The sequence below is a fragment of the Mesorhizobium sp. INR15 genome (assembly GCF_015500075.1).
GTDB lineage: Bacteria > Pseudomonadota > Alphaproteobacteria > Rhizobiales > Rhizobiaceae > Mesorhizobium.
The window spans coordinates 6424641-6482311 of sequence record NZ_CP045496.1 but is presented as its reverse complement, the minus strand read 5'-3'; the positions used below and the strand labels follow the sequence as shown (position 1 = coordinate 6482311).

Sequence of the window (57671 nt, the reverse complement as noted above, 5' to 3'; positions counted from 1 at the left end):
CCGCTTTAAATTCAGGTCGACGAGGCGAGACAACATTTCCTCTTCCGTCCGTTGCTGTTTCTTCAGATTTGTGGACAGAAGGGACGGTAGCACCCGGTCTACCCAGCAGGGATGGGGTCAAGTCTTCCCAACCGTAGGCTGCGAGAACTGTGCGGTCGATTTCGTCATGGATATCCTTCAGTCCAGATATCAAGCCCGCATCATGTACATCGCGTTCGGCCTCCGTGAGAGGTGCCACAGGACAACCATTCTCCAATTCTCTAAGCCGCTCCAGGGCATTGTAGAGGCTTGTCATTGTCAGGAGAGAATGCTTGGCAAGCCTCTCTTTGCGGAACCCATCAAGTCGTTCGCCGAGACCTCGAAGTCGCTCTCTCCGAGCGAATGGGCGGTCATTGGTGGTCACGTTTGTGTCGAAGCCGAATGGAAATGGGAAAGGATTGAATGTATCGGTGTGCTGATACACCGGATCATCTCCGACCCCTTGCCGGCCGCCTCGGCGAATTGAGAACTCAACATGCACCCGGGACGAGAGGATGGCCAATGCTTCGCCGTGTTCCATTGCGACGATGACCGTCTTGCTTTCAGCTCTGCAATCGGCCGGTAGGAAGCCGAAGAAGCGGTGCTTGGAGGTTCTTGTGGTCGCGATGAAGCGGGAAAGGTTAGAGGTCGCGACCCTTATCGCTTCTCCAGTCCTTCGGAATTGCCACCACTTGTCCAAAACGTAGGTATCAGAGGCAGGGCTCCGCGAGGACTTCACATTCTCGAGAAGGTAGTTTTGAAGCATTGGGAGGTCCTGCAAGTCTCCCCAGCTCGCGGGATATGTATCGATCACTCGCCGCCAAGCGCGGCCGTTTTTAAAGTCGTTTCCGTTCATGTAGCTGAAGAGAAATCGATCAGCTGCCGGCTCCGCACGAACCAGCTGTGCGGCGACGTTGTTCTCAAGGAGGAGTGCCTGAGTTCCGAGTTCAAATCCCTTGATAGCAACCCCGTCATTGGCCAACAGCGGTGTCGTAGCGTCGAGATTTGCACCCACTGTCAGGCTTGGAAGTATCTTGCCGGCTCTGCCTTCGATGACGACTTGAGGCGTATCGGTGTTGAGGCCGGCCTCAGAGACTACCGTTCCCAAGAGGCCCTCTTTCTCGCCTGTCTCTGCAACGGTCATTGCGATACGCACAGCCGCCTTGTCGGACGCCTTCATCCAAGGATGGTTGGGGATCGCGTAGACGAGCGACAGGGGGGCCTTCGCGGCGGTATATCGTTCTATGACACGCCGGGAGAAGGTCTGCGTGATAGAATTGGTGGTGATGAAACCGAAGCGCCTCAGCGGGTTTGCTTGGCCCTTCGTCGGCCTGCGTAAGAGCCGGGTGGCCGCCTCATCCCAGAAGTGCATAACGAAATCGGCCCCGCCGGGCATGTATGGGCGTGCCGCCCAACAGGCTTCCGCATACCCGTCGCCAAGCTCGGCGCGCATGTCCTTTCCGCCGATAAAGGGTGGGTTCCCGACGATGAAGTCGACCTCTGGCCAAGCCGAGCGCTTCGGGTTCACATAGGTGTACAGCGGCACTTGCGCGTCTGGATCGGGGATTTCCTCGCCCGTGATCGGATGGAGCTTCTTCGTGACGCCATCCCAACGCGACAGTGGGAGCCCCCTGGCGTCGCGCAATAGTTCCTGCCGGTCGTAGGTAATGATGGCATCCTGCTGCTTGATGGTGCCGTAGGCGTGTAAGATCGGCTCCGTGATCCACGCGACACCGGCAGTCTTAAGCTGCCATTTCAGATAGCCGATCCACAGTACAAGGTCGGCGATGGGCACGGCTCGGGGGTTCAGCTCAAGCCCGTAGAACTGCCGAGGATTGACGGTTTCTCCTTCCATAGTAAAGCGGGCCTGATCTTGGCCAAGGTCGTCCAACGCCTCCAGAACCTCGCCTTCAAGGCGTTTCATTAGCTCCAGACTGACATAAAGGAAGTTGCCAGTTCCGCAGGCTGGGTCGAGGACGCGCGTCGTACAGAGCATATGATGATATGTCTTCACCGCAGCCAGCGCTGCAGGATGGTTTCCAGCGTCCCGCAGTTCCTTCACCTGTCCTTGCACAGCCTCCCAATCGGCTCGCAACGGCTCGATGATGGTTGGAATGACCAGCCGCTCGACGTAGGCGCGGGGCGTGTAGTGCGCCCCCAGCTTCGACCTCTCGCGTGGGTTCAAGGCCCGTTCGAGCAAGGTCCCGAAGATCGCTGGCTCGACGTCGGACCAGTCTTTGCCCGCCGCGATCCATAGTTCGGTGATGTCGTCCTTGTCGAGCGGGAGCGCTATCCGCTTCTTGAAGAGGGAACCATTGAACTTCTTAAGCGTGGCGTTCAGGTGGGGCGCATAGCCTCCGCTATCCATTACGCTCCAGAGACCTTCAAGCGCCGCTACGAAGTGTTGAGGAGTGTCTCTCATCTGGCCAAGCAACGTATGAAACCCCTTCTCAGGGAGCAGCTTCACGTCTTCCGCAAACATCGTGAACAGGCAGCGCATGAGGAACTCGGCAACGTCCTTCGCGTCGTGCTTGCCTTCGAGCCGCTTGGCGATCTTCGCCAACCGTTCGGCGATGTCGCGGGTGACCTCGGCCGAGATCTTCGTCGGGTCGAGAGACTGTGGATCGGTCCAAATAGTGCGTAGCCGCGTCTGAACCTTGGCGTCTCTGAGGTCTTCCATACCAATCCGGTAGGTCTGCCGGTCGGGGAAGTGAGCGTAGTTCTTCCCCTGCCCAGAGAAGTCCGCGTAGACCTCGATTACATTCCCCACATCGACCACCAGAAGGAAGGGCGGATAGCCATGTTCGACTGGGAGCGCACGGGCGTAGTCTTCCGCCTGCCTGCGGGCTGCAAGCAGCACTTGATCCCAGCCTCGTGTGCCTCGTTTGGCCTGCCCAGGTTTCCGTTGGAAAGCGTCTTCCGGGAGCAGCGAGACCTGGCTTTCATCGTACTTCGCGGCCACGCGTTTGCCTGATTGCTTGGCTTCAAGGATGAAGGAGCCGCGCCGGTAACAGTCGATCCGGCCGGCTGTCCGCGTGCCGTCCGCGTGCTTGAAGTCAACGCGACGCTCGAACACGTAGTCGTTCAAATGGTTCTGCTCGGACGCCATGTTCGGACGATCAAGACCCAGCGCCTCACACAGCCCAATGACAAAGAGCTGATAGTTTGCAAGCTCCGACCCGCCGGACGCCGCCCCAGTCGCAATCAGTCTGTTCAGCAATTCGTCGTTAACGGTTGTTTCCCCCATGGCGGGAACCTATTCAATCGGGTCGCAAATACAAACCCCCGCTTGAATGGCGACACGGAAATATTTTGACCCAAATTAGTTTGACCCCCATCTGATCAAGGTTGGACCCCAAACACCCCCCCTGGGGTACCAAATTGCAGGCGTACCCGACCGGGCACCCTTTGAGAACTTCAAGGTACTCTCAGGGTGTCGTGCGATCCGGGCACAGCTTGCGGCTCGAACCTAAGGCCGATCGCGTCGATCTCCAGTCGGTAGCCTGATGCAGCAGCAATGATTAGCATCATGACGACGGCGATGGGTGTCACTACGGATGGGTTGAATGAGAAATTCGCTCGCATAGTATTAAAGCGTCTCATTCTATCAGGCAGGGGCTTGATGGGTGTTTGCTGCGGTTTCATTGCCTTTCCTTTCTTTTGCCTGCGCAGCTGCGGCTGCCACCAACTGTTGCTGTTGCCAAAACGCTCGGATTACCTCGATTTCTCCGTACCCACCTATTTCAGTCAGGCGGTCAATGAACCTCGAATAGACAATGTCCTGCACCTGTTTTGCGGCGCGCATTTGCTCCACGGCGACGTTAGGGTTCAGAAGCAAAACGTAATGGAAGTCACCGGAGGGGCCTGGCTTAGTGTCGATGAAACAAAGCTCACGCAAACGTTTCATTCGCTTGCGCCAAGTATCAACCGCGCGCGGTCCCATGAAGCCCGCCTCTGCTGCGAAAGTGCCGGTGTTCTCGATTGTGATGACTGGGTGGTCGGGTGCGCGTGCCCACAAGCAGAACAGTGTGTGGCCGGCAGGGATACCTTTAGACTGTTGATCGATCGCCTGCATTGCGATCGGAAGCGTACGTGGCAGGGTAGTGTAGCCATCATTTGTCTTTCGGCGCCAAACCCACGCTTCCAAATAGTTTGGAAAGTGCACATCCATTTGATGTTGCGCGCGTTCCGCCATTTTCATTTTCTTGACTGTCGATTGTCGTCCGTTTGCCATGGGTCCAACTCCTTCATGACCACCAGTGTATGATAGGTGGCCGCAGTGCGCGACGATTGAATGGGCTGCGCGATACAGCGGCTTTCAGCCTGCCCAGAGTGGATTACACCGCAGCCAATGTGCAGAGGATAATGTACTATCAAGCCAACGAATTGAGCGATCTGGCGCAAGCCGTCTTGAATTATGATTGCAAATCAATGAGTTACAATTTGCCCTACGTGCTCCCGCTGCTCTTGTGCTCCGGTACTCCCATGTGCTCACCGTGCTCATGGGGTTTAAAAGGGGGCGGAGCTGCCAATTGACCACGCTGAGGTTTCGGAAAAAATGCCCATCTTTCGGCGAGTAGACCCAAGGATGTCCATGGAATTTGGGGATGCTGGTGTTCTCCACGTAGGTTAGGTGACCCCGTGGCCACAGCTTGCCTACTTCCTGGCGGAGGGCGGAGACCCGTCCTCTTTCTCGGCGTCTATGACCCTATAGGTCGCCCCGCTCTTGGCGGTCGGCGGCACCTCGGTAAGCTCTTCATACAGATACGTCGCGAACATCGAGCCGGCTCCCAGAACCGCCCAGAGTGGCACCCCGACGCCCATCCCGAGTGCAGCAATCCCCGCACTCTGACCGCCGAACACTGCTAACCCGACAGCCGCCCCACCGATCCCGAGGCGCTGGGCTATAGTTCTGTTATCCCACCCAAAACTCTTCGCTCGCCCGAGCGCAGTCTTGAGTATCGGTCCAACGACTTTGCCATGCATGGTTGCGCCGACGGCCTGTTTGGCCTTCGTTCGTGCCGGCAGGTCAGACTGGCGGATTTCAAGGAGCTTTAACGCCCACGTACGGAGCGCGTCGGTTTGCTCGGGAGTTGCCGCCTTCACGATTTGGACGACAAGCTGTCGCTCCCGGTCTGGTTTCTCGTTCATGCGTTCTCCGCTCCAGTCTGTCGATGCGCCACGGCCCCTCCCAATGGTATAGGGCATCCTCTCACAGACCGGCATCATGTAGTGATGGCACGTAAATCCGCTTAAGCGGTAGCAGTGATTGGTAGCGCGGTTCAAATTCACTATAATGATCGTAGATCAATTCAACGAGTTGCGGCCCGTCGATTAGACGGAGGTTCGCTTTTGACCGTTCGTACTCCTTTGCATCTCGGGTATAAGGACCGAGGGTAACGAACAGCGCATGTTCCCCATGCTCCACATGGCCGATCAATTGTGCAACCTCTGGGCGCCCAATCGCATTGGTCACTTGCTTGCACTGAACTTTGATGATCGGCGGTTCAAATCCAAGCTCGTCTTTGTGGGCGATAACGTCCACACCCCCATCTCCGGACTTCGCAGTCACCCGTGCGTGATAGCCCATGCACTCAAGCAAGTGCGCTACAAACCTCTCGAACTGGTATGCATCGATGCTCGTCTTCAGCTGTCGAATTACAAAATCTTGCGTGGTCTCTTCCGCCTGGAATGAGACGGCTTGCGTCACGCTATCATCGTCGCCTTCGTCGTCAGCCTGTAAAGCCTGCTTAGAAATCGGACGGCCTTCGAGCGCCGCCACGAACTCGTCGGCGTGTTTCCTGACGCTGAAGAGCGTTATGAAAGATCCAATCTCATATAGCGCAGCTTGGCTGAAGTCTTCACGAGGCAAATGCTTGAGCCATGTCACCGGACGCTGGTTTGGGTATTCCGCATTCTTGTTCGGATCGTAGCTGTAGGGACCAGAAACGACGCCAATGTTCACCATGCGGTCTGCCTTTGAGGGATAGACGACAGTATCTCCTTCCTTCATTTCATAGAGGAACCTGAAGAGGACACCAGCCTGAACAGGTATGCTCCCTTGCTTCGCCTCCGGGAACGTGCGGCGCACCACGTTCTTGAATGTGTCGCGGTCCGATTTGATGGCCGACAAGTCTCCAAGTTGAGCCCAGCCAATCGCAATGAAGCCGCCATCGATAGGTTGTGAGCCCATCGTACGATCCATGTGAACGCCCCATAAATGTCCGGCCATAGTCGTCCCCCACGAAAATTGGCCGCCTTTGGCCCATCGACGAATGGTATGCAGCACAATTCGTCCCACGCAACAACAGGTCGGGCCAACCCGGGGCTTCGGAAACACGGGCAAAGCAGTAGGTTCATTATGGTATGCCCTTGGCGAACCGGTCCGGGACTGGTTCGATAATACCCCTTGACGGCTCAAATCGAACTGGTATTAATCGAACCAGTCAAACCGAACCGAAGGGCTTCACATGTTCGTCCGTGCCTATCTCCGCGCCTCCACCAAGGAACAGGATGCAAGCCGCGCCAAAGGCGACCTTGAAGCCTTCGCAAAGGAGCGCGGGCTCCCGATCGCAGCGACCTACACAGAGAACGAGAGTGGGGCCTCGCTGGCCCGCCCTGAGCTATTCAGGCTTCTCTCTGACTGTCAGCCAGGCGACATTCTCCTAACCGAACAGGTGGACCGCCTGAGCCGCCTGAACGCGGAAGACTGGGAACGGCTGAAGCGTGAGATCGCCGACCGCAAGGTCCGGGTCGTCGCGCTCGACTTGCCGACCTCACACATGATGATGATCAAGGAGGCCGACGACTTCACGTCGCGCATGTTCGCGGCGATCAACGCGATGCTGCTCGACATGCTCGCTGCCATCGCCCGCAAGGACTACGAGGACCGCAGGCGGCGTCAGGCTCAGGGCATTGCCAAGGCACAGTCCGAGGGACGCATGAAGGGCCGTCCTGAGGACGCCAAGCGCAATGAGGCGATTGTAGACATGCTTCGCAAGGGGCAGAGCTGGAGCACGATCGTGAGCGCTACCAACTGCTCCCGCTCAACGCTCGCGAAGCTGGCGAAGCGCATTGAGGGCAGCCGACACGGTGCAGGTAACTTCGTGGATCACTTGTAGACACGGGTTGCAGAAGCCTGTCGACTGGCGGCAGACGAGGATGGTTCAGGGGGGTGAGAAATGCTGCAGGTGCCCGCGTATTCCCAGATGATGTGGCCTGCGATCGACGCGCTCAAAGAGCTTGGCGGCTCGGCCGCTAACGACGAATTGCTGACGAAGGTAATTGAGGTGATGCGGCTGCCGCCAGAGGTGCAGAACATTCCTCATACGGGCGGCCGCCAATCCAAGGTGAGCTATAACCTGCATTGGGCCAAGACCTACTTGAAGAAGGCTGGGTACGTTGACAACAGCGTGAGGGGCGTCTGGGCGCTGACTGACGCCGGTGAAACGTGTACGCAGCAGAGCGTCGCACTTGTTCCGGCGCTCGTTAGGAAGATGGCCGCAGACGCCAAGAAGAATGGCCTGGGGGACGGTGAGGAACCCGTCGTTGACGCTGTTGACGCACTGGAAGTCAACTGGAAAGATCAACTGCTCGACTGCCTCAAGTCGATCAAGCCAGACGCCTTTGAGCGACTGTCTCAGCGCCTGCTGCGGGAAGCTGGGTTCATCAAGGTCGAAGTGACGGGCCGTTCGGGTGACGGCGGGATTGACGGTATTGGGGTTCTTCGGTTGAACCTCCTTTCTTTTCAAGTCTTGTTTCAATGCAAGCGGTACAGCGGTTCGGTTGGACCCAGCACCATCCGCGACTTTCGCGGTGCAATGGTCGGCCGCAGTGACAAGGGCTTGTTGATCACCACCGGGACTTTCACGGCGGAAGCAAAGAAGGAGGCCACCCGAGATGGGGCGCCGGCGATCGAACTGATAGATGGGGAGCAGTTCTGCGACCTGCTCAAACAGCTGAAGCTCGGCGTTGCGACGGAAATGGTCGAGAGGGTGGTGGTGGACCCCAGCTGGTTCAGCAAGGTCTGAGCTGGGGCCGCGCCTTCCACCCATACTCAGACGACCAGCGCCCGCATTTGCCCTTGCCCCGCGCCCCTGTCCTCCTGTAGACGCTCGCCTTCCCGCCAACGCGGGGTGGCCATTTTGAGGAATACCAGCATTGACGAATTGGACCGCCAAGCGCGAGCGCAAGGCAGAAGTGAAGGTGCGCGCGAAGGAACCGAGCAGCATGTTCAGCCGGTGTCGCGTAGTAGGCTGCAGCAAGCATGCCAGAGCGGGCACGGAGGATGGGCTGGACACGCGGTTCTGTCGTCCCCATGCAGACCACTACTCCCGCCATGGGAGCCCTTACCGACCCTCCTACGGGGCGCGAGAGATCGCACCATACCGGGACGCTGCGATGGCGTGGTTGGAGGCTCAGGAGGACGATACCTACGTCCGCAATGCGGTCGACCGTGTGGCTACCCTGCTGCGGACCTCAGGGCAGTTCAAGGAGGCATTCAGGCTTCGTGGGCTGTCTCCTCAGGATCGCGCAAAGGCCGCCTGGGCGAGGCTGCGAAGGGCCGCAGTGGACCCGCGTCGGGTGGTGGCGGCTTGGCTCGCGATCGAAATGATCATCCGTGACGATCCCCAAGCGGACCTCAAAGCCGAGTTCAAGCGCGTGCAGGCTGCGAAGCTGGTTCACCGGATGGCCTCAGGGACGCACAAGAGGTGGGGCGAGGGTGCCAGCGCGACAGAGCTTCACGTCTACCCGAGGTCACGCGGACGGGTCCTAAGGCACATGGGCGAAGCGCTGGAGACCGCCTGCGAGCTTCTGGTTCAGCACAGGGGCCGCAGCGTTGTCCGAACGAGATGAATAGGATCACCCAGATGGAAGACAGAGCAACAGCAGCGGCCCGTGAAGACCCCTTGGAGGGCAAAGACGCAGACGCCCCGGCCGGACGTATCGGGCGTCTTGCTGCGGAGATACTGGCGGATCATGTCCGGGCCGGAAACGGCGACGTCGACCCCGAGTTGATGGCCGAGAGCCGGCTCGACTTGGACCCCAAGGAGGCTCAGGGCATCGTGAATGCCATCAAGCGGATCGTGGAAGGCAAGGCAGCGGGCGGTGGGGCACCAGCGCATGCTACGGCCAAGGGTGGAAAGTCCGCAGCCCCTCAGCGTGACACGGTTTATCTCACGATCCCGACCGACCAGATAGTGAAGGACATCATCACGCAGGCCAGAGCGGTCTCTAAGGGAAAGCCTGCTGGGACCAACCCGGAGGCAGTGCGAAGCTATGCTGACGGTATGCGGAAGGGCGAGCATTTCCCCGCAGTATTGGTCGGGCGGAGAGACCCCGAGGCTCCCGACGATGCGAACGCCATCTACTTCTTGATAGACGGGTGGCACCGCTTGGAAGCGCTAACCGACCACCTCGGGAGGATCGAAGTTGAATGCGAGGTGACCGGAGAGGCGGACCTTAATGCCTGCCGATGGATGGCCATTGAGAGGAACCGGATCAACGGCGTGAAGTACGTATCAAGTGACCGCTTGGGCGTCTTCAGAACCTACATCGACGCCGGGAAGCATCTGGAACGTAAGGGCAGGTTCACGGTCGTGAAGTCGGCCCGCGACATCTCCGACGACCTCGCGGGGTTCAGGATCAGCAGGCAAGTGGTCGCCAAATGGGCACTGGAGCATTACCCTGACGTCTACGAGGCCATGCCGGGACGGGAAGTGCAGCAGCGGGTTGCCGATGCTCAGAGGCAGGAGCAGGCAGCGAAGTGGGCTGAGGAGAGGCGTGAAGTCGCAATGAAGGCGGTGCTGTCGCAGGTTGTTGCCATCTATCGCGATGCCCCCCGTTGGGGGACTGAACGCAAGAGGCTCGCCGAGTTGGTTAAGACGCTGCCACGTAGGATGACCAAGGGCCGGATCGATGGCAACCAGCAGAGGGCTTTTGAGCGCCAGTTCGATAAACCGCAAGAAGGCCCCAGAGAGACGCAGGACGAGTTCTGATTGAGAGCAGACATGCGATTTAGCGTAGGCAACCACATCAATCAAAACAGTATCTTAGCGTAACATTGGCTCACTTTGCAGAAGTAGTCATCACGCCGCATGAGGCTTGGGGCCAGCGTACCGCAGGAGCAGAGCTACTAAGTTCGTTGGCGCGCCAGCCAGCGTTGACGAGGAGACACCGAGCTGGTACACAGGCTCAAATAAGCGGCTGGAAATGATCAATTAATTCAGTAACTTGACGGTTTGCCAAGCGAGTTCAATCCTCTCTCGCAGCACCAGTTCCCAACAATCAGGCAATTGCCGACATCACTTGCTTCGAGTGCGTAGCCTTCAGGCGCGAAGCCGCTGAGCGTTTCATCAAATTCACCCGTGCATTCCTATGGGACCTCGAGATAGGGCGGGTTTTGTCCTCCGGGGACAAACCTCCGGTGGAGGCCATTTCCGACATGGGCACGATTCATTAACCAAGATGCTGTTCATCGATAGGCTGTGCTGGTGCCACCTGCCGATGGCAAGTTCGATGCCTTGTGGGGTTTGGGTGCGCCAAAAAAGACATTTTTTCTTGGCGGCGACGTCAAATCGCCCGAAACAAAAACAATGTGCAAGGCATGAACGTGATTGAAAGCAAGCAAAACGCGTCCCGCGCCTCCCATCGTTGGGCACGCTTGCCGGCTGCCATGGTCGCGCTGCTTTGCATGTGCGTCACATCAGCGTTCGCCGAGACTCGCACGCTGAAGATCCAGCATCTCCACACTGGCGAGAAGGCCGAGATCGTCTTCAAGCGCAACGGCCGCTATGACCAGGCCGGACTGAAGAAGATCAACATCATGCTGCGCGACTGGCGCCGCAACGAGCCGACCAAAATGGATCCACGCCTGCTCGACCTCGTCTGGCAGGCCTATCGAGCCAGCGGTTCGACAGGCTACATCAACGTGGTCAGCGGCTATCGCTCGCCGACGACCAACGCCATGCTGCGCAGCCGCTCGAAGGGCGTCGCCCGTGAAAGCCAGCACATGGTTGGCCGTGCGATGGACTTCTTCTTGCCCGACGTGCCGCTGAAGAAGCTGCGCGACATCGGCCTCAGGATGCAGGGCGGCGGCGTGGGCTATTACCCGACGTCCGGTTCACCCTTCATACACATGGATGTCGGCAATGTGCGCCACTGGCCGGGCATCAGCCGGCAGGAACTCGCCAGGGTCTTCCCGAACGGCAAGACGCTGCACGTGCCGAGCGACGGCAAGCCGTTGCCTGGCTACGACCAGGCGCTTGTCGCCTATAAATCGCGCAAGGCCGCCGGCACGCCGAACATCGAGGTGGCAGGCACCGATGCCGGCCAAGGCAAGTCGCGCGGTCTGCTGGCAACCCTGTTCGGCGGACGCGACGAGGACGAAGCGGACGATACGGTGAAGGTCGCGGCGGCGGTGCCGGCGCCCCGCAAGCCGGTCAAGTCTGTTGAACCCAAGTCGGTTGAACCCAAGCCGGTTGGCCAAGGCATCACTGTCGTAGCGCCGCAGGATGCCCAACGCGCTGATATCCCGATGGTTTCCGGTAGCCCGGGCGAAGAACCAGCCGCACAGAAGACGCAGACACCCGACGCGATCGTCGCGGCGCTGGCGCCACGCGCAGTGCCGCTGCCGGCCTTCGCCCCGCGTCCTGAGCGCGCGGCAAGTGTCGCTGCTCTCGAAACCGTGCCGTTCGCGGTCGCCAGCGCGCCTCCAAGGCCGGCCGAACTGGCGGCCACAGAAGCTCCTCCCGGCAAGGCTGACGCCGCTCCCGCAACCGTCACTCAAGACATCGTGGCGCTCAACATCCCATTGCCCACTTGGCGGCCGGCAAATCAGGCGACTCAGCCGGAGACGGCCAAATCCGAAGACGCGATCGGCGCGTTGCTGGCCATGAACCGCCCTGATGACCAGAGCCGGCTCGCCGTCAAGCCGCTCGCGGCCCCTGTACCGAAATCGGAAGGTCCCGTCGGGGCCAGCCCTAAGGCCGACCGTGTCAAGCCACGCGGCGATGGACTGGTGACCGCCGCGGTGGCGCGGCCCGCACCATTGCGCTCAGCCAAGGCGCCGGCCGCAGCAGATCGCGGCACCACTGGCGCAAACGGATCGGTGAGGGCGCCGGTAATTGCCGCTCATTTCATTCGCACGGCTCCGGAGCAGGTCTATCTCGACGGGTTCAGGGCGAAACGAGAGCCATCCGACCATCGCCGGTTCACGGGATCGGCAGTGAAATTCCTGCCCATGGCCAGCTTCAAATAGTCTGGTTGAGGCCGGATGCGGCAAGAGTTGGGCGGGCATCGTGTCGCCGCTCCAACTCGCCCCTGCTACTTGCGCAACAGCGCCTCGATCTCGTCCAGCACCTTGTCCTTGCCGATGCCGGTGAGAAAGGCGAGGCCCTTGATGACCGGCTTGGTCACCGAGGCGGAGATCGGGGTGGTGGCGACGATGAAGTCGACATTGTCAGCCAGGCTTGGCACCTCGGTTGCCTTCGACTGCTGGGCATTGAAGGTCAGCCCGCGCTTTTTCATTGCCTCGGTGACGGCGACATTGACGGCCGTCGAAGTGGCGATGCCGGTGCCGCAGGCAAAGAGAATTGTTTTCTGTCGAGACATATCCGTTCTCCTTGTTCAGCCGAGTAAGGCGCGCACGTCGTCGAGTGTCCTGGCAGTCCTCAGGCCATCGAGCGCTTCGGAATTCTGGATGGTGGCCATGACCATCTGCAGCGCGTCAATCTGCTTGTCCTTGTCGTTGATCGCAAGCAGGAACACGAAGCCGACCGGCAGGCTTTCGTCCGGGTCTTCCATATTGGCGAAGATGACCGGTTTCTTCAAAGTGCCAAGGGCGATCCCGGGCTTCAGCACATGTTCAGGGTCGGTGTGCGGCACCGCGACATTGTCGGGACGCTCCAGCGGCAAGCCGGTTGGAAGGGCCATTTCGCGGCGCACGACCGCGTCGGCGTAGGAACTCTTGACGTAGCCCAGCGTCTCCAGTTTGCCGGCCAGGATGCGGATGATCTCCTCATTGGTCGATGCATCGGATCCGAGCACGATGGCTTCGGGATCCAGGAGATGCATGAGTCCATCAGACATATCGTGCTCCGTTCATAAAATCGTGCGCCCCGAAAGGGCGCACGATCGTTTCCAGTTCAAGGCGCGCTGAGGTCAAGCCGAGCCTTCGGCTGGCTCGTCCTCGGCGCCCGCCGCCCGTTCCCAGCCGAGCGGATTGCGGCGGTAGAGAACGAACAGCGCGGCGATGACCACCGCGATGACAATGATGCCGACGAGCCCAAGCCCCTGGATCGCCTCGATGACGACATAGGGCACCCACAGGAAGCCATCGACGACCGAGGTGATCTGCAGGGCATCCGCCGGCAGCTTGAAGCCCGAGGCGACGGCGGCACTGGTGAACAGCGGCGCGAGCGCATTGGCGACATAGAAGCCGATCGCGAGCGTCACCGTGCCGATCACCACCATGCGGAACACGTTGCCTTTGACCAGTGGTGCGGTCATGGCGACGATGAAGGGGATGACCGCGAGATCGGCGAACAGGATGACGCGGTTGCCCGGCAGGATGATGGACAGGATGATCGCGATCGGCACCAGGATCAGCGACGACGAGATCGCGGCCGGATGGCCGATCAGGATCGCGGAATCGAGACCGACGAGAAGCTCGCGGTCGCCGGTGCGCTTGCGCACGAACTCCTGCGCCGCGTCGGAAACCGGCAGCAGGCCTTCCATCAGGATCTTCACCATGCGCGGCAGGAGCAGCATCACGGCGGCCAGCGTCATGCCGGTGCCCAGCACCTTTGCCAGCACCACGCTGAGGTCACCCGCGTTGTAGAAAGCGATCGCACCGAGCACGAGACCGATGATGAGACCCAGCACCACCGGTTCGCCGAACACGCCGAAGCGGCGCTCGATGGTCTCGGTGTTGATGTTGATCCGGTTGATGCCGGGAATGCGGTCCATGATCCAATTGAGCACGATGGCGATCGGCAGGATCTGCGCCGAGGCGAGATGCGGCACGGAAATGCCCGGTACGCCGTAGAACTGCTGCACGGCGCGTGCCGACCAGTCGGCGAAAAGCAATGACAGGGCGGCGACAAGTGCTGCAACGGCGATGCCGTAGGCCAGGTTGTCGGTAGCGGCAACGACCAGCGAGCCGACAAAAGCGAAGTGCCAGAAATTCCACACGTCGACATTGAGCGTGCGTGTCATGCGTGTCAGCAACAGCACGATGTTGACCAGGATGCCGACCGGGATGACCCAGAGGCCGACCGACGAGCCAAAGGCGATTGCCGCCGCGGACGGCCAGCCGACATCGATGATATCGCGGTGAATTCCGGTGTTGGTGACGATTGCCTTGGCGACGTCGCCGATCGACGTGAACATGAGGCCGAGCACCAGGTTGATACCGATGAAGGCGACCCCGATGGTGACGGCGGCGCGAAACGCCTTGCTGACCTTGGCTCCCAGAACCACGGCGATGATGAAGATGACGATCGGCAGCAGGATCGTTGCGCCGAGCGTATCGATGGCTCCTTTTAAGCCAGCGAGAATAGTGTCCATTATGCCTCCCCTGGAGCATCGCGGTCATGGCTATGCCGCGCTCGACGCTCCCTTGACCTCATTTCAGCTTCTGCTGCCCTCCGCAGCCGAAGCGCTCCCGGTGTTGTCGATGCGGGCTGAAACGCTGACCAATTCTATCGCTTGGTGAACATTTGCCTTTGTCGGCGAACGAATGTTTTAGAATGGCTGATCACGGAAATGTCAATTGGCAATCTTTGTGCCAAAGATATCCCGCTCGCAAAGGCCGGAATTGGCTGTGTAAAAGCGCGGATCGCAGGGCGAGCGGCTATCGTCTCAGGCCACAGACCAGCCGCCGTCGACAAGAATGTTGGCGCCGGTGATCATCGACGCTGCCGGTGAAGCCAGGAACACCACGGTGCCCGCCACATCGATCGGATCGCCGATGCGGCCGAGTGGGATATGGCCGAGCACATGCGCATGAAATTCGGGATTGGCGAGGGAGGGCCGCGTGCCGTCGGTCCAGATGAAGGTCGGTGCGACGCTGTTGACGGTGATCTTGTGCTGCGCCCATTCCGCCGCGAGGCAGCGGGTCAGGTGATTGATCGCGGCCTTCGACATGCAGTAGATGGCTTCGCCCTTCAAGGTCACGCTGCCGGCCTGTGAACTCATGTTGATGATGCGTCCGGATTTCCGCGCGATCATCAATTTCCCGACTGCCTGGGTGGTGAAGAACGTGCCCTTCAGGTTGACGTCGACGGTGAGGTCGAAATCCTCTTCCTTCACATCCTCGGCCAGGTTTTCAGGCCCGAGACCGACATTGTTGACCAGCACGTCGATGCGGCCGAAGGCCGTGTGGGCCTCGGTGACCGCCGCCCGCACCGTCTTCAGATTGGTCAGGTCCATCTCGACCGCGAGCGCTCGCCTGCCCATGCGTTCGATCTCGGCGACAAGCTCTCTCCCGTCGTTGGCCTTGCGCACGCCGACGATCATGTCGGCACCGGAGCCGGCGCAAGCCAATGCGCAGGCGCGGCCAATGCCACGCGACGCGCCGGTGACCAGCACCACCTTGCCGTCCAGGTCAAACTTTGGCGTGGTTTCCGACATTACGACCTCCCTTGAAATGTTCCTCGTCAGCGAGATTAGCCGGTCACGATGTGAAAGCCAGCCGGGGGCCCTCACGACAAGAACACCGCTTGCCCCAGCCCTTGCCATGGGTCGGCCATGATGATGCCATGTCCAGAGGTAAAGTCGGCATCGGGGTTAGGGCTGGCAATGCGATTGAGGTGGGCGATCAACGCGGGTAGACGCACGGGCCGGGCATTTGCCGTGGCGCTTGTACTGTGCCTGTGCGTGATGGCACCGGCCATGGCCGAAGCGCCAAAGGAGTTGAAGGGCGTCGCCCTCATCATCGGCCAGTCCGACTACAAACATGTCGGCAAATTGCCCAATCCCGAAAACGACGCCCGTGCCATCGAGGAAATGTTCGACAAGCTCGGCTTCCAGACTGACGTCGCCACCAACCGTGACGCGCGCAAGCTGAAACGCGACCTCGAGAGCTTCGTCGACGACGCCGAGGGCGCCGATGTCGCCATCATCTACTATTCAGGTCATGGCATCGAAGCTGGTGGCGAGAATTTCCTGGTGCCTGTCGATGCCGACATTTCCGCGCTTGACGATGCCGGTGAAAAGCTGGTGCCGCTATCGTCGATCCTGACCGAACTGAAGGCCAAGGTGCCGGTCACCATCGTCCTGCTCGACGCTTGCCGCAACGACCCGTTCCCGCCGGGTACATTGCTAAAACTGGCGCCCGGCGATGATGGCAAGCCGATCGGCGCTGGTGGTCTTGGTGAAACGCGCAGCGTCGTTGCATTGAAGGCGAGCAGCCCGGCCAACGGGTCTACCGATGACAGCCTCGGCCAGGTCATCGGCTTTGCTGCCGAACCCGGCAAAGTCGCGCTCGATGGTCCCGCCGACAGCAACAGCCCCTATGCAGCGGCGATCCTGCGCCATCTCGACACGATGGGCGGCGAGGAATTCGGCACCGTGCTGCGCATGATCGGCGAAGAGGTCTATCTCAAGACCGGTGGCCAGCAACGGCCATGGGTCAACGAGAGCTTGCGCCGGTTGCTCTATTTTGGCGTGGCGCCCGAAGCGCCAAAGGGCGAGGCGGGTGAAATCCTCACCGAACGCCGCCGGCTTCTGGTCACCATCTCGGCGTTGCCCGACCCGGAACGCCGTCAGATCGAATCGATCTCACGCAACGGCGGCGTGCCGATGGACGCGCTCTATGCGATGCTGAACACGCTAGGCACCGGTACGCCGAAGGACCCGGCCGAACTCGACAAACTGCTGCGCGGCCAAACCGAGCGGCTGAAACAGGTCCTCGCCGAACAGGCGACGCTGAAAAGCCAGGATCCCGAGATCGTGCGGCTGTCGAAACTGGCTGAACAGGCGATGCAGGAAGGCGCGCTCGACGCCGCCAAGAAATTCCACGAGCAGGCCAAGGCCCGGGTTGGGGAACTCAGCAAGACCGTCGATCAGACCGAGGCGGATCTCAAGGCACGCCGGCTCGAATTCGCTCAGGTTTTCGCCAACAGCGCGAAAACCTACGAAATCTCGTTCAGCTACCAGGAGGCAGCCCGCGATTACGCCAAGGCCTATGAACAGGCCGAGAAATGGGATGACGGCGATGCCTGGTTCTACAAGGCCGCCGAAGCCAACGCATTGTCCGAGCAAGGCTCGTTCTCGGGTGACAATTCGTTTCTGGTTCAGGCCGTCGCAGCCTATGAAAAGAGCCTGACGTACATCTCCAGCGAAAAGAGCCCGAGGCAATGGGCAGCCACGCAAAACAATCTCGCGGCCACGCTGTCGACGCTGGGTGAACGCGAGGCGGGCCGCGAAAATCTCGACAAGGCAGCAGCCTCCTATGAGCAGGCCCTGACCGCCTACACGCGCGACGCCCTGCCGGATGACTGGGCCTCGACCTATGGCAATCTCGGCACTGTCTACTGGCGCCTCGGCCAGCGCGAGAGCGGCACAGCACTGCTGGAAAAGGCAGTCGCGGCCTTCCGTTCGGCGCTTGAAGTACAAGGCTCGAAGAAGCGCCCGCTGGAATGGGCGGCGACTGAGAACAATCTCGGCATCGTGCTGTCGGAGCTTGGCGAACGTCAGGCGACGACCGACAGTTTCCGCGCTTCCATCGATGCGCATCGCGCCGCACTGACCGAATACAGCAGGGACCGCGTGCCGCTCGACTGGGCGCTGAGCCAGGTCAACCTCGGCGCGTCGCTGTTTCGCCTCGGCGAACGCGAGAAGGATGTGGCGACGCTTCAGCAGTCGGTCACGGCCTATCAGGCAGCGACCGGGGAAATGACGCGGGAACGCGCGCCGGCGCAATGGGCGACGATTCAGAACAATATGAGCTCGGCGCTGGAATCGATCGGCGAGATCAACGGCGACACCGCGACGCTCGGGCAGGCGCGGGACGCGGCGCAAGCGGCGCTCTCGGTGTGGACACGCGAACATGCGCCGGCGAGCTGGGCCAACGGCCAACTGACCCTCGGCAATGCCTTGCAGCGCCTTGGCGCCAGGCAGGACAGCAAGGAGCTCATGTTGCAGGCTGCCACCGCCTATCAGGCGGCGCTTTCGGAATATCCGCGTGAAAAACTGCCGCTCGACTGGGCCTCGCTGCAGCAGAACCTGGGCTCCGTCTACGCAACGCTTGGCGACCGCGACACCGGAACCGGCTATTTCGAGCAGTCGGCAAGTGCCTATCGTCAGGCGCTGGAGGTCTACACCGCCACTGCCGCGCCGTTGGATTTCGCCAGGGCCGGGCACGGCCTTGCTGGCACGCTGTCGACCTGGGGTGACCGCGCGCAGGACATAGCGATCTTGAGGCAGGCGGTCGACACCTATGATCAGGTGCTTAAGGTCCGTACCCGCGAGAGCGATCCGGCCGACTGGGTCAAGACGGAGTTCCGGCTTGGCTATGCATTGATGATGGCCGGCAAACTGGCCACCGACGATCAGTTGCTGCAGCGGTCCGTCGACGCGCTAAAGGCGGCCTTGCAGGTCCAGGTGGCTGGCGGCGATGTCAGCCAGACCGGTCAGACGCGGCGCGTGCTTGGCCAGACCCTCTTGAGCCTGGGGATCGATACGTCGAATGCCGCCATGCTGGCCGAGGCGGCCGACACGCTTGAGGCGTCGCTGCCCGCCTATTCCAGGGACACCGATGCGGAGGAATGGGCAAACATCAACTACGACATCGGGTTCACGCGCTATAGCCAGGGTCAGGTGACCGGCGACGCGGCTTTCTACAGCGATGCGGTCAGCAGTTTCGAAACGGCAGCGCGGGTCTACGATGGTTTTGCCGATCGCACGCAATGGGCAAGGACAAAGGGCGACATCGGCAACGCCTTGCTGGTGGCCGCCGACGGCAAGAATACCGAGCTGTTGAGCCGATCGGTCGCCGCTTATGATGCAGCACTCACCGTGGTGACACGCGAGAACGCGCTGCCCGTCTGGCAGAACAACCAGAACAATCTCGCCAGCGGCCTGTCGAGCCTCGGCTACTGGACGAACGATGTCAGCAGGCTGCGGCGTGCCGCCTCGATTTACCGCGGCCTTGGCATGGTCCGCACGCGGGCCCGCGATCCCGAGGCCTGGTCGACCACCCAGGCGAGCCTGGCCAATGTGTTGAGCATGATCGCCGCGCGGGAACCTTCCGCCGCCGTGTACAACGAGGCGGCCGCCGTCAATCGGGCACTGGCTGACGCGGTCGGCCGCGACCGCGACCCCGACCGCTGGGCGAACCTGCAGAACGAGGTCGGCTATGCCCTGACGATGGCCGGCCGCACCGAAAACAATGTCGCCCGCTTCGAGGAGGCGGTGCCGATCCTGCGCGAGGCGATCGCCGTGCAGAGGAAGATCAATGCGGTGCCGGCCGTCGCCTTCACCGAGGACAGCCTGTGCGACGTGCTGACTGACCTCGGCACTGCCCGCAAGCAAAAGGCAATGGCGGAGGAGGCAATCGCTGCCTGCCAGGACGCGCTCGCCATCTTCAAGGAGCGCAAGATGGATGACCTCGCCGCCGGCTCGATCAAGAACCTTGCCGAGGCACAGGCTTTGCTGGCCGAGTTGCACTGAAAAGCCATAAAAATGGCCATCGGCTATCGGCCTCGTTGGCAAAAGGGCGATGATGCGGCTAATACATCGAAAGCTGCGGGAGACAGTCAGCTTTTCCGTTGGAGCGCATCATGGCCCTATTCACACGCCGCAGACTTTTGAAAACGGCCGCGGTTGCCGGCGCGAGTGGCGTCGGGCTCGCGGCCATGGGCAGGCTGGGCGGCTGGGCTGCCGCTGGGCCTGAGCCGGTCATCTTGCAGACGGCCAAAATCCAGGCGCAACTGATGGACGGCAGCCAGACCAGGGATGTGCTGACCTATGGCAATGCCGGCATGCCGCCGGTGCTCAGGATGAAAAAAGGCGAGCCCTTCGTGGCCCGGCTTGTCAACGCCATCGACGACCCAACGACGATCCACTGGCACGGCATTCGCGTCCCAAACAAGATGGACGGCGTGCCGTTTCTGGTTCAGCCCTATGTCTATACCGGCGACCATTTCGACTACGCATTCACCCCGCCAGACGCCGGCACTTTCTGGTACCACCCCCATTGCAACACGCTGGAGCAGATGGGCCACGGCCTGACAGGCGTGATCGTGGTGGAGAGCCCGGGCGATCCGCAATTCGATTCCGAGGTTGTCATCAATTTGCGCGACTGGCGCCTTGGCGACGACGGCCAGTTCATCGGCCAGTTCCGCCCGCGCGATGCGGCGAGAACCGGCACCTACGGCACGGTGCGCAGCGCCAACTGGCTCGATCAGCCACAATATGATGCGCCGGCCGGCGGGCTGGTGCGGTTGCGGGTGGCGATAACAGACGTCACCCGGATCTATGCCTTTCGCGTCGATGGTGCCGAAGCCACGGTCATCGCTCTGGACGGCAATCCGGTACCTGCGCGTTTCGCACCCGATGGCCTGCTGCTTGGACCCGGCCAGCGGATGGAACTGGTGATACGCATGCCCGACGACGAGGGGGTGGTCGTCAGCTTGCGTGACGTCAGGGGCACCAAGCCCAAGGTTCTGGCTACCTTGCGTTCGGCCGGAAGCTCACTCAAACGGGACAGTCGCGATCTTGCGCCGCTGGAGGCCAATCCAGTGAAAGAGGCGGACCTCGCCGCCGCCGAGCATATTTCGCTGGTGCTGAGCGCCACGGCGGAAAACGTCCCGAGCGATGGCATCTGCGGCTCGCTAGGCTACAGCTTCTGGGCCATCAACAAGGTGCCGTGGCCTGGCGACACCAAGGATCCAACCGCGCCGCTGGCCGAGTTGAAGCTTGGCAAGAGCTATGTCATCGACATGGAAAACCTGACCTCGCAGTCGCATCCGATCCATCTGCATGGCATGAGCTTCAAGGTGCTTGCGTCGTCGACGCGGCCGGTTCTGCCCCTGATCTCGGACACCTATCTCGTCCAGCCCAATGAGAAAGTGAGCCTGGCCTTCGTCGCCGACAATCCCGGTGACTGGCTGCTGCACTGCCACATCATCGAGCATCAGAAATCAGGAATGACGAGCTATGTCAGGGTGGTTTGAGGTCACGTCCGAAGCAGTGCGGTTTGAGCCGCGCGATGTGATCGACGTGGCTTCGGGGCCGGTTCCCTGCTATTGCCGCCTCAAATCAAGAAGCATGGACATCCCTGCATGACCAATGTCGCACTGACCGGCCTTGCCCGCGATCTCGCCCAACGCGCAGCCGAGGGCCGTCCAGTGCGCATCGGCGTGATCGGCTCCGGCGAGATGGGCACCGATCTGGTGACGCAAGGCATGCTGATGCCGGGCATTTCGGTCTGTGCCGTCTCGACGCGGCGGCCGCATACGGCGCGTGACGCCATCCGCATCGCCTATGGCGACGAGGCGATGGCGATAGAGGCGGACAGCGCTTCGAAAGTCACTGCCGCGATCGAGAGCGGCAAGATCGCCATCACCTCGAACGAGATGCTGGTCACCAACCCGCTGATCGACGTCGTCATTGACGCCACCGGAAAGCCGGGTGTCGCCGCCGATTTCGACCTTATGGCGATGGAGCACGGCAAGCATCTGGTGATGATGAATGTCGAGGCCGACGTCACCATTGGCTGCTACCTGAAGCAGCAGGCCGACCGCCTTGGCGTCGTCTATTCGGTCGGAGCCGGCGACGAGCCATCAAGCTGCATGGAACTGATCGAATTCGCCTCCGCGCTTGGCCTCACCATCGTCTCGGCCGGCAAGGGCAAGAACAACCCGCTGAATCATGACGCCGTACCCGACGACTATCGCGCGGAAGCCCTTCGCCGCAAAATGAACCCGCGCATGCTGGTCGAGTTCGTCGATGGTTCCAAGACCATGGTCGAGATGTGCGCCATCGCCAACGCCACCGGCCTGGTGCCGGATGTCCCCGGCATGCACGGCCCGAAGGCCGACCGCGACGACCTGGTCAAGGTGCTGATCCCGCGCGAGGATGGCGGCCTGCTGTTGAAGAAGGGCGTTGTCGACTACACCATAGGCAAGGGCGTGGCGCCCGGTGTCTTCGTCATTGTCGAGGCAACGCATCCGCGCATCATCGAGCGTATGGACGATCTCCACATCGGCCACGGTCCCTATTACAGCCTGTTCCGGCCGTATCATCTGACATCGCTGGAAGTGCCGCTGACCGCTGCCCGGATCATGCTTTTCGGCAAACCAGACATGGTGCCGTTGCCGCAGCCAGTTGCCGAGGTCTGCGCGGTCGCCAAGCGTGATCTCGCCGCGGGCGAGACGTTCGATGCCATTGGCGAAACCTGTTATCGCTCGTGGACCATGACCGTTGGCGAAGCCCGGGCCCAGCGCGCCCTGCCGGTCGGCCTGCTCGAAGGCGGCAAGGTGCTGAAGCCGGTCAGGAAAGGTGCATTGCTGACTGCTGAGAATGCCTCGCCGGACCAATCGACGCGGCTGTTCGCGCTGCGTCGGCTCCAGGACGAGATGCTCTACGGAAAATAGGCCCTCATGGCGCCGTCATGACAAATGCACTATATTGTATTGACGGACGAAACGAGGGTCGGTGAAATGAACCTTCAGATCAGGGATCCGCGCGCCCGCGCGCTGGCGCAGCGGCTTGCTGCCAAGCGCAACATCTCGATGACTGAAGCGGTTATCGAAGCGTTAGAATCCGAGTTGAAACGCGAGAGCGGACGCATTCCGCTCTCGGAGCGCCTCGCTGCCATTGCCAAGGATATCAGCACTATGGCTGGCCAGGGCGGCCGGGCTGTCAGCAAGGACGAGATCGACGGCATGTGGGGCCACTCCTGATGTTTATCGACACTTCGGTGGTTGTCGCGATTCTCTCGGGAGAAGAGGATGCCGCCGAGTGGAGCGACCGCATCGAGGCAGCACCCGCAAGGATCACCTCCGCACTGGTGGTGCTTGAAGCGACGATGCGCCTCTCCACCATGCTCGCCGTCGAACCACTTGTCGCGCAAGCGGCGATAGAGGCGTTCCTGCGCGAGGCCGAAATTGAGATTGTCCCGATCGAAGGCGGCGAAGCCAAGCTCGCGATCCAGGCCTTTTCAGACTATGGCAAGGGGCGAGGGCATCCGGCGCAGCTCAAGCTCGCCGATTGCTTGTCCTACGCCTGCGCGAAAAGCCGGAGAATGCCCTTGCTCTACAAGGGAAATGACTTTTCCCGCACTGATCTGGCGTAGCCGGGCCCGGACTACTTCCCCAGTTCGATCGAACGCAGCCGTGCGGCCTCGACCGCTTGGGTGAGCAGATTGGTCAACCGGTCTTCGCCCATCAGAACGCCAAGGGCCGCTGCCGTGGTGCCGTTGGGGCTGGTCACCTGCTGGCGCAGCACGCCCGGCTCCTCGCGGCTTTCGGCGGCCAGCGATGCCGCGCCATAAACCGTCTGCATGGCCAAGAGCTTCGCGGTCTCAATCGGCAGGCCGGCCTTCTCGGCTGCGACCGTCAGCGCTTCGATGAAATGGAAGATATAGGCGGGCCCCGATCCGGACACCGCCGTCACCGCATCCATCAGGCCCTCGTCTGCGATCGTTGTCACCTCGCCGCTTGCCGACAAGAGGTCGGCGACGAAACGTTTGGTGTCGTCGGAAACCAGACTGTTGGAAAACAGCACCATCATGCCCTTGCCGATGGCGGCGGGCGTGTTGGGCATGCAGCGCATGACCGGCGCGCGACCGCCAAGGATTTCCTCGAATGTGGCAACAGGCGTACCGGCGGCGATGCTGACAAAGGTAGTGCGGCCATCGCTGAAACGCTTGTAGGAGGCGGTTACATCGCGGATCACTTGCGGCTTCACAGCGACGACGACGAGATCGGGCACGGCGTCGGCAGGAATGCCACCGGCATCGACGGCCGAGCCGCAACCAAGAGCCGCCGCCCGCTGGCGCAGTTCAGCGTTGGGCTCGACGACGAAAACCGCCGACGGCACGAGCTTGCCGGCTTTCAGCCAGCCCGAGAGCATGGCGTAACCCATATTGCCGCAACCGGCGAGAACAAGCTTGATCGTCATTGGAAACCCCTCCGAAGGAAGCTTTCCATAAACACTCAGGCCACGCTGGGGAAGCCCCGTCAGGATGGACGGGAAGGATCGCGAACCGGAATTGGCCGTAACGACACCTGTCTCAAGCCAAGCACGCCGAGCACGAAGAACAGCCAGACCGGGTCGCCACGATGGAAGAAGAAACTTTCGAGGAAAGCGTTCAGCGCGGCGAACAGCACCACCATCATGTAGAAGTCGCCGAGATAGATGTTCTCCTTGCGCAGCGGAATACGCATGTAGTCGCGCAGCGGTGCGATAAGGAACGTGTAGACAGCCACGCACAATGCGGGAATGCCCATCAGCACGGCGATATCGAGATAGCCGTCATGGCCATGCACGATGGTGCGGATATCCCAGGCGCGGTCGAAAGGCTGATCCTGGCTCGTCAGCAGCGGTGTTCCCCAGAAGCTTTCATAGCCGTAGCCGGTCCACGGCCGCTTCGCCAGCATATCGCCGGAGAACTCCCACAGCGTCGTTCGGCCGGTGTAAGTCATGCCGGGGAAATAGATCGCCGCCAGATGTTTCACTGGGGGCAGGAAGACGATTCCGAGCGTGCCGACCGCCGTGGCGATGATCGCCAGCGCAAACAGGATCGGCGTGCCGACCCGCATGCCGATGAGGCTCGGAAACACCACGATCATGATTGAGAACGGCACCAGTCCGACAGTCGTCTTGGAGCCGGTGTGCAGCATGAAGATCAGCGCCGCGCAAAGTATTCCCGCTCCCCACAGCCGTTGTCCGCGCCGGAACAGATAGAGCCCGGCAAAGCTGAAACACGCCATGATCGGGCCGGCGATGTTTTTGTGGGTGAAGACACCACGCCACAGGCCGGCATGTTCCGGTTCCTGCGAATCGGCGGTGTGCAGGGCTTCGTGTGGAAAAACGATAAGGCCGATATAGGACAGGCCCAACACCACCACGATGGTGAAGATAATGACCTTTGAGAACGCCTCGGCGTCGCGCGGAAGCGCCAGCACCGCCGCAATCGTCAGGATGCCGATCAGCGTGAAAGAGGCCGCGCGCGCCGCCGAGGGCGGATCGGTCGCCATCACCACCGAGAGCATGAAGAAGCTGAGCATCAGCATCCAGGACGGGCTGAGCAGCGAGCGCACGACGCGGGGATTTGCAAAGGCCATCAGCGAGAAGACCGAAATAGCGCCGAGCGAGCCGAAACCAAGCTGGTTGACAATGTCGCCGCCGTCCCCGGTCAATTCGGCGCCGGCAGGCTGGAAGGGCCGGAAGGACACCAGGATGACGGTGAACAGCAAGGCGGCGATCGCCGTCGCGATGCCGTCGCGCGTGAACGCGGCGCTGAGCGGCGCCCGCTCAGTTCTTCTCAGGCTGTCGGTACTGCTCATTGGCATATCCGAATTCGGCCATCACGCGGCCGAGGGCTACATGGATCGGGTAAAGAGCCGTCGTTGGCGATCCTGTGCGCGCCAGTCGGGCAGCGCCTCGAAACGGTGAGGCAATCAGCAGCGCCAGGCTTTTCGCGAACACCCTGGCACCGGCGAACGGCGTGCCGGCGCGTTTCTTCTTCTCGACCAGCGTCGAAATCACGCCGTTGCGCAGGCTACGGGCGCGGATCCAGTCGGTCTCGACGCGCCGAGCCGGAACCGTCTCATGTACCTTTGCTTCCCCACACCAGCCGAGCACGAAGCCGCGTTGCGCTGACCGGCTGAGGAAATCGGAATCGCCGCCGCCCATGAAGTTGAATTTCAGGTCGAGAAAGGGCGGTCCCATGGCGACCAGCACATTGCGGCCGACCAGCAGATTGCCGGACGAGTAAAGTGCCGGCACGCGGCCGGTTTCCCGGTACGGTGGCGCAAAGACAGGATGCTCGGCCCATCTGGCGTGAGCCGGATCGGCGAAAACGGGCAGTTGTGGGCCCCCGACAATATCGGCGCCAAGCGCTTCGGCGGCCCCGCACATATGTTCGAGCCAGAGCGGATCGGCGATTTCGTCGTCGTCGATGACCAGCAGGTATCGAAAGTTCGGAAACTGCTCGATTGCTGTCTGCCAGCCCGCATTATAGGCGCTGCAATTGCCGCGCTCATGCGCGATGATCACCAGGCCAAGCATCTCGCCGCGCTCAAACAGTGGCAGCGCCGCCTCGGCGCCAGCGCGCGCCTCGGCCTCATTCTCCATGACGATCACCGCGAAGCGTCTGGTGGTTGCCTGCGCCCGCAAGGATGCCAGCGTCGCCAGCAGCTGTTCCGGCCGCTTGAAGGTCGGCAGCGTAACGACAACGTCGATGTCCTCGCGGACAAGTCCAGCGGACCGTCCAGCGATCGATATCGAGGCGTCTGATGGCAAAGCGAGCATCCGTGTCCAACCGCAGGGGTGAGTTGGTTCTGATAGCACCGACGATGACAACGTTTCGTTAATCACCTTTCACAAGAGCCGTGTGAACCGTGCGCTTTCGGGCATCGGTCATGCCCGCTTAATCAAGGGTTCATCGCGGTTTGGTAGCCGCTACGGCACAGGAAAGGTGTGATGCATCTGTTGTTCGCCACATCGATCGTGCCCGATGGTGATCTCGCCTCGGGTTACGAGATTGCCAACGCGGCCATCATCGCTGCGCTGCGCCGCGCTGGCGTGCGCGTGACGGTCATTGGCTTCATCTGGCCGGGAAAGGCCGCCGCCGATCCTGAACACACGATAGTGCTGGGCGCGATCGACGTGCGCACTGAAAATGCCTCATCGCTTCAAAGGCTTGCCTGGGTCGCCAAGGCGATGCTGTCCGGCCTGACTTTCGCGTCGGTCAAGTTGCGCGTGGTCTCCGACAGCGCGGTTCTTGCCGCCGTCCAACGTGCCGGCCCCTTCGACGGCTATGTCTTGAATTCCGTGCAGTTCGCCGGGGCCTTCAACAAACTCTTTGGCGATCGGCCATCGATCTTCGTCGCCCATAATGTCGAACACCGTTCCGCACAGGAGAACGCTGATGCCGCCGCCGGCATCTTTCAGCGCCTGCTGTTTCGCCGCGAGGCGCGGCTGCTCAAGACCATGGAAGAATGGCTCTGCAGCCGGGCCCGTTTCGTCTTCACGCTGGCCGAGGAGGATCGCGCCGCACTCGGTGTTGCCTCCGACGATCGTTCGGCGGTTCTGCCGCTGGTGACCGGCGCGGTGGCCCGGAAAGCTGCTCGCGTCATCGACTGCGACGCGGCGCTGATCGGCACCTGGACATGGCAGCCGAACCGCATCGGGCTTGACTGGTTCCTCGAGAAAGTAGTGCCGCATCTGCGGCCCGATTTCCGCATCAGGATCGCCGGCCGAATGCCATCTGGCGTGACTTCGTCGCATCCAGGAGTAACCTTCGTCGGGCGCGTGCCGGACGCACAGGCCTTCGTGCGCGGCGCCGCGGTTATCCCCCTGATCAGCACCGCCGGCAGCGGCGTGCAGTTGAAGACGATCGAGACGTTCGAACTCGGCCTGCCGTCCGTCGCAACCAGCCGCTCGTTGCGCGGCATCGGCCACCGCCCGTCCAATTGCGTTGTCACGGACGATCCGGTCGCCTTCGCGGCGGCGCTCGAAGCTGCTGCCGACACTATCAATGACGTCGATGGCAGCGCGTTTCGCAGCCAGCAGTTGAGCGCACTTGATGGTGCGATCAGGCTTGGGCTCGAGAAACTCGCTCCCGTCAGCCAGGCGGTGCCTGCATGAACATGCACACCGCCCGCACCGTGTTCGGAGTTGACACCTTGAAGATGATCCTCGGCATCTCGGTGCTCGCCATTCGTTGGGACGATGCGATCACCTTGCTGACTCGCTTGGTCGACGAACGGCGTTTTACCAAGGTTAGCTTCCTCAACGCCCACAACGCCAACATTGCCTATACCGATCCGGTCTTTGCCGAGGCGCTTGATGATTTCCTCATCTTGCCCGATGGCGTCGGTGTCGATCTGGCGGCGAAGCTGCTCTATGGCGCGCCGTTTCCGGACAATCTCAACGGCACCGATTTTATCCCGGCTTTCCTGCAGGCCTCGACAAGGCCGCTGACGGTGGGACTTCTCGGCGCAACGCGCGTCAATGCCGAGGCTGCTTCGGTCAAGCTGGCGGCGCTGGCCGTGCAGCACAGGTTCGTCGTCATCCATGACGGCTACTTTTCCGGCTCGGAGGAAACCAGCGTCGTCGACCGTATCGCCAGCCTGAGGCCCGACGTATTGCTTGTTGCGATGGGAGTACCGCGTCAGGAACTGTGGATCGCGCGTCACATAGAGGCCCATCACTGTACTTTGCCGATCGCGGTCGGCGCGTTGCTTGATTTTCTGAGCGGCGCAGTGCCACGCGCACCCCTGTGGATGCGTCAGCTGCGGTTGGAATGGCTCTTCCGATTGCTGGTTGAGCCGGCTCGCCTTTGGCGCCGTTATGTGGTCGGCAATCCCTTGTTCCTATGGCGCGTCGTCGGCCAGAAACTGTCGCGCAGGCGCGAAGCCACCGGAGATGTCGAGTGAACAGCCGGTTCATGCCAGCCACGGTCATCGACCCCGGCCCGCTTCGGCAGGCACCGATCGCGGCGGTGGTGACGGCAAGCTATGCGCCTGATTTCGAGCGTTGCCGGTTGCTGTGCGAAACCCTCGACCGGCATGTCACCGGTGCCGCTCATCATTACATCCTGGTCGAGCATCGCGATCTCAGGCTGTTTCGTCAGCTGCAGAATTCCCGCCGCAGCGTCGTCGACGAGCGGGAATTGTTGCCGCGCTGGCTGCATGCGTTTGATGATCCGCTCAGCCTGTTTCGCCGGCGCATCTGGCTCAGCCTGAAGACGCAGCCCTTGCGTGGCTGGCATGTGCAGCAACTGCGGCGCATAGCCATTGCCGCGCATGCTTCGGAAGATGTGCTGATCTTTTGCGATTCCGATGTCGCCTTCCTCAAGCCGTTCGCTTGCAGCGCCTTCTGGCGCGATGGCAAGGTGCGGCTGTTTCGCCGTGACGGCGTGCTGGCGCGGAAGGATCATGATGAGCATCGCATCTGGTCGCGCAACGCCGGCTCGGCGCTGGGCATCGAAGGCTCCCGGGTTTCCCTTGACGACTATATTTCGACGCTGATTGCCTGGCGTCGTGATACCGTGAACGCAATGTGCGCCCGGATCGAGACGGTTCATGGCCGCAACTGGGTCGAGGTCATCGGGTCGGCGCGCAGGTTTTCCGAGTGCATGATCTATGGCCGCTATGTCGACGACCTGTTGCAGGGCGCCGGCCATTTTCATGGTTCGGAAGAGTTCTGCCGCGTTCATTGGACGGGCAAGGCTCTGTCGGATGAAGAATTCCGCAGCTTCGTCGCTGCCATGGCTCCGGAACAGGTGGCGATCGGCATGCAGTCATTCATCGGCACTGATATTGGCCGTATCCGCCGCCTGATCGGGCTCGAATCCTCGAAGGCCTAGATCTGCTTCAGAAAGACTTTAGAACGGCTTCGCCGGCTTTCGCATCGCCGAATAGGTGAGCAGCGTCGAGGCGAGATACAAAATCAGGAACACGACGTTGAGCGACAGCACCATGCTGGGTATGTCCAGGATGGTCTTGAGCACATAGGTCAGCAACAGCGCCTTCAGCCCGGCCAGGAGGCCAAGATTGACGGCCCGCACCAGCGTCTGGCCGCGTGCGAACAAAAGCTCGGCCTGGTATTCGACCAGGTTTCGCAACCCAGGAACGCAGATCGCCAGCGCGACCAGAGGGGCGGCCTCCGACACATTCTTGCCCAGCGCGTTGGGGAAGAAATGCAGCACGATGCCAAGCGCCATCAGCGCCAGCGTCGAGACCGCGAATACGCCGCCTTCAATGCCGCTCTTGACCTTCAAGCGCGAGAGCATTTCCGGAGCCCGCATCATCCGCTGCACCAGCATCATCGAGAATGTACGGATCGGGATCGCTGTCAGGTCGACCAGCCGCATGATGATGGCGTAGATGCCGGCAAGATGCGGGCCGCCAATCGCCAGGACCAGCAGCTTGTCGAACTCCGACTGCAGATAGAAGAGCACTTCGGCGCCGGCGACGTAGAGCGAATCAGCCAACCGCCGCAGATAGAGCTCCGTGCGCAGCCGCAGGCGCTGGCGCGGATAGAAAAATCCGAAGGCAATTATGAGCGAGGCGGCGTTGGCGCCGATATAGTACCAGGACCAGACGCCTACGTTGCGTTCCGCCGCGAACATGAAGAATGCGGCACCAAGCGCCCGCAGGGCCGTTGCCAGGATTGTCAGAAAGGCCGCGCGGCCGAATTTGCCGAGACCGTTGTTGACGATCAGCACCACCTCCACCGGCCGCCACAAAAGCGCCTCGGCAAAGACGATGGCCGCGAACACCGACAGCGGCACCGTGCTGGCAAAGAAGATCAGATAGACGCCGAACGAGGCCGCGGCCAAAAGCGGCAACGACAGCAGGCCGAGCATCAGGAAGCCGGCGGTGAATGTGCCGATCAGATTGGGCCGGATGGTGGCGGTGCGATAGAGGGCCGAGATGAAGCCAAAAGCGAGGATACGCGACAGCATTACACCGGCGGCCGAAGCGGTGGCGAACATGCCGAACTCGGTAATCGACAGCGTGTTGGCCAGGACGATGAAATAGGCCAGCGAGAACACCAGACGGCCACCGGCGCCGCTGATCGCCGAGAAATAGTCGCGGACCAGCCCCCGTCGCTCGGCCAAAAAGCCGCCGATCCGGGCGAGGGGCCGCCTTTGCGGTATGTCATTGGCCTGTGTCATATCCTGGCGGGAACCATAGGCCCGGAAAACTTAACGTGCCGTTTTTCAACCTGTGGATGCTCAGTGCCGGTGGCAGTTAAACAGGCAAACTATAGTTGCGATGCCCCAAAATTAACTTTTTGTTTCCTATGCTTGTTTAGCGTGGGTTAACGAATGGCCGACCGCCGTTCCCAAGCCGGCAGGGACACGCTCCAAGACAATGGTCGACAGGGAAAACCGAGAGGACTGGAAGCGCGAGCGTTCGTTGCTCTCGCTCGGCCAGGCTGTGCGCGGCGAGGAAGAACCATCGCCAGTTTCGATCGGAGACCGCGCGGATCCGTCGTGGCACGATGATGCCGCGTCGCGACATCGTCTCGCCCGCTCCCAACGCGAGGCGCGGTCGAACCCGACGCTTTCGGACTCCGCGGGCACCGACACGTATCAGGCTGGTTCCGAACCGGCTTCATCGCCCCATGCGCAAGCAATGCCTGTGGCGGAGCCGCTTGCCGCGGAGACAACAGGCTCGCGTCAAGGGCAAGAGTCCCATCGAACCGGCGAAGCAAAGGCTTCCTTTGGTGATGGGACTGACGGCCAGCAATGGAAGCCCTTGATCGATCCGATGCTGGTGGGCCGTGGCATTGCCAGATCGAAGCCGCTGATCGTGACGACGACGATCCTGGGCGCCGCGCTCGGCATCGCCATAGCCCTATCGATGCCGAAGAAATACGAGGCCACGACCGAGCTGGTCATAGAGCCGGGTGACCTGAAGCTTTCCGACCGCGATCTCACCCAACCCGTGGGACAACCCGATGCCGCATTGGCCGTGGTCGAAACCCGGATCAAGATGCTGACGTCAGGCACGGTTCTCGATCAGGTCGTCAAGAATCTCAATCTCGTCGATGATCCGGAGTTCAACGGGCAGGGTTCCGGCGGCCTCGGCGTCATGTCGCTGGTCCGCTCGATACTATCGCGCAATGATGGGCCGGGCGCCGCCGATGAGGTTCGCCGCCAGGCATTGGCCGTTGGCAGTCTGGCCAAGAGCCTGTCGGTCGAGCGCACGGGCAAGACATTTGTCATCTCCATCAGCGCGACTACCCAGAATGGCGAGAAGTCGGCCCTCATTGCCAACACGACGAGGACTGTCTTCCAGCAGGAAGCCGCCAAATACCAGTCCGACATGGCCGGCCGCGCGACGACCGAACTGACGTCCAAGCTCGATGACTTGCGCAAGGGTGTTGAGGCGGCCGAGCGCAATGTCGAGGATTTCCGGGCCACGCACGGCCTTGTCGACGCGCAGGGCCACCTGATCAGCGACGACCAGATGCTGAAGCTCAACGAACAGCTTTCAGTCGCGCGTGCCCGCACGCTGGAGCTCAACGCGCGAGCGGCCTCGGCGCGTTCGCTAGACGTCAATTCGGTTCTCAATGGCACCTTGCCTGAAGAGATCAACTCGAACACCATGAGCGATCTGCGCTCGCAATACGCGACGCTGAAGCAGGAAGCCGATCGTGCCGCTGTCCGGCTTGGGCCGCGTCATCCCGAATTCCAGGCGCTCAGTGCCCAGCTTGATGGCGCGCGCGAGCGCATCGCCGGAGAACTTCGCCGTATTGGCTCCTCGCTGCAGGTTGACCTGAAGCGCGCGGTGCAGCTCGAACAGGACCTCGCTTCGCGCCTGGCTCAGGCCAAGGTCCAAAGCGGCGACGTCAACAGCGATTTGGTGAGCTTGCGGGAACTGGAGCGCGAGGCGGCCGCCAAGCGTTCTGTCTACGAGCAATATCTTCTGCGCGCCAAGGAGACCGGCGAGCAAACGGGCATCAACACCACCAACATCAACGTGATAACCTCGGCTCAGCCTCCACTCGAGCCAAACGGGCCGTCGCGTGCGGTGGTGGCGCTTGCCGGCCTGCTGCTTGGCTTTGCCTCCGGTGTTGGCCTTGGCGCCATGCGCGGTGCCTACGAGAGCCTGCGTGAGACCGCGACGTCACGGTCGCGCCGTAGCGCCGGAATGGACAAGCGCCAGCCTCCTTTTGAGGACAAGGCATATCAGGCGGCACCGCCGGTGGCGGCGCCACAACGGCTCGCCTCGGCCCCGTCTGTTCCAACACCGCCACCTGTCGGACCGACACCACCTGTCGCGCCGATGCCGCCTGCGGCACCGACGCCGCCTCCAGCACCACCGCCTGTTGCACAGGCTACTGCGCCTGAGGGGCCTGGCCGGATCGGTTCGTTGATGTCGACGCTGCGCAAGGCCGTGTCCCGCAAGCCGGACTCGGAAGATTCAAGCGACGCGCTCTCCAGTGACTGGGTCTTGCCTTCTGTCGCCGGCAGCACGAGGCCGACGGAAAATCAGGCACATCCCGGCTACCCGGAGCCGAACGCTCGTTTTGCTGCGCAACAGCCGGCGGCTTTCCCGCCGCCTCCGTTCCAGCCTGGCGCGGGCACCCCATATCCGCAGCCGCCCCTGCCTCCGCATATGGTGCCGCAATCTGGGCCGTATTCGGGCCCGCGGACTTATCCCTATGGACAGCCTATGATCTACCCGCAGGTACAGCCCTGGCAGATGCCACCTCAGGCTGGCTATCCCTATCCGCAACCCATGCCGGCGCCTCAGGCGGGGCAGGTACCTTATCCGCCTCAGCCCGCGCCGCCGACCTATCCGTTGCAGGCTGAGCCTCAGCCCACGGCGACTCATTCGCCGTTGGCGCAGGCGCCGCAGGCCATGGAAACCGCTGAACAGCAGGCGCCGATCGAGGAAATCCGCGCCAGCCTGCGCGAATTCCGTGAAGCGGTCCGCGAACTCACCGAAACCCGCGCGCGCCGCCGGTATTTCTGAACATCGAATAAAAGCCGCCGGTTTCGAGTTAGCGGCATGGGACGGCGTTTTGACGGGATTGCCCGATCGAATTTTCGTGAAAATGCCACTGAAGCAATATGCTGTTGAAGGTGGTTCATGGCCGAAGTGATTGACGGAAAAAGCGTCGCCGAAGACGTGGTGGGGACGGTCAAGGCACTGACGGCTGAACTCGTCGCGAAGGGCAAGGCAAAACCAGGCCTCGCCGTGGTGATCGTTGGTGAGGATCCGGCGAGCCAGGTCTACGTCGCCTCCAAATCCCGCACCGCCAAGGAATGCGGTTTTCACTCGGTTCAGCACACGCTGCCGGCCGAAACCTCCGAAAAGGCATTGCTCGATATTATCGGCGCGCTCAATGCCGACCCGGCCATTAACGGCATCCTGGTGCAACTGCCGCTGCCGGCCCATATCGACGCCGGCAAGATCATCCAGACCATCGCGCCGGAGAAGGATGTCGACGGCTTCCACTTCATCAATGTCGGCAAGCTCGGCACTGGTGAACTGGAGACAGCGTTCGTTCCTTGCACGCCAGCCGGGTCGATGCTTCTGATCGAGCGCGTGCGCGGCAAGGACCTGTCCGGTCTCAACGCGGTTGTCGTTGGCCGCTCCAACATTGTTGGCAAGCCGATGGCCAATCTTCTGCTCGCGGCCAATTGCACCGTCACCATCGCGCACAGCCGGACCAGGGATCTGCCGGCACTGGCCCGCACTGCCGATATCCTGGTCGCTGCCGTCGGACGGCCTGAGATGATCAAGGGTGATTGGGTTAAACCAGGCGCTACCGTCATCGACGTCGGCATCAACCGCATTCCGGCGCCGGAGAAGGGCGAGGGCAAATCCCGCCTGGTTGGCGATGTCGCCTATGCCGAGGCGGCCTTGGCTGCTGGCGCCATCACGCCGGTTCCCGGCGGCGTCGGGCCGATGACCATTGCCATGCTGATGGCCAATACGTTAGCCTCAGCCTACCTTGCGGCCGGATTGAAACGGCCCTCCTTCTGAGAGCGCCAGCTTTGCCGAACCCCCCTGTTTCTGTAGAACGGTCGGTCATGAGTGACCCCGTTCAAGGCGGCCGGCAATTCGCCTTCCTGCTGGTCGACAAGTTTTCGATGTTTTCGCTTGCCGCCGCGATCGACACATTCCGCTCGGCGAACCGGCTGCTCGGCCGCGATTTCTACGGCTGGACCACGGTCTCGGCCGATGGCGATCCCGTCATGGCCTCCAATGGCCTGCCTCTCAAGATCGACTACAGCGTTGCCGACCTGCCGCCGGTCGACATCCTCTTTGTCTCGGTTGGCCTGACGACGGAGTTTCCCGGCAAGAGCAAAGTGCTGGCGGCACTGCGCAGCTGGGGCCGGCGTGGCAACGCGCTCGGCGCGCTGTCGGTCGGGTCCTATCTGCTCGCCGAGGCCGGGCAGCTTGAGGGCTATCGCTGCACCATCCATTGGGAGAACCGCGCCGGCTTCGTCGAGCGGTTTCCGGACATCAACTGCACCGGCAATGTCTTCGAGATCGACCGCAAGCGTTACACCTGCGCCGGCGGCACCACCTCGATCGACCTCATGCTGGAGATCGTGCGCGGCGATTTTGGCTCGGGCCTGGCCAATGGTGTCGCCAATCAGTTCCAGCATGAGCGCATCCGCTCGGCGGGCGACCGCCAGCGCGTCGGCCCTGAACGCGACCTGACCGGTAAATCCGAAAAGCTGCGGCGCATCGTCGAACTGATGGCCGATCATCTCGACGAGCCGCTGTCGGCGGTGCAACTGGCCAAGTCGGCGGGATTGTCGGTGCGGCAGGTGGAGCGCCTGTTCCTGCGCCATCTCACCGTCACGCCGGGCCGCTACTACATGCGGCTGCGGCTGGAGCGGGCGCGCGAACTGCTGCGCCAGACCAATATGCCGATCCTTGACGTGGCGATCGCCACCGGCTTCACCTCGCACTCCTATTTCGCGCAGAGCTATCGGCTGCAATTTGGCCGGCCGCCCTCGGAAGAGCGCCGCACGACTTATTGAACCTGAACCGGTTGTTGACGGCGACTCCCGGGCTTGTGTCCTGACGCGGCGTCAAATAGCTTCCTTTTCGCGGACCAAGGGGCTCACTCAGGAGATTTAGATGGCGGGATTTGCACGGAGCGTCGCTGCGGCGATCCTCCTGTTTTGTATGACGACGGCTGGCTTTGCCGCCAACCGCGTCATCATCATTCTCGATGCTTCCGGCTCGATGTGGGCTCAGATCGACGGCAAGCCCAAGCTCGAGATCGCCCGTGAGTCGCTCAGGACCGTGTTGCAGTCGATCCCGACCGATGAGGAAATCGGCTTCATGGCCTATGGCCATCGGGAGAAGGGCAGCTGCGATGACATCCAGCTGATCGTGCCGCCGCAGGCGGGTTCGGCCAGTGCGATCTCGGCTGCCGCCGACAGTCTGAAATTCCTCGGCAAGACGCCGCTGACGGCAGCCGTCAAGCAGGCGGCCGAGGCGTTGAAATACACCGAGGACAAGGCCACCGTCGTTCTCATCACCGATGGGCTCGAGACCTGCGGCGGCGATCCTTGCGCGCTTGGCAAGGAACTCGAGGCATCCGGCGTCGACTTCACGGCCGACGTGGTCGGCTTCGGCCTGACCGCCGACGAAGGCAAGCAGATCGCTTGCCTCGCCGATAATACCGGGGGCAAATATATCCAGGCTTCCGACGAGAAGGCCCTGCAGGAAGCGCTTGTCGAGACGGTGGCTGCACCGGCGCCAGCCCCAGCACCCGAACCAGCGCCTGCACCGGCCCCTGCGCCAGCGCCTGAAAAGCCCGAATTCAACTTCCTCCCGACCGTCGTGCTGGCCGAAGGCGGCGATCCCGTTACCGATGGCAATGCCTGGGAAGTCTACAAGGCGAAGTCCGACGGTACGCGCGGCGACAATGTCACCACCGAGTATGGAGCTTACAAGGCCAATCTGGAGCCGGGCGACTACATCATCGTCGCTCGTGACGGTGAAGCGAAGACTGAGCAGAAGGTCAAGATCGCGGAAGGCCAGGTGGCGAAGCCGCTGTTCACGTTGAATGCCGGCACGCTGATCCTGCATCCCCGCCCGAGCCAGGGCGCCGATATCGCCAGCGGCGCGGCTGTGGTTGTCGCCTATCCTGGTGCTGCTTCGCCGCCGACTTACTATGGCGACACGAAAGCGGTGTTCCCTGCCGGCGATCAGAAAGTGACCGTGACGCTTGGCAGCGGTTCGATCACCGAGACCATCAAGTTGGCAGCTGGCCAGACGGTCGAGAAAGACATGATCGTTGGTGTCGGCCATGTCGTCGCCAACGCCTACTATACCGCCGGCGGCGACAAGGCCGATGGCTCGGGCGTCGGCTTCAAGATCTTCAAGGCGAAGAAGAAGATCGATGGCACCAGGGAGCAGGTCACCTATGCCTATGGTCCTGACAGCCCCTTCGACCTGCCGCCGGATGACTATGTGGTCATCGCGACGGTCCAACTGGCCGATGTCGAGCAGCCCTTCACTGTCAAAACCGGCGAATTTCTCGACCTGAAGGTCGCCATGAATGCCGGTGTGCTGGCAATCACGGCGCCCGGCGCTTCGAAGATCGAGATCTTTGATGTGAAGAAGGACATCAACGGCAACCGCAAGTCGATCGGCTACAATTACGACGCGGCGTTCCAGACCACGCTGCCGGCTGGTGATTATGCAATCGTCGCCGATACGTCCGACAACGGTACGAAGGAAGGCACGGCGACCGTCAAGGCCGGCGAGCGCGTCGAAGTCACCGTCAAGTAGCGGCACCACTTCTGTACGAAAAAGGGCGGCCATGAGCCGCCCTTTTTCATTCCAGAACAGGAATCCCGTCAGGCGTTGCCGAAAGCGCTGGCGCCATGATCGGCGCGGCTCACCAACTGCCGGAAGCCGGCGAAAAGCTCGCGGCCGAAACCGAATTCGTTGCCGGTGAGGTCGGCATCCGCCGTACGGCGCAACGCAAAATCCCCAGCCGGCACCAGCACTTCCAGCGTTCCGGCGTCGGCGTCCAGCCGAATGATGTCGCCCTCATGGATCCTGGCGATCGGCCCCTCCTCGACGGCTTCCGGCGTGACGTGGATTGCCGCCGGCACCTTGCCGGAGGCGCCAGACATGCGCCCGTCGGTGACCAGCGCCACATGCTGGCCGCGATCCTGCAGAATGCCAAGCACGGTGGTCAGCTTGTGCAGTTCCGGCATGCCGTTGGCTTTCGGACCCTGGAAGCGGATGACGGCAATGAAGTCGCCGGTCAGGGAACCCGCCTTGAACGCGTCGTTCAACCCCTGCTGGCTGTCGAACACCTTGGCCGGAGCCTCGATGATCCGCCGCTCCGGCTTGACCGCCGAAGTCTTGATGACGGCGTGGCCGAGATTGCCCGACAGCACCTTCAGGCCACCGGTCGCCTGGAACGCCTTGCCGAACGGCGCCAGCACCTTCTCGTCGCCGCTCACGCGTGGGGAAGCCTCGCGTAGCACGCTGCCATCCGCGCCGAGCTTCGCTTCGACCGCGTAGGGCCGCAGGCCTTCGCCCCAAACGGTCTGGACGTCTTCGTGCAGGATGCCTTCATCAAGCAGCTCGCGGATCAGGAAGCCGAGCCCGCCGGCGGCGTGGAAATGGTTCACGTCGGCAAGGCCGTTCGGGTAGACCCGCGCCAGCAGCGGTACGGCTTCCGAAAGGTCGGAAATATCCTGCCAGGTAATGGCGATGCCGGCTGCCGCCGCCATGGCGATCAGATGGATTGTGTGGTTGGTCGAGCCGCCTGTCGCGTGCAGCCCGACGATACCGTTGACGATCGAGCGCTCATCGATCATCCGGCCGGCCGGCGTATAGGCGTTGCCGAGCGCCGTGATCGCCAGCGCACGCTTCGTCGCTTCCCGGGTCAACGCCTCGCGCAGTGGCGTGCCGGGGTTGACGAAGGAGGCGCCCGGCGTATGCAGGCCCATGATCTCCATCAGCATCTGGTTGGAATTGGCCGTGCCGTAGAAGGTGCAGGTGCCGGGGCCATGATAGGATTTGGACTCGGCCTCGAGCAGTTCGGGCCGTCCGACCTTGCCCTCGGCATAGAGTTGGCGGATCTTGGCTTTCTCGTCATTGGGCAGGCCTGATGTCATCGGCCCGGCGGGGATGAACACGGCCGGCAGATGGCCGAAGGTCAGCGCGGCAATCACCAGTCCGGGCACGATCTTGTCGCAGACGCCGAGATAGACGGCGGCGTCGAACATGTTGTGCGACAGGCCGATCGCCGCGGACATGGCGATCACATCGCGGGAGAACAGCGACAGTTCCATGCCCGGCTGGCCTTGTGTGACGCCGTCGCACATCGCCGGCACGCCGCCGGCCACCTGGGCGATGCCGCCGGCTTCGCGGGCAGCATCCTTGATCAGCGCGGGATAGGTCTCGAACGGCTGATGCGCCGACAGCATGTCGTTGTAGGAGGTGATGATGCCGAGGTTAGGCACTTTGTCGGCGCCGAGCGCCACCTTCTCTGAAGGGCTGCACACCGCGAAGCCGTGGGCGAGATTGCCGCAGGACAATACGGCCCGGGCGGCGCTGCGGCTGGATGCCTCGGCGATGCGGCCGAGATAGGCCTCGCGGCCCGGCTTCGAGCGCAGGCGGATACGATCGGTGATGGCTTCGATGTCGCGTCTGGCGGTCATGGCGGTCGGTCCTTTTCAGGTCCCGGAACACCTTCCAGCGCTCGCCGGGACCGTCGGCAGTTCAGATCAAGGGGCCCAGAAAACCTCAACGGGCCTCGGCGAAGCATCGAACACGGCGCGGATAGGCTTCCGCGCTCCGGGTCCCATTGCACTCTCGAAGGCGGTGCGCTTGTCTTCGCCTTCGATATGCAGCGCCACGAACCCGGCATCGATGATGCGTGCCAGTGAGAGCGTCAGCCGGGGCTCGCCGGCGCTTACCGCGTGAACCGGCAGCACGATGCGCTCCGAAGATGGATCGAGCAGCTTTGCCAGGTCATCGGCGTCGGGAAAGAACGAAGCGGTGTGGCCATCGCCCCCCATCCCGAGCACGACGGCATCGAGTGGCCATGCCAGCGACCGGAGCGCGGAATTGTCCGCCGCCGCGGCATCCTCGATGCTGATGGCCTCATGGTAGAGCGGCACGAAACGCGCGGCTGCGGCCGCGTTCTGCAACAGGTTGGCGGCAACCAGCCCAGCGTTGGAACGCGGCGAGGAAGCCGGCACAAAGCGCTCGTCGACCAGCGTCACCGTTACCTTGTCCCAGGCAACAGGCAGCGCGGAAAGCGCGGCAAAGAACTTCGCCGGTGTCGTGCCGCCGGAAACGGCCAGCAGGGCTGTGCCGCGCTCGGCAATCGCCTTTGTCAGCTGGCCAGCAACGCGGCCGGCAAGTGCCGCCGCCAGTTCAGGACGATCGGGAAAGCCGTTCCAGCTGTAGCTGGCGCTCGTCAATTGCTCTCGTGCCATGTCCGTCCGTCACGTTCGATCAGCGCGATGGAGGCCGACGGCCCCCATGTGCCGGCGGTGTAGCCCTGCGCCTCTTGTCTCGCGCTTTCCCAGGCATTCTGGATCGGGTCGATCCATTTCCAGGCGGCCTCGACCTCGTCACGGCGCATGAACAGGGTCTGGTTGCCACGGATGACATCCATGATCAGCCGCTCATAGGCGTCAGGCGCACGGCCGTCGAAGGACTGGGCAAAGCTCATGTCGAGCGGGATCTGGCGCAAGCGCATCCCGCCTGGGCCTGGATCCTTGATCATGATGAACTGCTTGACGCCTTCGTCGGGTTGCAGCCGGATGACCAGTTGGTTGGCGAAGATCGGCCCGGCGGTGTCGCCGAAGATGGAATGCGGGATCGGCTTGAACTCGATGGCGATTTCCGAAACGCGGGTCGCCAGCCGCTTGCCGGTCCTGAGATAGAAGGGAACGCCCGCCCAGCGCCAGGTGCCGATCTCGGCTTTGATCGCGACGAAGGTCTCGGTGTCGCTGTCGTGGGCAAGCTCCTCGACATAGCCTTTCACCGGGCCTCCGGCGGAAGCGCCGGCGCGATATTGGCCGCGCACGGTGTGTTTGGGCGCTTCATTGCCGTTGATGCGCTTCAGCGCTCTCAGCACCTTGAGCTTCTCGTCGCGCACCGCGTCGGCGTCCATCGATGACGGCGCTTCCATCGCGACGAGGCAGAGCAGTTGCAGCATGTGGTTCTGCACCATGTCGCGCAGCGCGCCGGCCTTATCGTAATAGGTGACGCGATCTTCCAGGCCGACCGTCTCGGCCACGGTGATCTGCACGTGGTCGATATGGGCGGAGTTCCACAGGGGTTCGTAGAGTGCGTTGGCGAAGCGCAGCGCCATCAGGTTCTGCACCGTCTCCTTGCCGAGATAGTGGTCGATGCGGAAAATCTGGCTTTCGTGGAAGTCATCGCCGACCAGATCGTTCAGCGCGCGCGCCGACGCGAGGTCGCGGCCGATCGGCTTTTCCAGCACGATGCGCGAGGTCGGCGTGATCAGCTTGTGTTCCTTGAGCTTGTGCGAGATGTCGCCAAACAGCGCCGGTGACACAGCCAGGTAAAAGGCGCGGATAGTCTCGCTGTCGCCGATCGCTTTCTTGAGCTTGTCGAACCCAGCGCCGGTCGTCGCATCGGCCGAGATGTAGGAAAGGCGGGCAAGGAAGGTCTTCAATTCCTTGGCGTCGATGTACTCCGGTTTGACGTGGTCGGAAATCGCCTGCTTGGCGAAGGCCTGGAATTCCTCGTCGGTCATTTTCGAGCGCGAGGTGCCGATGATGCGCGTCGGTTCGGAGAATTGGTGGTCGCGCTGGCGGTGGTAGAGCGACGGCAGCAGCTTGCGCTCCGACAGGTCGCCGGTGCCGCCGAAAATGATGAAGTCGAAAGGGTCGACGGGGATGATCTGGCTGGTCATGGTCTGTCCGCTTTGACGCCGGTCGCTATAACGCGGCTGATATAATCTAATCGATTTAAATTTTCCAGTGCCATGGTGTCACATCGGGACCAATCACTCGATATTGATTCGGTCCAGATGTGCGCTTGACACTGACGCTACCGGGAGGCTTGTCGGCAAGTGGAGGCTTTCGGCAGCGTTCGCAGTTGCAACATAGAACGTGAATGTGACGAAAGCTAAGGGAGAAATCGAGGCGCGGCGTCTGCCGTGGCCTGGCTGCGACAGCTTGCGGGATGATCGTCATGAGCGGGAAAACAATGCGTCTGGAAAACAAGGTCGCCATCATCACCGGAGCGGCATCGGGTTTTGGTGAAGGTATGGCCAAGCGCTTTGCGGAAGAGGGAGCCAGGGTTGTCGTCGCCGACCTCAACGCAAAGGGTGCCGAGCGCGTTGCCACCGAGATCGGTGACGCCGCGATCTGGACCCAGACCGATGTCTCGTTGCGGTCCGAATTCGACGAAATGATCTATGCCGCGAAAAGCGCCTTCGGCCGCATCGACATCATGGTCAACAATGCCGGCTACACCCACCGCAACGGCGATTTGCTGGATGTAGACGAGACAACCTTCGACCTGATCACCGCCGTCAACATGAAAGCGATCTATCATGCCGCGCTTTGCGTGGTGCCGATCATGGAACGGCAAGGTGGCGGCGTCATCCTGACCACGGCTTCCACAGCTGGGTTGCGGCCACGTCCCGGCCTCACCTGGTACAACGCGTCGAAGGGCTGGGCGATCACCGCCACCAAATCGATGGCCGTGGAGCTGGCGCCGAAGAACATCCGCGTCAACTGCCTTTGTCCGGTTGCAGGCGAGACCGGCATGCTGGAGAAATTCATGGGCGCCGACACGCCTGAGATCAGGGAGAAATTCCGGGCATCCATTCCACTTGGCCGGCTTTCGACGCCGCTCGACATCGCCAACGCCGCACTATGGCTGGCCTCGGATGAGGCCGCATTCATTACCGGCGTGGCGCTGGAAGTCGATGGCGGCCGCTGTATCTGAGATCGTTCTGGACTGTCAGGCGCCCGGCTTGATGTAGCTCTTGTATATCCAGCCGTGCTTGCCGTTGTAGACGATCTCGCACCACTTCTTGCAGTTCATCACCTGCACCGAGGTTCTGGCGGGTACTGTGCCGATAGCGGCGGCACCCTTCTTCGGACCGCTTCGCATGGTCACGGCTCTCAGGATGCGCCCCGTGCTGGCGGCGGCCATCTTGCGCGACTTCGCCTTGGGCGGATTGTCGTCAGTTGCCGCAGCGGGCTGCTGCGCCGGCACTTCCGGTTGTATGGCGGGGATGGCGGCGGTCTGTGCGCCGTCGGCAGAGCCGCCTGTCGCGCCCTTGTCGGGTTTCGCGACCTTGGCGAGCTCTGTGTCCGCATCGGTTTCGGCTGCTGGCTTGGCGAATGCCGCGGCCGGTTTGTCCGCCGTCTGGTCAGTCTGGTTCGCCGCTTGATCGGAAGCCGGCGCCGCGGTCTCAGCCTGCGGCTTGGTCCAGCGGGGATCGTTGGCGGCCAGCACATTCACGCTGGCCTTCGCCGCGGCCATTGTCGGTGCAACCTTGTCGGACTTGCGCGCCGCCTGGGGCGCGGCGACGGCCGCAACCGAAGTCGTGGCCGAGGTGATCTTCGTCGTTTTCACCGGAACCGTGGGGACGGTCTGCTCAGGGCTGGCGAGTGCCTGCCTGTCGTTGGATGGCAATGCCAGCCACAACGCCACCGCTGCGACGCTCAGAAGCGCTGCGGTGCCGATCGCGGCGATCACCAGATGCGAGTTTGACCGGACTTCTTGCCAGAATGTTGGTCGCGTGTCGTAACCGAATTGCATGGCGAAGCGCCGTCGTTCCGGCGTGCCGAAACTGAAGGGCTCTTTCACTCTTGCCACCTCCATATAGGGCCGACGTTCTTCAATCACATGCCGGAAGTCAGGCGTTCGATCAGCGTCAGTCCCAGAACCAAAAGCGGGCACGCCCGCAAAACTTCCCCGCTTACTTACCCACGGCTGGCATCATTCGCCCGCGATTGTGGCATCAGTGCGCCCTTGTTAAGAATTCCGCAATCGGTCGTTGTCGCGTTGTGCGGGCATCCCGCGCAACGATACTTTGGCATCTCGGTTTATGATTTCCAAAAAATCGGGGTCGATTTCGGGACTCTGCCGGTTAGATTCTGTCGCGCAGCGCGAACCAGTTGAGAGCCAGGAAAAGCAGTGGTGCACGAAAGCGGCGGCCACCGGGGAACGGCGGGATTTTCAGGTCTTCGATCAGTTTCAGCCGATCGCGGTTGCCGGCAACGGTCTCGGCATAGAGTTTGCCGAAGAAGTTCGACAGCATCACGCCGTGGCCAGAATAGCCGCCAACCGAAATCACATTGGGCATCACTTCGCGCACGAATGGTTTTCTAGGCACAGTGATGCCGACATAGCCGCCCCAGCCATGTGTGATCTCGACATCCTTCAACGCTGGATAGAGTTCCGTGATCTGCCGGCGGATATGGATGTGGATGTCCTTCGGATCGTTGACGCCGTAGACTTCACGTCCACCGAACAGCAGCTGCCCTTCTTTCGAGCGGCGGAAGTAGCGCACGACGAAACGTGAATCGTCGACAGCCTCACCACCTGGCAGCACCTTTGAATCCGTTCCCAGCGGCACCGTCGCGCCGATGAAAGAGCCGATCGGCATGATATGCGCGGCGCTCGATGGCTCGAGCGTGCCGCCATAGGCGTTGACGGCGATCAGGCATTTCTGCGCGGTGATCATGCCCCTTGGCGTCGAAACCTTGACCTTGCCGCCACTGGAGATGATGCCGGTCGACTGTGTCTGTTCGAACAGCTGTGCGCCGGCCTCGGCCGCCACCCGCGCCGTGCCGATCACCAGTTTCATCGGGTGGATATGGCCGGTGCCTGTGTCGCGCGTGCCGCCGAAATAGGCGGTTGAACCCAGCCGTTCCGCCGTCTCCCTCGCATCCATGAACGAGATATGCGGATAGGAAAAACGGCTCGCCATGATCTCGGCATGCGCCTTGTAGTCGTCGACAAAGCGCGGCTTGTGCGCCACCGACAACTGCCCGGGCATGTAGTCGATCTCGATCCGGTTGGCAGCGGCGAACTCGATGAGGTGCGCCTTCGCCTCTTCGGCAAGATCGAACAGCGCCTTGGCGCGCGACAGGCCATATTCGGCTTCCATCTCCTCGGCCCAGGCGCGCTGGCCCGTGCCGAGCTGGCCGCCATTGCGGCCCGACGCACCGTCGCCAAAGCGGCACGCCTCAATCAGCACGACATTGGTGCCGGCCTTGGCAAGATGCGTTGCCGCCGACAGCCCGGTAAAGCCGCCGCCGATGATGACGACGTCGCATGTCCGATCGCCATCCAGCGCCGGATATTCGGGTCTTGGTCCGGCGGTGTCCTCATACCAGGAACGGCCGGGTGAAATCGGGGATTGGTAAGGCATGAGAAAGTCCTGGACTGGGCAGTAGGGCAGTAGGGCAGTAGGGCAGTAGGGCAGTAGGGCAGTAGGGCAGTAGGGCAGTAGGGCAGTAGGGCAGTAGGGCAGTAGGGCAGTAGGGCAGTAGGTGTCTATTCCGTCGACAGTTTTCGGATCAAAAGCCGCAGCAATTTGCCAACGCTCTCGCACCGATCCATCAATGGTTCGACCGCGTGACGCGGCGCGATTCCGACCCGCTGTGCGATCAGCGGATGCGTCTCAAGCTCCTTGAGCGATCCCTGGGCGATCCTGAGAAATTGCTGATAGGTCGCCCGGCTCTCTCGACCGTAGCCTTCAGCCATATTGGCGGGCACCGAGGATGCGGCACGGCGTGCCTGACCCGTCATTCCATAGAGCTCGTCCTTCGGCCAAGCCCTTGTGGTTTCGTAGACGGATACCGCCAGGTCCATAGCCTGCTGCCAAACGATCAGATCCCTGTAGGATTCAACCTTGGCCGCCATCCACTGCCCTACTGCCCTATTCCCTTACTGCCTCGCTAGACATTCAGCAGCAGATATTCCCGCTCCCACGGACTGATCACTTCCATGAAGGTCTCGAATTCCGCCCGCTTGATCGCCGCGTAGGTGGCGGCGAAAGACTTGCCGAGCATGCCGCAGAGTTCTTCGTCGCCCTCGAACAGGTCGACGGCTTCGAGCAGACCGCGCGGCAGGTCGATCTCGTCCGCGTTGGCGGTTGTCAGGACCGGCTGGTCGGCCTTGAGCTTGTTGGTAATGCCGATCAGGCCGCAGGCGAGCGACGCGGCCAGCGCCAGATAGGGATTGGCGTCGGAGGATGGGATGCGGTTCTCGACGCGCCGCGCCGCCGGATCCGAGCGCGGAACGCGGAACGCCGTGGTGCGGTTGTCATAGCCCCATTTGTTGTTGACCGGAGCCGATGCCGCCTGCGTCAGCCGGCGATAGGAATTGACGTAGGGCGCGAACATCACCAGCGCGTTCGGCACGTGTTTCTGCATGCCGCCGATGAAATGGAAGAAGGCGTCGGTTTCCGAGCCGTCCTCGGCCGAAAAGATGTTCTTGCCGGTTTTCTTGTCGATGATCGACTGATGGATATGCATGGCCGAGCCAGGCTGCCCCTGGATCGGCTTGGCCATGAACGTGGCGTAGATCTCATGCTTCAGCGCCGCTTCGCGAATGGTGCGCTTGAACATGAACACCTGGTCAGCGAGTTCGATCGGGTCGCCGTGGCGCAGGTTGATTTCAAGCTGGCCGGCGCCCTCCTCATGGATCAGCGTGTCGATCTCGAGGCCCTGGCTCTCCGAAAAATGGTAGATGTCGTCGATCAGCTCGTCGAATTCGTTGACGCCCGCGATCGAATAGCCGGCGCCGCCGCCGATCGCTCGTCCCGAACGCCCGACAGGCGGGGTCAGCGGATAGTCCGGATCTGGGTTTTTGCGCACGAGATAGAATTCGATCTCGGGCGCCACCACCGGCTTCAGGCCCAGCTTGTCATAGGCGGCCAGCACGCGCTTCAGCACGTTACGCGGTGTGAACTCCACCGAGCGGCCGTCCTGGTGGACGAGGTCGCAGATGACCGCGGCGGTCGGGTCTTCTTCCCAGGGCACCACGGTCAGCGTCGAAAGATCCGGCATCAGCTTGAGGTCGCCGTCATCCTCCGGATAGTGGAAGCCGTTGCCGTCCTCGGGGTAGCCGCCGGAGATTGTCGTCATGAACACCGCCGAAGGCAGTGCCAGCGAGGTGTTGGAGGTGAATTTCTTCGACGGCATCATCTTGCCGCGCGCCACACCGGCCTGGTCGGGCGTGATGCATTCGATATCCTCGATGCCACGCCATTCAAGCCACTCGCTGACTTCCTTCCAGTTCTTCACGCCACGTTGATTTTTCACGAAGGCAGGCGTGCGGGTGCGTCCTCCGCGGCTCGACGGACGGACTTCCTTTTTTGCAGGCGGCATCATTCACCAGATTGGGTTGCGGATTTTGGAGTATAGCCGTGCCCGGTATGAGAAGGGAAGGGGAGCCTGGTCAGGCATTCGCCGGCGCAGCGCGGAATTGTCAAAACCGGCTCCCATTCTGGCGGTTCATGCGCTAGTTCTAGGCCTCCGATTTCAATTTCGAAGACATTAAAATGCGACACGATGGCAGACTGACCACGATCGGCTTCGATGCAGACGACACGCTGTGGCAGAACGAACAGTTCTTCCGCATGACCGAGAAGCGCTTTGTCGCGATGCTCGCTGATCATGGTGATGAGACGCTGATTTCGGCCCGTTTGCTCGAGGCCGAGAAGCGCAACCTCGCCATCTACGGCTTCGGCATCAAGGGCTTTACCCTGTCCATGATCGAGACGGCGATCGAGGTCACCGAAGGACGCGTGCCCGCCAAAACCATCGCCGAAATTCTCGATGCCGGCCGCGATATGCTCAGCCATCCAATCGAGGCATTGCCGCATACGCGCGAAACCGTGGAAAGGCTTGCTGGCGATTATCAGCTTGTGCTGATCACCAAGGGCGACCTCTTCGATCAGGAGCGCAAGCTGGCGCAATCGGGCCTCGGTGATCTGTTCGACGCGGTCGAGATCGTCAGCGACAAGAGCGCGGCCAGCTACGTCAGGATCTTCAACCGCCTTGGCGGCGGTCCCGAACAAAGCATGATGGTTGGCAATTCACTGAAATCCGACGTGGTGCCGGCGATCGAGGCCGGCAGCTGGGGCGTCCATGTGCCGCATGAACTGACCTGGGTGCTGGAGCGTGTCGAGGCGCCCGTTGAAGAGCCGCGATTCCGGGAGATATCCGATCTGGGACAACTGCCAGGGCTGATCGAAAGCATTGTGAAGGCCAGTTGAGCCCAAGTCTCGACTGAAGTCTCAACGCTTGATCAGACGATCGATCACCGGTTGCAGCCGTTCGGTGGTGATTGGCTTGGCGACCACCACATCGACAACGCTCGACAGGCCCAGGCTCTCCGGCGTGCCGGTCTTGTTTGACAGCAGGATTACCGGCGGGTGAGATTTGCCTGAGGCTCGCCGCAGCGCATCGATGCCGGACAACAGCCCGTCGCAGTCCGTGTTGTCGGCGCCGCCATCGAGGATAATCGCGCCTGGAATGAGCGACCGCAAGGTTTTTGCCGCCATATCAGGCGAATCCGAGACCGGCTTGAGCCCGGACCGTTCAACAATCTTCGAAACCACCACCCGGTTGATTGGCGATTTTCCCACAACAAGCACTTGCGACATATCCCTGAGTGCCTCGGCACCCGCGTCGCGGCCTGCCAAATTCAGGTGTCTTGCTGTCTCGGTTTCACGATTCACTGGGCACCCAAATCAGCCAAGGCGCTCGTCCCCATTTCAATGCAGAGTTGAAATCTGGCGGACAAATGGCGTGAGATCGGGGTGCATGTCAAGTTGAAATGGAAGGCTCGGAAACTGCTCCCAGCTGAATCTATTCTTGCTTTACTAATGTACTGTTCTGTCTACAAAGTCATTTGCGTAAAAATAAAATTCACCTGCGCAGAGGTTGCGCAGGTGAATGGCTTGGCGCGACGACTCGAGCGTGCCCGATCAGCCGTGGGGTTGCTGGGTAACGATCACCGGGATCAGCAGATCGCCCCAGTTCCCGTCTCCGCCATGATGTCTGGCCGAGCGCACGAGCTCCACCGAGACGCCAGCCTCGACCGCCTTCATGACAGACTGGTTGAGCCTGTGCAGGTCGTTTGCAAGCATGCGGATCGTCGCCTGCTGGTCGACACTCATGGTGGTCGACTGTTCCTCGGCTCTTTCCTTGACGCGGCTTATCGATGCCATTGGTCTTCTCCTCGGGTGGTTGTTGTGCCCTTTGGGCGTTTCCTCTGTTTTCGGTATTCCGGCTATTCGGCGGCCGGTTTGAACTGGGCGTGCTCGGTCGATTCATGCATGGCGGTGGTTGAAGACTGGCCGCCGGTGATCGCCATCGACACCGCGTCGAAATAGCCGGTGCCAACCTCGCGCTGATGCTTGGTCGCGGTGTAGCCATTGGCTTCCGCGGCGAACTCCGCCTCCTGCAACTCGGAATAGGCCGACATCTGCCGGGCCTTGTAGCCGCGAGCCAGTTCGAACATGCCGAAGTTGAGCTGGTGGAATCCAGCCAGCGTGATGAACTGGAACTTGTAGCCCATGGCGCCGAGTTCCTTCTGGAACTTCGCGATCGTGGCGTCGTCGAGATTCTTCTTCCAGTTGAACGATGGCGAGCAATTGTAGGCAAGCAACTTGCCCGGATGATGCTTGCGCACGCCTTCGGCGAACTTCTTGGCCTGCGCCAGATCGGGCTTCGAGGTTTCGCACCAGATCAGATCCGCGTGGGGCGCATAGGCGATAGCGCGGGCGATGCAGGGCTCGATGCCATTCTTGACGTGGTAGAAGCCCTCAACCGTGCGTCCGGCATCGTAGTTGACGAAGGGCTGGTCGCGCTCGTCAATGTCGGAGGTCAGCAACTTTGCGGCCTCGGCGTCGGTGCGCGCCACGACCAGCGTCGGCGTGCCCATCACGTCGGCGGCAAGCCGCGCGGCATTGAGGTTGCGGATGTGCGCCGCGGTCGGGATCAGCACCTTGCCGCCGAGATGGCCGCACTTCTTTTCCGACGCCAGCTGGTCTTCGTAATGAACACCGGCGGCGCCAGCCTCGATGAACGCCTTCATGATCTCGAAGGCATTGAGCGGGCCGCCGAAGCCGGCCTCCGCGTCAGCGACGATCGGCGCGAACCAGGTGTCGACCGAGAGCCCGTTGCCCTCGGAGGTCTCGATCTGGTCGGCGCGCTGCAGCGTGCGGTTGATGCGCTTGACCAGTTCGGGAGCCGCATTGGCCGGATAGAGCGACTGGTCGGGGTACATCGCCGACGCGGTGTTGGCATCGGCGGCAACCTGCCATCCGGACAGATAGATCGCCTTCAGTCCGGCTCGCACCTGCTGCATCGCCTGGTTGCCGGACATGGCGCCCAGCGCGTTGACGAAATCCTCTTCATGGATCAACTGCCATAACCGGTTGGCGCCCATTTCGGCGAGGCTCTGGCGGATCTGCACCGAACCACGCAACCGCTTCACATCTTCGGGGGAGTAGGGCCGTTCGATGCCGTCAAAGCGCCCTTCAGGCGCCGAGGGAACGAGGTTGTAAAAATCAGTCATTGTCAACTCCGAAGGGCTTCTGCAGTTTGGAGCAGGCGCGGTCTTCTTTGGCGTCTGCATATGACTGAATTTACATTGCGCTGCGAAATGAGCGAGGAAATTCGCGAAAACGCGCGGTAAATAAGGGAAAACCTGTGTTGTGTTTGACAGGAAACCTCTGTAAATTTGTCATTGTTGTAAAAATCGCGGCGTTGGCGGTCAGCGAAAATCGTGTAAATTTCTGTCAAGGATAGCCGAATGGCCGATCAGAAGATCTTCGCGGGGCCGCGCATTCGCCGCATCCGCAACGCCAAGGGGCTGACCCAGACGGCGATGGCCGAGGGCCTGGGGATCTCGCCGTCCTATCTCAACTTGATCGAGCGCAATCAACGGCCAATCACGGTGCAACTGATCCTGAAGCTGGCATCGGTCTACAAGGTCGATCCGCACGAGTTGCAAGGGGAGGCCCGCGGTTCAATTGCCGCATTGAAGGAAGTGTTCAGCGACCCGCTGCTGGTCGGCGAATTGCCCGGCGATCAGGAGTTGATCGAGATCGCCGAGGCAGCGCCCAACGCGTCCGCCGCGGTGATAAAACTGTTCCGCGCCTATCGTGAGCAGGCCGAGCGCCTTTCCGATCTCAACGAGTTGCTGGCGCGCGAGGGCAGGGCAACGGCACTGTCGGGCGCCCGCCTGCCGATCGATGAAGTCCATGAGATTTTCGAACGCCGGCCGAACCATTTCGCGGCGCTCGAAGAAGAGGCCGAGGCCTTCACCGCCGTGCTCAACCCTGGCGATGATCTGTTCGGCGCGCTGAAGGCCTGGCTGAAGCGCGAATACGGCATTGTGGTCAAGGTGCTGCCGGTTGCCACCATGCCGAACTGGCGCCGCCGCTACGACCGCCATTCGCAGCGCCTGTTTCTTTCCGAGCGTCTGTCGCCGTTTGACCAGTTGCGCGAAGTGGCGATGGAGGCGTGCCTGATCCGCATGACGGTCGCGGTTGCCGGCGAGATCCAGGCGCTGAAGCTGACCACCGACGAAGCGCGCCGCCTCGCCCGCTTCGAACTCGGCCGATATGCCGCCCATGCCTTGATGATGCCCTATCAGGCCTTCCATGCCGCGGCCCTCCGCGCGCGTTATGACATCGACGTGCTGCGCTCGCGTTTCAGCGTCTCTTTCGAGCAGGCGGCAAACCGGCTGACCATGCTGCAGCGGCAAGGCATGTCGGGCGTGCCGTTCTTCATGCTGGAAGTCGACAATGCCGGCAATCGCTTCCGCAAGGCAGGCAGCCAGGGATTTCCACAGAGCCGCTTTGGCGGCGGCTGTCCCAAACTTCCCGTGCACGTCGCCTTCACGCAGCCGGGGCAGATTTTCGTCGAGGCGCTGGAAATGCCTGACGGCGCCGAGTTTCTCTGCGTCGCGCGTACGCTGGAAGGGCCGCAAGGCGCGTTCTCGGAACGCCCCCGCCGCACCGCGCTGCTGCTCGGCTGTGACATTGGTTTTCGTGACGAGATTGTCTATGGCGCCGCGCTGCCTGGCTCTGCCGCCGCCGGAAAGGCCGGCCAAGCGGCAGTCTCGGCCACACCTGTCGGGCCTGCCTGCCGGCTGTGCGAGCGCGTCGGTTGCCTGGCGCGTGCCGAACCCCCGGTGACCCGGCCTCTTGGCCTCGACGAGATGGTGACGGGCTTGAGCGTCTTCGATTTTCAGTGAGGTTGTGACGAGGCGCCATCGTCTTTGCCACAATTGTCGCTTGTCAGTGGATCACGCCTGGCAACTGTCTTTGCGCTACGCGAATAGGGTACGTTCTTGTCGTCCCTTGTGCATCGTGCCGTTCACAAAACCTCGACAGTCGCGCCCATGACCGACACCGCACCACCGACGATTGCTGGCCCGCCGACCGTCCCGCAACGGGAGGAGCGCATCGGCTTTCTGCTGGTGTTCCTGTCGGCACTGATGTGGAGTTTCGGTGGCACCATCGCCCGCTTCATCACGGTAGGCGACAGCTGGACGGTCATATTCTGGCGTTCCGTGTGGGCCGCGGCTTTCCTGCTTTGCTTCATGGTCTGGCGCGACGGTTTGCGCGGAACGCTGAAATTGTTTCGCGACATGGGCTTCCCCGGCCTTGCCGTTGGCCTCTGCTTCGCCACGGCATCAACCTCATTCGTGGTTGCCCTCGCCTACACCACCGTTGCCAACATCCTGTTGATGCAGGCCGGCGTGCCGCTGCTGGCGGCATTGTTTGCCTGGGCGCTGTTTCGCGAAAGGGTGGCTGTGGCGACCTGGGTGGCGATTGCCGCCGTCATCGCTGGCGTCGCCATCATGGTCTCGGAATCGCTCGATGGCGCCGTGTCTCCGGTCGGCGATGGGCTGGCACTGCTGATCGCCTTCATGTTCTCGATCGCCACCGTCATCACCCGCCGCTTTTCCAGCGTGCGCATGACGCCGGCCACCTGTCTCGGCACAATCCTTGCAGCAGGCTTTGCCGCCTCGCAGGCGTCGACCTTCGCCGTCTCGCCTGGCGACATGGGCTTTCTCTTTGCTTTCGGTGTGATCAATCTTGGCCTCGGCCTCGCCTTCTTCGCCACGGGTGCACGGCTCATCCCGGCAGCCATTGCCGCACTGCTTGGCACCTTCGAACCGATCCTCGGTCCGATATGGGTCTGGCTCATCCATTCCGAGGTGCCGTCAGGGCGCACCATTCTTGGTGGCGCGGTGGTGGTGACGGCACTGCTCGTCCATATCGGGCTTGAGTTCAAGCGCCAGACGCGGCCGGTGCGGCCAGGAGTCACCGGCGTGCCCTCACCGAATTGATGAGCCGCTGAAGCTTTGCCATTGACAACCTCGCTGCCGGGCGGGCAGGCTGAGACTACGGCAACAACAAGACAGGCGTATCTTGCCAAGTCTCCCCGCCGGCCCGATTGAGACCGGACCACATTTTTGTATTTCAGCATGCGCAGCGGCGAAGGCTTCTGACGGCATCGCAACGCCATCCAGCCCAGGACAGCAATTGGAAGCTCGTGTTGGTCGCGGCTGCCGCCGGCGCGGCAATTCAAGCTTGTCGGATACCGGCAAGCTCCATAGTCTGAAACAAATGCCCGGCTGCGCACAGTACGCGACAAGCCGGCGAAGGAACACTCACCAAAGGAGAATAGCATGATCCGCAAAGCGCTCTGGCTTTCGGCTACTTCGGCGTTTCTGACGCTTTTCACGCTCGGCTCGCATGCCGAGGACCGTGTCCTTAATGTCTACAACTGGTCGGACTATATCGATAGCTCAATCATAGATGACTTCACCAAGCAAACCGGCATCAAGGTCGTCTACGACACCTTCGATTCTAACGAGATCCTGGAGACCAAGCTGCTTGCTGGTGGCAGCGGCTATGATGTTGTCGTGCCCAGTGCCAATTTCCTCGCGCGCCAAATTCAAGCCGGCGTGTTCCAGAAGCTGGACAAGTCGAAATTGCCGAATATCTCCAACATGTGGGATGTGATTTCGGATCGGACCAGCAAGTATGATCCCGGCAACGAATACTCGGTCAACTACATGTGGGGCACGGTTGGCATCGGCTACAACATCAAGAAGGTTCAAGCCGCCCTTGGCACCGACAAGATCGACAGCTGGGATGTGTTTTTCAATCCTGAACAACTGGCCAAGCTGAAGGATTGCGGGGTCTATGTTCTTGACTCGCCAGCCGACATCATTCCGGCAGCGCTGAAGTACCTCGGCCTCGATCCGAACAGCACATCGCAGGATGATATCTCCAAGGCGCAGGATCTTTTGCTTAAAGTCCGGCCTTTTATCCGCAAGTTCCATTCTTCGGAATACATCAACGCGCTGGCCAATGGTGACATCTGCATGGCGGTGGGTTGGTCGGGTGACGTATTCCAGGCGCGCAACCGCGCTGTCGAAGCCAAGCAGGGCGTCGAGATCGGCTATTCCGTGCCCAAGGAAGGCGCCCAGATGTGGTTCGATCAGATGGCCATTCCCGCTGATGCCCCGCATGTCGCCGAGGCCCATGAATTCCTCAACTACATGATGAAGCCGGAAGTCATCGCCAAGTCGTCGAACTATGTACTCTACGCCAACGGCAACAAGGCTTCGCAGCAATTCGTCGACAAGGCGCTGCTCAATGATCCGTCGGTCTATCCCGACGAGGCGACGGTAAAGAAGCTCTACACAGTGGCCCCTTACGATCCCAAGACCCAGCGTGTCGTCACGCGCAGCTGGACCAAGATCGTTACCGGCCAATAAGCAATTTGGACGTGGCCCCGACAGTCATCTGTCGGGGCATTTTTTCTTTTGGGGCAAAAATAAGAGACGGAGTGGGACATGAAATCGCTTGGCAGCATCCGCAGGGATTTCGCGCCATGGAATGATCCGAACGCCAAGCCATACATACAATTCGAAAACGTGACCAAGAAGTTCGGCGACTTCACCGCCGTCAACAATCTGTCGCTGACCATTTTCGAACGCGAATTCTTCGCGCTGCTTGGCGCCTCCGGCTGCGGAAAGTCGACACTGCTCCGGATGCTCGCCGGCTTCGAGGAACCGAGCGCCGGCCGCATCCTGCTTGATGGCCAGGATTTGCGCGGCATCCCTCCCTATCGCCGGCCGGTCAACATGATGTTCCAGTCCTATGCGCTGTTCCCGCATATGACGGTCGAGAAAAACATCGCCTTCGGCCTCAAGCAGGACGGCATGCCCAAGCCCGAGATCGCGGCGCGTGTCGCCGAGATGCTGAAGCTGGTCAAGCTCGAGCAGTTCGCCAAGCGTAAGCCGCACCAACTCTCCGGTGGCCAGCGCCAGCGTGTCGCACTGGCCCGCTCGGTGGCCAAGCGGCCGAAAGTGCTGTTGCTCGACGAGCCGCTTGGCGCGCTCGACAAGAAGCTGCGCGAGGAGACGCAATTCGAATTGATGGACATGCAGCAGACGCTGGGCCTCACCTTCGTTGTCGTTACCCACGACCAGGAAGAGGCCATGACCATGGCCGACCGCATCGCCATTCTCGAAAAGGGCGAGGTGATGCAGGTCGCAACGCCCGCCGAAGTCTATGAGGCCCCGACTTCGCGCTTTGTCGCCCATTTCGTCGGCAACGTGAACATGTTCGAGGGCAAGGTCTCCGAACGCATCGCAGGGTCGACACTTATGACGGGTGCCACCGGCGCTCAGATCGTCGTTGACAACGCTGGCGCTGCTTCGGCGGGATCCGACATCGTCTTCGCCATTAGGCCGGAGAAGATCAAGATATCATCGAAGAAGCCGGCCGATGCCGTCAATGCGCTCGAAGGCGAGGTCTATGACATCGCCTATCTTGGCGACATGACCGTCTATCACGTCAGGCTGGATGACGGTCAGATGGTGCGGGCAAGTTCCATGAACGCCGCACGCGTCACCGAGGATCCGCTGAGCTGGAATGATCGCGCCTGGGTATCGTTCCGGCCGGATGCCGGCGTCGTGCTGACACGGTAGGGGGCGATCATGTCGAACATCGCCATCGCCGACACGGCCTCTTCACCGGTCGCGGCAGAGCCCTTCCTGTCCCGCCTGGGCGCCGGCTTCGTCAGCCGGCTCGTCATCCTCATCCCTTATGTGTGGCTGCTGTTCTTCTTCCTCGTCCCCTTCATCATCGTCTTCAAGATTTCACTGTCGCAGACGGCGATCGCCATGCCGCCCTATACGCCTGTGCTTGACTTCAAGGATGGCGTCTCCGGGTTCTTCGGCGGCTTCAGCGCGCTCAACTTCGACAATTACGTCTGGCTGACGCAGGACGCGCTCTACTTCAACGCCTATGTCACCAGCGTGATCATCGCCGCGATTTCGACGATCCTGACCTTGCTGGTTGGCTACCCCATCGCCTATGGCATGGCGCGCGCACCGGCGACGATCCGCCCGACCCTGCTGATGCTGGTCATCCTGCCGTTCTGGACGTCGTTCCTGATCCGCGTCTACGCATGGATCGGCATCCTCAAGCCCGAGGGGCTGCTCAACCAGTTGCTGCTGTCGCTGCACATCATCAATCAGCCCCTGATCATCCTCAACACCTACACGGCGATCTTCATCGGCATCGTCTATTCCTACCTGCCATTCATGGTGCTGCCGCTCTATTCGTCGCTGGAAAAGATGGACTACTCGCTGGTCGAGGCGGCCAAGGATCTCGGCTGCCCACCGACCGCGGCGTTCTGGAAGATTACCTTTCCGCTTTCCATCCCGGGCGTTATCGCCGGCTGCCTCCTGGTGTTCATCCCCGCCGTTGGCGAGTTCGTCATCCCCGACCTGCTTGGTGGCTCGCAGACGCTGATGATCGGCAAAACATTGTGGAACGAGTTCTTCGCCAACCGTGACTGGCCGGTTTCGTCGGCGGTTGCCGTCATCCTGCTTCTGCTCTTGACCGTGCCGATCATGATCTTCCAGCAGGCCCAGGCGAAGGCGCAGGAGCAAGACAAATGAACACGACCTGGAGCCGCTTCAACATCACCTCGATCGTGCTTGGTTTTGCTTTTCTCTACCTGCCGATCGTGCTGCTCATCGTCTTCTCTTTCAACGAGTCCAAGCTGGTCACCGTCTGGGGCGGCTTCTCGACCAAATGGTATGTCTCGCTGTTCCACAACCAGGGTTTGATGGACGCTGCCTGGGTGACGGCGCGCGTCGGCGTTATCTCCGCCACCGTGGCGACCGTGCTCGGCACGCTGGCGGCACTGACCTTGACGCGCTACACGCGCTTCAGGGGCCGGCTGCTGTTTTCCGGCATGGTCTTCGCGCCGCTGGTCATGCCGGAAGTCATCACCGGCCTGTCGCTGCTGCTGCTGTTCGTTGCCGTCGGGCTCGACCGTGGCTTTCTCACGGTCACACTTGCCCATATCACCCTGACAATGTGCTTTGTCGCGGTCGTGGTGCAGTCACGCCTGGTCAGCTTCGATCGGTCGCTGGAAGAGGCGGCGATGGACCTCGGCGCGCCGCCGGTGAAGACCTTCTTCCAGATCACGCTGCCGGTCATCCTGCCGGCGATCGTCTCCGGCTGGATGCTGGCTTTCACGTTGTCGCTGGACGATCTGGTCATCGCCAGCTTTACCTCCGGCCCGGGCGCCACCACGCTGCCGATGAAGATCTACAGCCAGGTCCGCCTTGGCGTGACACCAGAGATCAACGCCGCCTGCACGATCCTGATCGCGGTTGTTGCCGTCGGCGTCATCATTGCTTCGCTCGCCAACAAGCGCCGCGAAGTCCAGCGCCAGCGCGACGAGCGAGCCGCGCAGCGGGGGTGACGTCCACAATATCCGTGGAGGTGGCCAGCCGTCGGGGCTGGTCTATTCGCCGGAAACGCCGCGGCTTATCGGTGAGATGAAGGGCGTGCTCCACGTCCCGCCGACGAAGAAGGACGACTGGTTGGGTCCTTGGGTCTTGGTCTGCGCGGCGGTCTGGTCCGACTGGATAATGCCGCCCGAC

Annotated in this window: 48 protein-coding genes (2 of these 48 cut by a window edge); 25 read left to right on the top strand and 23 right to left on the bottom strand. The window is 61.6% G+C overall.

The window, feature by feature from the left end:
* The 4 genes from GA829_RS31430 to GA829_RS31415 all read right to left on the bottom strand — a co-directional run.
* Window positions 1–3265, bottom strand: the 5' portion of a protein-coding gene (locus GA829_RS31430; RefSeq protein ID WP_258052028.1) for a class I SAM-dependent DNA methyltransferase. The gene continues 221 nt to the left of window position 1, outside the view; 3265 of the gene's 3486 nt are visible here — the first part of the coding sequence; the start codon lies at window positions 3263–3265; its stop codon lies off the left edge, out of view.
* A 360-nt stretch (window positions 3266–3625) separates the two neighbouring features.
* Entirely contained in the window at window positions 3626–4252 is a 627-nt protein-coding gene (locus tag GA829_RS31425; protein ID WP_195176418.1) for a hypothetical protein, read from the bottom strand.
* Between the two features lie 422 nt (window positions 4253–4674).
* Entirely contained in the window at window positions 4675–5169 is a 495-nt protein-coding gene (locus GA829_RS31420) for a hypothetical protein (RefSeq protein WP_195176417.1), read from the bottom strand.
* 61 nt (window positions 5170–5230) lie between these two features.
* Window positions 5231–6223, bottom strand: a complete 993-nt coding sequence (locus GA829_RS31415; protein ID WP_210337720.1) for a restriction endonuclease — start codon at window positions 6221–6223, stop codon at window positions 5231–5233.
* 265 nt (window positions 6224–6488) lie between these two features.
* Between GA829_RS31415 and GA829_RS31410 the strand changes: the two genes are divergently transcribed.
* From GA829_RS31410 to GA829_RS31390, 5 genes are all read left to right on the top strand, one after another.
* Window positions 6489–7139 (top strand): recombinase family protein, encoded by a 651-nt coding sequence (locus GA829_RS31410; protein ID WP_195176415.1) that lies wholly within the window; start codon window positions 6489–6491, stop codon window positions 7137–7139.
* Window positions 7140–7199: 60 nt separating this feature from the next.
* Window positions 7200–8048, top strand: a complete 849-nt coding sequence (locus GA829_RS31405; RefSeq protein ID WP_195176414.1) for a restriction endonuclease — start codon at window positions 7200–7202, stop codon at window positions 8046–8048.
* Window positions 8049–8418: 370 nt separating this feature from the next.
* Window positions 8419–8874, top strand: coding sequence for a hypothetical protein (locus GA829_RS31400; RefSeq protein WP_258052027.1), 456 nt, complete (start codon window positions 8419–8421; stop codon window positions 8872–8874).
* A gap of 14 nt (window positions 8875–8888) precedes the next feature.
* On the top strand, window positions 8889–10016 hold the full coding sequence (locus tag GA829_RS31395; RefSeq protein WP_195176413.1) for a hypothetical protein: 1128 nt from the start codon (window positions 8889–8891) through the stop codon (window positions 10014–10016).
* A gap of 608 nt (window positions 10017–10624) precedes the next feature.
* On the top strand, window positions 10625–12277 hold the full coding sequence (locus GA829_RS31390; protein ID WP_195176412.1) for a peptidoglycan L,D-endopeptidase MepK: 1653 nt from the start codon (window positions 10625–10627) through the stop codon (window positions 12275–12277).
* A 65-nt stretch (window positions 12278–12342) separates the two neighbouring features.
* On the opposite strand, the gene GA829_RS31385 is transcribed toward GA829_RS31390, so the two are convergent.
* From GA829_RS31385 to GA829_RS31370, 4 genes are all read right to left on the bottom strand, one after another.
* The gene (locus tag GA829_RS31385) at window positions 12343–12630 is read right to left on the bottom strand and encodes a PTS sugar transporter subunit IIB (protein ID WP_195176411.1); all 288 of its coding nucleotides are present in this window, start codon (window positions 12628–12630) and stop codon (window positions 12343–12345) included.
* A gap of 15 nt (window positions 12631–12645) precedes the next feature.
* Entirely contained in the window at window positions 12646–13107 is a 462-nt protein-coding gene (locus GA829_RS31380; RefSeq protein WP_195176410.1) for a PTS sugar transporter subunit IIA, read from the bottom strand.
* A gap of 72 nt (window positions 13108–13179) precedes the next feature.
* Window positions 13180–14586, bottom strand: coding sequence for a PTS galactitol transporter subunit IIC (locus GA829_RS31375; RefSeq protein ID WP_195176409.1), 1407 nt, complete (start codon window positions 14584–14586; stop codon window positions 13180–13182).
* Between the two features lie 294 nt (window positions 14587–14880).
* Window positions 14881–15651, bottom strand: a complete 771-nt coding sequence (locus GA829_RS31370; protein ID WP_195176408.1) for an SDR family NAD(P)-dependent oxidoreductase — start codon at window positions 15649–15651, stop codon at window positions 14881–14883.
* A gap of 261 nt (window positions 15652–15912) precedes the next feature.
* On the opposite strand from GA829_RS31370, the gene GA829_RS31365 reads away from it, so the two are divergent.
* The 5 genes from GA829_RS31365 to GA829_RS31345 all read left to right on the top strand — a co-directional run bounded on the left by GA829_RS31365 (window position 15913) and on the right by GA829_RS31345 (window position 23320).
* The gene (locus GA829_RS31365; RefSeq protein WP_195176407.1) at window positions 15913–19692 is read left to right on the top strand and encodes a caspase family protein; all 3780 of its coding nucleotides are present in this window, start codon (window positions 15913–15915) and stop codon (window positions 19690–19692) included.
* Between the two features lie 110 nt (window positions 19693–19802).
* Window positions 19803–21197: a multicopper oxidase family protein gene (locus GA829_RS31360; RefSeq protein ID WP_195176406.1), complete on the top strand. Its 1395-nt coding sequence runs from the start codon at window positions 19803–19805 to the stop codon at window positions 21195–21197.
* A gap of 108 nt (window positions 21198–21305) precedes the next feature.
* Window positions 21306–22619, top strand: coding sequence for an NAD(P)H-dependent oxidoreductase (locus GA829_RS31355; RefSeq protein WP_195176405.1), 1314 nt, complete (start codon window positions 21306–21308; stop codon window positions 22617–22619).
* 66 nt (window positions 22620–22685) lie between these two features.
* Entirely contained in the window at window positions 22686–22928 is a 243-nt protein-coding gene (locus tag GA829_RS31350; protein WP_195176404.1) for a type II toxin-antitoxin system VapB family antitoxin, read from the top strand.
* The gene (locus tag GA829_RS31345; RefSeq protein WP_195176403.1) at window positions 22928–23320 is read left to right on the top strand and encodes a type II toxin-antitoxin system VapC family toxin; all 393 of its coding nucleotides are present in this window, start codon (window positions 22928–22930) and stop codon (window positions 23318–23320) included. Before GA829_RS31350 ends, GA829_RS31345 begins: the two co-directional genes overlap by 1 nt.
* An 11-nt stretch (window positions 23321–23331) precedes the next feature.
* Here the strand turns inward: GA829_RS31345 and proC are convergent, their stop codons facing one another.
* From proC to GA829_RS31330, 3 genes are read right to left on the bottom strand one after another with little or no spacing between them, the layout of a single operon-like run.
* Window positions 23332–24147 carry a pyrroline-5-carboxylate reductase gene (gene proC / locus GA829_RS31340; protein ID WP_195176402.1) on the bottom strand — a complete coding sequence of 272 codons (816 nt, stop codon included), beginning with the start codon at window positions 24145–24147 and terminating at the stop codon, window positions 23332–23334.
* A gap of 59 nt (window positions 24148–24206) precedes the next feature.
* The gene (locus tag GA829_RS31335) at window positions 24207–25535 is read right to left on the bottom strand and encodes an O-antigen ligase family protein (protein WP_195176401.1); all 1329 of its coding nucleotides are present in this window, start codon (window positions 25533–25535) and stop codon (window positions 24207–24209) included.
* Window positions 25504–26502, bottom strand: a complete 999-nt coding sequence (locus GA829_RS31330) for a glycosyltransferase family 2 protein (RefSeq protein ID WP_195176400.1) — start codon at window positions 26500–26502, stop codon at window positions 25504–25506. Before GA829_RS31330 ends, GA829_RS31335 begins: the two co-directional genes overlap by 32 nt.
* A 171-nt stretch (window positions 26503–26673) precedes the next feature.
* Between GA829_RS31330 and GA829_RS31325 the strand changes: the two genes are divergently transcribed.
* Genes GA829_RS31325 through GA829_RS31315 form a run of 3 tightly spaced genes read left to right on the top strand, consistent with a single transcriptional unit; the run spans window position 26674 to window position 29563 of the window.
* Complete coding sequence (locus tag GA829_RS31325) at window positions 26674–27840, top strand: glycosyltransferase (protein WP_195176399.1); 1167 nt, start codon at window positions 26674–26676, stop codon at window positions 27838–27840.
* Entirely contained in the window at window positions 27837–28631 is a 795-nt protein-coding gene (locus tag GA829_RS31320) for a WecB/TagA/CpsF family glycosyltransferase (RefSeq protein WP_195176398.1), read from the top strand. The genes GA829_RS31325 and GA829_RS31320 overlap by 4 nt, the downstream gene beginning before the upstream one ends.
* Window positions 28628–29563 carry a DUF6492 family protein gene (locus GA829_RS31315; RefSeq protein WP_195176397.1) on the top strand — a complete coding sequence of 312 codons (936 nt, stop codon included), beginning with the start codon at window positions 28628–28630 and terminating at the stop codon, window positions 29561–29563. Before GA829_RS31320 ends, GA829_RS31315 begins: the two co-directional genes overlap by 4 nt.
* An 18-nt stretch (window positions 29564–29581) precedes the next feature.
* On the opposite strand, the gene GA829_RS31310 is transcribed toward GA829_RS31315, so the two are convergent.
* Window positions 29582–30877, bottom strand: coding sequence for a lipopolysaccharide biosynthesis protein (locus GA829_RS31310; RefSeq protein WP_195176396.1), 1296 nt, complete (start codon window positions 30875–30877; stop codon window positions 29582–29584).
* A gap of 199 nt (window positions 30878–31076) precedes the next feature.
* On the opposite strand from GA829_RS31310, the gene GA829_RS31305 reads away from it, so the two are divergent.
* From GA829_RS31305 to GA829_RS31290, 4 genes are all read left to right on the top strand, one after another.
* Window positions 31077–33689, top strand: coding sequence for a GumC family protein (locus GA829_RS31305; protein WP_195176395.1), 2613 nt, complete (start codon window positions 31077–31079; stop codon window positions 33687–33689).
* Window positions 33690–33806: 117 nt separating this feature from the next.
* Complete coding sequence (gene folD, locus GA829_RS31300) at window positions 33807–34706, top strand: bifunctional methylenetetrahydrofolate dehydrogenase/methenyltetrahydrofolate cyclohydrolase FolD (protein WP_195176394.1); 900 nt, start codon at window positions 33807–33809, stop codon at window positions 34704–34706.
* A 47-nt stretch (window positions 34707–34753) separates the two neighbouring features.
* Window positions 34754–35716 carry a GlxA family transcriptional regulator gene (locus GA829_RS31295; protein WP_195176393.1) on the top strand — a complete coding sequence of 321 codons (963 nt, stop codon included), beginning with the start codon at window positions 34754–34756 and terminating at the stop codon, window positions 35714–35716.
* 100 nt (window positions 35717–35816) lie between these two features.
* A complete protein-coding gene (locus GA829_RS31290; protein ID WP_195176392.1) occupies window positions 35817–37481 on the top strand; it encodes a vWA domain-containing protein in 1665 nt (554 codons plus the stop codon).
* A 68-nt stretch (window positions 37482–37549) separates the two neighbouring features.
* On the opposite strand, the gene edd is transcribed toward GA829_RS31290, so the two are convergent.
* The 3 genes from edd to zwf all read right to left on the bottom strand — a co-directional run bounded on the left by edd (window position 37550) and on the right by zwf (window position 41607).
* Complete coding sequence (gene edd / locus GA829_RS31285) at window positions 37550–39373, bottom strand: phosphogluconate dehydratase (protein WP_195176391.1); 1824 nt, start codon at window positions 39371–39373, stop codon at window positions 37550–37552.
* A 66-nt stretch (window positions 39374–39439) separates the two neighbouring features.
* Window positions 39440–40156, bottom strand: a complete 717-nt coding sequence (gene pgl, locus GA829_RS31280; RefSeq protein ID WP_195176390.1) for a 6-phosphogluconolactonase — start codon at window positions 40154–40156, stop codon at window positions 39440–39442.
* A complete protein-coding gene (gene zwf, locus GA829_RS31275) occupies window positions 40138–41607 on the bottom strand; it encodes a glucose-6-phosphate dehydrogenase (protein WP_195176389.1) in 1470 nt (489 codons plus the stop codon). The genes pgl and zwf overlap by 19 nt, the downstream gene beginning before the upstream one ends.
* A gap of 296 nt (window positions 41608–41903) precedes the next feature.
* Between zwf and GA829_RS31270 the strand changes: the two genes are divergently transcribed.
* Window positions 41904–42650, top strand: a complete 747-nt coding sequence (locus GA829_RS31270; RefSeq protein WP_195179880.1) for an SDR family oxidoreductase — start codon at window positions 41904–41906, stop codon at window positions 42648–42650.
* Window positions 42651–42665: 15 nt separating this feature from the next.
* Here GA829_RS31270 and GA829_RS31265 read toward each other — a convergent pair whose 3' ends face one another.
* The 4 genes from GA829_RS31265 to GA829_RS31250 form a co-directional block, all read right to left on the bottom strand.
* Complete coding sequence (locus GA829_RS31265; protein WP_258052026.1) at window positions 42666–43520, bottom strand: SH3 domain-containing protein; 855 nt, start codon at window positions 43518–43520, stop codon at window positions 42666–42668.
* 283 nt (window positions 43521–43803) lie between these two features.
* A complete protein-coding gene (locus tag GA829_RS31260) occupies window positions 43804–45090 on the bottom strand; it encodes an NAD(P)/FAD-dependent oxidoreductase (RefSeq protein ID WP_195179878.1) in 1287 nt (428 codons plus the stop codon).
* Between the two features lie 125 nt (window positions 45091–45215).
* Window positions 45216–45584: a four helix bundle protein gene (locus GA829_RS31255; protein WP_195176388.1), complete on the bottom strand. Its 369-nt coding sequence runs from the start codon at window positions 45582–45584 to the stop codon at window positions 45216–45218.
* A gap of 35 nt (window positions 45585–45619) precedes the next feature.
* Window positions 45620–47056 carry a glutamine synthetase family protein gene (locus tag GA829_RS31250; protein ID WP_195176387.1) on the bottom strand — a complete coding sequence of 479 codons (1437 nt, stop codon included), beginning with the start codon at window positions 47054–47056 and terminating at the stop codon, window positions 45620–45622.
* A 170-nt stretch (window positions 47057–47226) separates the two neighbouring features.
* On the opposite strand from GA829_RS31250, the gene GA829_RS31245 reads away from it, so the two are divergent.
* Entirely contained in the window at window positions 47227–47943 is a 717-nt protein-coding gene (locus GA829_RS31245; RefSeq protein ID WP_195176386.1) for an HAD family hydrolase, read from the top strand.
* A 21-nt stretch (window positions 47944–47964) separates the two neighbouring features.
* Here GA829_RS31245 and GA829_RS31240 read toward each other — a convergent pair whose 3' ends face one another.
* From GA829_RS31240 to aceA, 3 genes are all read right to left on the bottom strand, one after another.
* The gene (locus GA829_RS31240) at window positions 47965–48333 is read right to left on the bottom strand and encodes a response regulator (protein ID WP_374940439.1); all 369 of its coding nucleotides are present in this window, start codon (window positions 48331–48333) and stop codon (window positions 47965–47967) included.
* 324 nt (window positions 48334–48657) lie between these two features.
* Window positions 48658–48900 carry an SMc00767 family acetate metabolism repressor gene (locus GA829_RS31235; protein WP_195176384.1) on the bottom strand — a complete coding sequence of 81 codons (243 nt, stop codon included), beginning with the start codon at window positions 48898–48900 and terminating at the stop codon, window positions 48658–48660.
* Between the two features lie 62 nt (window positions 48901–48962).
* The gene (aceA, locus tag GA829_RS31230) at window positions 48963–50252 is read right to left on the bottom strand and encodes an isocitrate lyase (protein ID WP_195176383.1); all 1290 of its coding nucleotides are present in this window, start codon (window positions 50250–50252) and stop codon (window positions 48963–48965) included.
* 237 nt (window positions 50253–50489) lie between these two features.
* On the opposite strand from aceA, the gene GA829_RS31225 reads away from it, so the two are divergent.
* From GA829_RS31225 to GA829_RS31200, 6 genes are all read left to right on the top strand, one after another.
* Window positions 50490–51938 (top strand): helix-turn-helix domain-containing protein, encoded by a 1449-nt coding sequence (locus GA829_RS31225; protein WP_195176382.1) that lies wholly within the window; start codon window positions 50490–50492, stop codon window positions 51936–51938.
* 147 nt (window positions 51939–52085) lie between these two features.
* On the top strand, window positions 52086–53039 hold the full coding sequence (locus tag GA829_RS31220) for a DMT family transporter (protein WP_195176381.1): 954 nt from the start codon (window positions 52086–52088) through the stop codon (window positions 53037–53039).
* Window positions 53040–53381: 342 nt separating this feature from the next.
* A complete protein-coding gene (locus GA829_RS31215; protein WP_195176380.1) occupies window positions 53382–54479 on the top strand; it encodes a polyamine ABC transporter substrate-binding protein in 1098 nt (365 codons plus the stop codon).
* 78 nt (window positions 54480–54557) lie between these two features.
* Window positions 54558–55697, top strand: coding sequence for an ABC transporter ATP-binding protein (locus GA829_RS31210; protein ID WP_195176379.1), 1140 nt, complete (start codon window positions 54558–54560; stop codon window positions 55695–55697).
* A gap of 9 nt (window positions 55698–55706) precedes the next feature.
* Window positions 55707–56675, top strand: a complete 969-nt coding sequence (locus GA829_RS31205) for an ABC transporter permease subunit (RefSeq protein WP_195176378.1) — start codon at window positions 55707–55709, stop codon at window positions 56673–56675.
* Window positions 56672–57490, top strand: coding sequence for an ABC transporter permease (locus tag GA829_RS31200; RefSeq protein WP_195176377.1), 819 nt, complete (start codon window positions 56672–56674; stop codon window positions 57488–57490). Before GA829_RS31205 ends, GA829_RS31200 begins: the two co-directional genes overlap by 4 nt.
* A gap of 42 nt (window positions 57491–57532) precedes the next feature.
* Here the strand turns inward: GA829_RS31200 and GA829_RS31195 are convergent, their stop codons facing one another.
* On the bottom strand, window positions 57533–57671 hold the end of the coding sequence (locus tag GA829_RS31195) for an AsmA family protein (protein ID WP_195176376.1). It continues 1715 nt past the right edge of the window; 139 of the gene's 1854 nt are visible here — the last part of the coding sequence; the start codon falls outside the window, past its right edge; the stop codon is at window positions 57533–57535.

Coding starts and splice junctions, on each gene's coding strand:
- GA829_RS31200 (WP_195176377.1), top strand. CDS start 56,672: ATGAACACGACCTGGAGCCGCTTCAACATCACCTCGATCGTGCTTGGT.
- GA829_RS31205 (WP_195176378.1), top strand. CDS start 55,707: ATGTCGAACATCGCCATCGCCGACACGGCCTCTTCACCGGTCGCGGCA.
- zwf (WP_195176389.1), bottom strand. CDS start 41,607: ATGACCAGCCAGATCATCCCCGTCGACCCTTTCGACTTCATCATTTTC.
- GA829_RS31345 (WP_195176403.1), top strand. CDS start 22,928: ATGTTTATCGACACTTCGGTGGTTGTCGCGATTCTCTCGGGAGAAGAG.
- GA829_RS31400 (WP_258052027.1), top strand. CDS start 8,419: ATGGCGTGGTTGGAGGCTCAGGAGGACGATACCTACGTCCGCAATGCG.
- GA829_RS31405 (WP_195176414.1), top strand. CDS start 7,200: ATGCTGCAGGTGCCCGCGTATTCCCAGATGATGTGGCCTGCGATCGAC.
- GA829_RS31385 (WP_195176411.1), bottom strand. CDS start 12,630: ATGTCTCGACAGAAAACAATTCTCTTTGCCTGCGGCACCGGCATCGCC.
- GA829_RS31360 (WP_195176406.1), top strand. CDS start 19,803: ATGGCCCTATTCACACGCCGCAGACTTTTGAAAACGGCCGCGGTTGCC.
- GA829_RS31225 (WP_195176382.1), top strand. CDS start 50,490: ATGGCCGATCAGAAGATCTTCGCGGGGCCGCGCATTCGCCGCATCCGC.
- GA829_RS31325 (WP_195176399.1), top strand. CDS start 26,674: ATGCATCTGTTGTTCGCCACATCGATCGTGCCCGATGGTGATCTCGCC.
- GA829_RS31305 (WP_195176395.1), top strand. CDS start 31,077: ATGGTCGACAGGGAAAACCGAGAGGACTGGAAGCGCGAGCGTTCGTTG.
- GA829_RS31335 (WP_195176401.1), bottom strand. CDS start 25,535: ATGAGCAGTACCGACAGCCTGAGAAGAACTGAGCGGGCGCCGCTCAGC.
- GA829_RS31310 (WP_195176396.1), bottom strand. CDS start 30,877: ATGACACAGGCCAATGACATACCGCAAAGGCGGCCCCTCGCCCGGATC.
- GA829_RS31245 (WP_195176386.1), top strand. CDS start 47,227: ATGCGACACGATGGCAGACTGACCACGATCGGCTTCGATGCAGACGAC.
- GA829_RS31295 (WP_195176393.1), top strand. CDS start 34,754: ATGAGTGACCCCGTTCAAGGCGGCCGGCAATTCGCCTTCCTGCTGGTC.
- GA829_RS31365 (WP_195176407.1), top strand. CDS start 15,913: ATGGCCGAAGCGCCAAAGGAGTTGAAGGGCGTCGCCCTCATCATCGGC.
- GA829_RS31220 (WP_195176381.1), top strand. CDS start 52,086: ATGACCGACACCGCACCACCGACGATTGCTGGCCCGCCGACCGTCCCG.
- GA829_RS31395 (WP_195176413.1), top strand. CDS start 8,889: ATGGAAGACAGAGCAACAGCAGCGGCCCGTGAAGACCCCTTGGAGGGC.
- pgl (WP_195176390.1), bottom strand. CDS start 40,156: ATGGCACGAGAGCAATTGACGAGCGCCAGCTACAGCTGGAACGGCTTT.
- GA829_RS31290 (WP_195176392.1), top strand. CDS start 35,817: ATGGCGGGATTTGCACGGAGCGTCGCTGCGGCGATCCTCCTGTTTTGT.
- GA829_RS31410 (WP_195176415.1), top strand. CDS start 6,489: ATGTTCGTCCGTGCCTATCTCCGCGCCTCCACCAAGGAACAGGATGCA.
- GA829_RS31240 (WP_374940439.1), bottom strand. CDS start 48,333: ATGTCGCAAGTGCTTGTTGTGGGAAAATCGCCAATCAACCGGGTGGTG.
- GA829_RS31420 (WP_195176417.1), bottom strand. CDS start 5,169: ATGAACGAGAAACCAGACCGGGAGCGACAGCTTGTCGTCCAAATCGTG.
- GA829_RS31320 (WP_195176398.1), top strand. CDS start 27,837: ATGAACATGCACACCGCCCGCACCGTGTTCGGAGTTGACACCTTGAAG.
- GA829_RS31270 (WP_195179880.1), top strand. CDS start 41,904: ATGCGTCTGGAAAACAAGGTCGCCATCATCACCGGAGCGGCATCGGGT.
- edd (WP_195176391.1), bottom strand. CDS start 39,373: ATGACCGCCAGACGCGACATCGAAGCCATCACCGATCGTATCCGCCTG.
- GA829_RS31250 (WP_195176387.1), bottom strand. CDS start 47,056: ATGATGCCGCCTGCAAAAAAGGAAGTCCGTCCGTCGAGCCGCGGAGGA.
- GA829_RS31215 (WP_195176380.1), top strand. CDS start 53,382: ATGATCCGCAAAGCGCTCTGGCTTTCGGCTACTTCGGCGTTTCTGACG.
- GA829_RS31255 (WP_195176388.1), bottom strand. CDS start 45,584: ATGGCGGCCAAGGTTGAATCCTACAGGGATCTGATCGTTTGGCAGCAG.
- GA829_RS31380 (WP_195176410.1), bottom strand. CDS start 13,107: ATGTCTGATGGACTCATGCATCTCCTGGATCCCGAAGCCATCGTGCTC.
- GA829_RS31350 (WP_195176404.1), top strand. CDS start 22,686: ATGAACCTTCAGATCAGGGATCCGCGCGCCCGCGCGCTGGCGCAGCGG.
- GA829_RS31390 (WP_195176412.1), top strand. CDS start 10,625: ATGAACGTGATTGAAAGCAAGCAAAACGCGTCCCGCGCCTCCCATCGT.
- proC (WP_195176402.1), bottom strand. CDS start 24,147: ATGACGATCAAGCTTGTTCTCGCCGGTTGCGGCAATATGGGTTACGCC.
- GA829_RS31210 (WP_195176379.1), top strand. CDS start 54,558: ATGAAATCGCTTGGCAGCATCCGCAGGGATTTCGCGCCATGGAATGAT.
- GA829_RS31235 (WP_195176384.1), bottom strand. CDS start 48,900: ATGGCATCGATAAGCCGCGTCAAGGAAAGAGCCGAGGAACAGTCGACC.
- GA829_RS31260 (WP_195179878.1), bottom strand. CDS start 45,090: ATGCCTTACCAATCCCCGATTTCACCCGGCCGTTCCTGGTATGAGGAC.
- aceA (WP_195176383.1), bottom strand. CDS start 50,252: ATGACTGATTTTTACAACCTCGTTCCCTCGGCGCCTGAAGGGCGCTTT.
- folD (WP_195176394.1), top strand. CDS start 33,807: ATGGCCGAAGTGATTGACGGAAAAAGCGTCGCCGAAGACGTGGTGGGG.
- GA829_RS31425 (WP_195176418.1), bottom strand. CDS start 4,252: ATGGCAAACGGACGACAATCGACAGTCAAGAAAATGAAAATGGCGGAA.
- GA829_RS31355 (WP_195176405.1), top strand. CDS start 21,306: ATGACCAATGTCGCACTGACCGGCCTTGCCCGCGATCTCGCCCAACGC.
- GA829_RS31375 (WP_195176409.1), bottom strand. CDS start 14,586: ATGGACACTATTCTCGCTGGCTTAAAAGGAGCCATCGATACGCTCGGC.
- GA829_RS31415 (WP_210337720.1), bottom strand. CDS start 6,223: ATGGATCGTACGATGGGCTCACAACCTATCGATGGCGGCTTCATTGCG.
- GA829_RS31370 (WP_195176408.1), bottom strand. CDS start 15,651: ATGTCGGAAACCACGCCAAAGTTTGACCTGGACGGCAAGGTGGTGCTG.
- GA829_RS31330 (WP_195176400.1), bottom strand. CDS start 26,502: ATGCTCGCTTTGCCATCAGACGCCTCGATATCGATCGCTGGACGGTCC.